This is a genomic window from Williamsia limnetica, from assembly GCF_003217475.1.
Lineage (GTDB): Bacteria > Actinomycetota > Actinomycetes > Mycobacteriales > Mycobacteriaceae > Williamsia > Williamsia limnetica.
In genome coordinates, this window is sequence record NZ_QJSP01000019.1 from 1 (window position 1) to 56,135 (window position 56,135).

Genomic DNA, 56,135 nt, shown 5'->3' on the forward strand with positions numbered 1-56,135 from the left:
ATCAGATGCACCACACAGGTCTGGACCGTGGTGGCCGGCCACACATGCTCGACAACCTCCGGCAGGCCCTTGAGACCGTCGCAGACGAGAAAGAAAACGTCCCTGGCGCCACGGTTACGGATGTCAGTGAGCACGCTCATCCAGAACTTGGCACCCTCACCGCCCGTGCCGGCCCACAAACCAAGCACGTCGCGGCGCCCGTCCAGGCTCACCCCGATGGCCGCGTAGATCGGCCTGTTCGCGACCTGCCCGTCGCGGATCTTGACCACGATGGCATCGATGAAGATCGCCGCGTAACACCTCATCGAGCGGACGTGCAGACCAATCCTGCATCTCCTCGATCACCTTGTCGGTGATCCGAGAAATCGTCTCCTTCGAGACCGATGCACCGTAGATTTCAGCGAAGTGCGCGCTGATCTCCCCAGTCGTTAACCCTCTGGCGTACAACGATAAAACGATCTCATCAACGCCGTTGAGCCGACGCTGCCGCTTCTTGACGATCTGCGGTTCGAACGTACCTTCGCGGTCTCGGGGGACTTCGATCGGGACCTGCCCGGTCGACTCGGTCAGCACCGTCTTCGACCGAGTGCCGTTGCGGATATTTGTTGATGCCCGATCCGGGTTGGCCTGGTTCTTGTCGTGCCCGAGATGCTCGGTCATCTCCTCGTTCAATGCCGTTCCCAGGACCGTCTTGGTGAACTGCTTGAGCAGCCCATCCGGGCCCGTCAGCGACAGGCCCTGCTCTCTCGCCAAGCGCACGAGCTCCGCTGCCGCCGCCTCCTCGGCCGACGGTGGTGTCGACTTCTTCTTCGTCACATCATCCAGCGTCGTCATCACGGCACCCTTCTCGCCGGGCATTCACCCAGCGTGTCGGGCCGAAACACCGTTTAAGAAACACTCCCGAAAATTGAAGGGGCATCAGCAATCGTGACCGGAGGCGCGTCCGGCCTTGGATTAGCAACGGCACGAGCGCTTACCGACCACGGTGCGAGGGTCGTTATTGTTGACCTGCCGTCCGCCCACGCAGCCGAAGCTGTTGCAGAGATCGGTGATTCGGTGGCATTTGTACCCGCAGATGTACGGGAAGAAGCGGGCGTCCAAAACGCAGTAGATCGGGCAAGCGAACTGGGTTCTCTTCGGGTCTTGGTGAATTGCGCCGGTATCGGCGATCCAGTACGCATGTTGGGTCGTTCAGGTCCGTCCGACCTTGAGCGCTTTCGTCGGGTTGTTGACATCAATCTCGTGGGTTCATTCAACGTGACACGGCTAGCAGCTGAAGCAATGGCCGCGAGTCAGTCAATCGACGGCGAACGCGGAGTAATTGTGAACACCGCATCCGTGGCAGCGTTTGACGGCCAGATTGGACAAGCATCGTATGCTGCGTCGAAAGGCGGAATAGTAGCCCTGACGCTGCCGCTCGCCCGGGAACTGGCTGCCCGTCAAATTCGGGTCGTCACCATCGCCCCCGGAATGTTCGAGACGCCAAGCCTTCAAGGCCTGAGCGGCGAGATCCTGGCTTCGCTCGGTGCTCAAACGCCGCACCCATCACGGCTCGGTCTTCCAAATGAATATGCGTCGCTCGTTACATCGATTCTTGCCAACCCCATGCTGAATGGCGAGACCATCCGACTCGACGGAGCCATTCGGATGGCGCCCCAATAGGCTCCATCTGCAGCGTCAGTGCGCGGGTCTCTTCGCTAGCCTGGATTTTTCGCGTGTCATCTGGGAAAAGAGTGTGTAGATAAGCGAAAGTGCCTGTCCTGCAAGGCATAATGGGACTTCTCTACGGTTCCATCACCCAGGCAGAAAGGCACTTCGCAGGTGAAGAATATCGCAACGGTTTCACGAGTGAAAGTATCGGCCGACGGACACGGGGTCCTCTCGCACGCCGGAGTGGGAATGGTGCGCGAAGTCGCGGACCTGACCGGTCTGTCCGCGCAGGTCACAGGGGTGTTGGCTGATACCTACCGGGGTCCGTGGTCCCATGCACCGGGTGCGGTGTTTGCTGATCTGGTGGCCGCGGTCGCCGACGGCGCCGACTGCGTCGACATCGCCGCACAAGCAAGCCGGAGCCGTAGCCGTAGCCGTAGCGCAGTGTTCGGTCCGGCTGCCTCGACTACCACGATGTGGCGGCTGATCGATGAACGGATCGACGCCGAGCATCTATCTGCGATTCGTACCGCACGTGCCCATGCTCGGGCGGCGGCGTGGGCTGCTGGAGCCGCACCGGTGACCGAGTGGTTGTGCATCGATGTCGATGCCACCATCACCATCGATCACTCTGAAGGCAAAGAGAACGCGGCCGCGACCTGGAAAAGAACCTTCGGAATGCATCCGTTGATGGCCTATCTGGACCGACCTGACATCGCCGGTGGCGAAGCGTTGGCCGCGCTGCTGCGACCTGGGAACGCCGGAAGTAATACCACCGCCGACCACATCACCGTCCTACATCAGGCGCTGCAATACCTACCGCAGGACTATCAACCCGCGCCAGGTGTTGGTGATGGACAGAAGATTCTGGTCCGCTCGGACTCAGCCGGCGCCACTCACGGGTTCGCTGCGGCATGCCGCGATGCTGGGGTTGGGTTCTCGTTCGGGTTCGCCGTCGATCACCGGGTCCGAGAGGCCGTCGAGCACCTCAATGCCACCGCCGGATGGATGCCGGCGATCGATTCTGACGGAGAGGTTCGCGAGGGCGCATGGATGGCCGAAGCCACTGACCTGGTCTCGCTCGGGTCGTGGCCGGCCGGGACCCGACTGTTGTTGCGTAAAGAACGCCCTCACCCTGGTGCGCAGTTGCGGTTCACTGATTCCGACGGGCACCGGATCACTGGGTTCATTACCGACACCCGTCGATCTGTAGTGCCCGGCGGGATGGCCGGACTCGAACTGCGCCATCGGCAACACGCGCGGGTTGAAGACCGGATCCGTCAGGCCAAAGCGACCGGGTTACGCAACCTGCCCTGCCACCACTTCGATGCGAATGCGGCCTGGCTCGAAATCATCTGCGCCGCGACCGACCTGGTTGCTTGGACCAAACTCATCGGCTTCGCCGACGAGCCAGCCTTGGCGCGCTGCGAGATCGAAACCTTCCGCTACCGGGTCCTGCACGTAGCCGCGAGAATCACCCGCGGAGCCCGAGACATCCGACTCCGCATCGATTCGAGTTGGCAACGGGCACAACAGATCGCCGACGCGTGGTGCCGAATCCGATGTGCCTTCACCTGACCACGATCTCCCGCCCCAACGACCAGTGAAAGGCAAACCCCGGCCCGCGAAACCGGCACCCACCCGAGCGACATCGGGCAAATCCCCACACCTACACACCGAAAACCGCCCCGGACCACCCAGGCCCGACCGAAACCCGCACACTGAACAACCGGCACGAAAAATCGAGGCTAACTGACAGGGGTAAAGTTACTAGAAGGTCAAAGATGTCTTTTCTGCTCCGTAGAATTGGTATTACCGATAACCTCATTACCGGAGTCGTAGCGAAAGACATGGACAACGTACTCGCCCTGTTTCGTACGTTCAACGACGGTACTCACGGGCATGCCGGACGCTTTACAATCACCGAGCTGTCAGCGATCCGAACCCGAGTCGAAGCCGCAATAGCGTTCGTACACGAGATCGTCACCACGCCTCACGTTTGAGCTAATCACTGCACGAAGGGGCCCTTTGGCAGGTCGCGTGGCGTTCGACAAGAAGTTGACGGCTAGGACCACATCACAGCGGTTATGACCGAGCAACACTCAAATTTTGGCCGTTCACTAAACACATGAGTATTGGACCATGCGCGTAGTCCTGTGGCGTGTCCCCAGTAGATGAGTCCACGAGGTTTTAGAGTCTTTGTTGCCCCGACCTGGGGTTGGAAGGACGATGAACATCATGGCTGGACGGAAACGTGACTCCGCGGAGCAGATCGTGCGCAAACTGCGCCAGGGCGACGAGCTGGAGGCGGCCGGTAAGACCTCTGAGGAGATCGCTGCCGAACTGGAGGTGTCGGTGGCGACGTTGTTCAACTGGCGCCGTCAGTACGGCGGTATGGACACCGACGCAGCGAAGGAGCTCAAAGAGCTCCGGGACCAGAACGGCAGACTCAAACGGCTGCTCGCCGACGCTGAGTTGGAGAAGGACGCGCTGCGAGAGGTGGCCAAGGGAAAATTCTGAGCCCAGCTGCCAAACGCCGCGCCGTCGATATGCTCGTAGAAACCAAGGGCATCTCGAAACGGTTGGCGTGCAGAGCTGTTGGTCTTGCCCGTTCCACCTACAGTCGTACCCCGATCGCCCAGACCCCGGCCGACCCGGACGCTGAGTTGCGTGGTTGGTTGCGGACCTACGCCACCAAACACCCGCTGCATGGGTTCCGGCGGGCGTGGGCGGCGCTGCGGTTCGACGAGCATCGCGATGTGAACAAGAAGAAGGTGCACCGCCTGTGGAAGGAAGAGGGCCTGCAGGTCCGCATCAACCATCCCCGCAAGCGGGCCGGCGAATCGTCGGTACCGTTGTCGATGCTGATGCACCGAAGGTGGTGTGGGCTCTGGACTTCCAGTTCGACTCCACGATCGATGGGAAGGCGGTTAAGATCGCGTCGATGATCGACGAACACACCCGCCTGTCGGTCCTCAACATTGTCGAACGATCGATCACCAGCGACCGGTTGGTTGTTGAGCTGGGCAAGGCGTTTGCGCTGTGGGGTGGGCCGCCGCAGGTGCTGCGGATGGACAACGGTCCGGAGTTCATTTCCTATGCGCTGCAACAGTTCTGCGACAAGAGGGTCGGTATCTCCTACATCCCGCCGGGCACGCCGTGGAACAACGGCCACATCGAATCTTTCAACAACCGGCTACGGAAGGAATGCCTCAACCGCAACCACTGGACCAACCTGCTCGAGGCCCGCGTGGTCATCGAGGACTTCAAAGATGACCACAACCACCGACACCGGCACTCATCACTCGGCTACAAGACGCCGGCCGAGTATGCTGCCCAATGCACCCACACCCATCATCCCGTGGAATGCGAGATTGACTAATCACCGTGGCTCTACAACCACGTGGCCCGACTATCGGGGACCTGCCACCTGGTTTAGACGTTGACGAACGTCTGTCGGCCAGCAGTCGTTAGTTACTCCGAGAATGTGTCCTTTAGATCGACGCAGAGCGTGTTCCCAAATCGATAATCGAGCAAGCGCTTTCGGTGCATTTGATGCACGGCTACTCCCGGCGAGATCCCTACTTGTCTCGCGGCGCGTGCGATATCACCATCCCGCGTAAGACCCCGAAAAGGTTCCATGCCGCTCTCGCTGAAAAGTGTGTTGAAGGCGAAGTGGTTTGCGCCTTTCTCTGCGGAGCTGGTTCGCCGCTTCTCCGTCTTGTACTCCAGATGCATTTCGCCGCGCGGGTCGTTGAGCACATGACCAAGTTCATGAAACAAGGTCCAGACCACAAAACCATCTTTGCCCCAACGGCCCGTCTGCTGAATGACCGGAACCCGCTTGTCAATCCATCTCGTCATCCCTAGGAGCGGAAAGCTCTTCGGTGGCTCCACAACAACGAAGACAACACCAACATCGGCCAGGAGACCAGCGATGTCGCGCAGCATCGTCTGGTCCGGCCGCGCCGCGCGGGTGCGGAGATCAGGCAACGCCGCACGCAGGTCGGTTTCGTCATAGTTGTACGTTCGGCCACGCTCGAAGCGCTCAGTAAGCTCAGCTGCGCGAAGCCATGTCGTGAGGGCAGTCGGCGCGACGTCGGCACCTGACTCCTTCAGCGCAGCAAGAGCGTAATCGCCTTGCGACGCACTCTCGTGGAGGTGCAAATAGACGTCCCACGTGCCGCAACGGTGGAATGCGAGGAAATCAGAGACCAAACGGCCAGGGTTGGCGCGCGTTGCGGTAGTCGCCCCTAGGCTTCGCAAGTAGGTCGCAGCGTTTGCGTCAATGTCGTCGACGTGGCGCGCTAAGTTCTCCTCGTCGGCTATGCGGGTGAGGTCCGCGCGGTACGCCGCTTCGTACCGTAGCCAAGCGTCGGCCGGTATCCGGCTGACCCGTTCCAGCCTTCGCGCGGTTTCCGGCGTTACCGAGGCACGGCCATTGACGATCTCATTCACGTGTTTTCGGCTAACCCCGAGAAGCTCCGCAGCCTGCTGCTGGGAGAAGCCTTGGTCGTCAATCCACTCCTCGAGATACTCCCCGGGGGCTACAGCGTAGTTTGTGGTCATTGGCTTCTCCTTTCAGTGGTAGTCGTAGATGTCGATCACCGTCACGGTGACTGCGTCCCAAGGGTCCGAACCGCCTTCGGGGCGGATCAAGATTCGATAATTACCGCTAAGCTTCCCTGCCCACTCGCCGGCATGATCGCCCGTGAGCTGGTGCCAGTTACCCAGCGGGTCGAGGGTGGCAAGTTCACCCACCGTGACTGCTGTGCGCAGAGCGTTAACACGTAAGCGGAGTCTGCCGGCGATGTCCCCACGCTTCCTCTGCATCTCCTGCTCGTCCGTGCACAGCGTCTCCAGCTTTCGGTTCTCATACAGCACTTCCAACAGGGTGTCACCGATCTCGTTACATTCTAACGCTGGCCGACGACACATTATGCCGGATGTGACCAAGCAGGCCCACTGGGAGCACGTCACGTGGGATGGCGGCCGCGGACCTAGCGGCGAAAGTGTTCTCTGGAGTCGCCTCCGGCGAGAAGCGGGCGACCAGCGGCATCAACACCGTTGGCTGTGTCAGTACGCTCGCGGCGCCAGGTTGAATTACCGTTGGCCGCCCTCCACATCTTGTCCGGATGCTACTTTCTATTCCAACAATTTCGCGGTGTGGGCGAATAATGCGCCATCTGGCGGTCCAGCGCGTCGAAGACATCGCCGAGATCTTTGAACTCGATTGGCGGCGCGTCGACGTGCCGCGATGCCGTCGCCGTAGCTGTCGTCATGGTCGACCGCGTTACCGGGGAATCAACGGTCGCAGGGGCCCAAATGCTCCGTTCGAGAACTCCGCTAGTCCATCGAGTAGCGGAGTCCACGCACGGGTCGTTCCGTCGCGTCGACTCCGCTCGAGTATCCAGCAGTGACGCTCCTCCCCCGCGCCGCAGATCCTCGAGCTGCTATACCGGGCATCCCGGGCCCCGCGATCTCCTTGGTCACTGCGCGGTCAGGTTCGTGGCAAGTTCGAGCGCTGTCGCGGGCTACGTTCGCGAGCAGCACCACGTTGCCCTCGCATCGACGACTGCCGCCCAGCGCGGGATCGAGTATGTTGCGAACAACAGGCCGTCGTCGGCGAGGCGTACCGGCAGACGAGCCACTGCCCCTAATGGTCGACCCGCCGCCGGGTGTGTAGTCGATGGCCGCACCGACCGCGCCGGGGTGTGCGGCGTTCCAGTCCCAGTCCTCATCGGTCGCCTAGTCGACGCGGCATCCACCCGCCAGCGGGATCGCATCCGGATACATCTCTGCGAACGCGCCGGCTACCCAGTAATGGCCCGCCACGCCGTGCGGTCACGCACAACCAGCGGCTCGGTTCCTGCGCCATCGTCACAGTGACGGGCCGCCTTCGCACCTCAGCAATTTCGGATGACCTCTTGGCTACCATTTCTGCAGGCAGTTGGCGCTGTATCTGCGCTAATTGGATTTAGCGCAGCCAGGAACGGCAGGTCGGCGCATGCGTCGTCTGAGCACCCACGTTTTAGGCCAGGGCGTTTCGTACCAACTCAATATGTCGATAATTGCGTCGACGGTGGGCCCAATCGCTACGCTCAACCCTTGTTACCGGCCGGTAGGTGGCCGCAGGACGATACATCGGGGGAAATGTGCGACGTTCGAGGGCGATAGTGGCTGCTGTAGCGGTGCTCACCGCAGTGGTGACGAGTGTGTCGACGGCAGGTGTTTCACACTCCGATCCAGGCTTGCGGGACGTCCTGATCGTCGGCAACAACTGGGAGGGCACCGCCGACGTCCTCACCTCCACCGCGCCGTACACCAAGATGGGCCGCATCAACGCCATACCCGACAAAGACGAACGCCTGCGGGAGATCTTCGCAGATCCGGTGAAATCAGCGCTGTTCCTGGGGATTCGGTACACCGTCGGCGAAGGTCACGATCAATACATCGACGACATCTACGCCACCGCAGACGGGCAAGCAGTGGTCCTGTCGCGACCCAGTTTCGCCGACGTCGTCTCGATCGACCTCGCCAGCGGCAAGATCCTCTGGCGATTCCCGGTATCAGGCGCACGCGCAGATCACATGGCGATCTCCCCGGACGGACACAGCATTGCAGTGTCGGCGTCAACCTCGAACACGGTGCACGTCATCGACGTGGCCACCGGCAAACAACAAGGACGTTTCGGCACCGGTGACAAGCCCCACGAGAACGTCTACACCAACGGCGGCCGATACCTCTGGAACATGTCAATCGGGGAGGTCAACACACCGCTCGATGCTCCCGCCCTGGACGCCACCAAGGGCGACCGCAAGATCACCGTGGTCGACACCACCACGTTCCGCGTCGTACGGACCATCGACATGCGTCAGCGCCTCGATGCGATCGGTCGACGAGACCTGTCCGACGCAGTACGGCCGGTCGCCTTCTCCCCCGACGAGAAAACGATGTACTTCCAAGTGTCATTCTTCGCCGGGCTCGTCGAGTACGACGTCGCGTCAGACACCATCACCCGGGTGGTGGACCTGCCCAAAAACCCTGCCACGTCGCCGGATCGGACACGCTGGGTCAACGACTCCCGACATCACGGCCTGTCGATGAACACTGACGGAAGTCAGCTGTGCGTGGCCGGCACCATGGACGACTACGTCACCATCGTCGACCGTCGCTCCCTGACGCCCGGCCCCCTGGTGCGCACCGCGAAACCCTACTGGGCGACGGTCAATGGCGACAGCACTGACTGCATCATCTCCGAAAGCGAATCAGACACAGTCTCCGCGATCAGCTTCTCGACCGGTCAACGCACCGCCCAGATACCGGTCGGAGATCACCCACAACGAATCCGGCTCGGGAAGGTCTCGGCCGCCTGGACAGGCAACTCGGAACACTGACGCCGGCAGCGTCGGTTGCCTTTCAAATCGCCGCGAAGCGGGACGTCACAGCACTGTGGACAGTCACTCAAAGACAGTCGGCAGCCCGTCCGACACCCGCTGCGGGAATTCCGGCACCCGCTTGTCGAGGAACGCGGTCACCCCTTCTCGCACATCGTCGGAGGTACCGCGGATATAGATGGCTTTCGACTCGGCTCGGTGTGCGACCTCGGGACTGTCGGCACCGAGCATCCGCCACATCAGCTGCCTGGTCAGCGCAGCCGACACAGGCGCGACGCCTGCCGTCAACTCGGTCGCGACGGCAATCGCGCGATCGAGCACCTGATCGGCCGGCACCAGTTCGCGGACCAACCCGCGCTCGAGTGCTTCGTCCGCAGTGACCATCTTGCCGCCGATCGTCCACTCGAGCGCGGTGGAAATCCCGACAATGCGCGGCAAGAACCAATTGGAACAGGCCTCGGGCACCAAGCCCCTGCGGGTGAAGACAAATCCGAACTTCGCAGTGTCGGCGGCGATACGGATGTCGGCAGGCAACGTCATCGTCACTCCAACGCCTGCGGCCGGGCCGTTGATGGCAGCGATGACCGGCTTGAGCGACCTGAATATCCGGAGACTGACTTGGCCACCCTCGTCGGGCGGCGCATGCCCGGTCCCCTTGTCGTCGAGCACGAAGGTGTCGCCGCCCGCACCCAGGTCTGCTCCGGCGCAGAACGCCCGACCTGCCCCGGTGATCACAACCGCCCGCACCGAGTCGTCAGCATCGCACTCGTCGAACGCCTCGATGATCCGGTCATGTATCTCGCTCGTGAAGGCATTGAGCCGATCCGGCCTGTTCAGCCGGACAATCGCTATGGGCCCCCGACGCTCCAGCTCCACCACATCGCCTGCGCTCGGTACGGTCACAACGGCTCCTCCTCGCGTCCTCGTGCTCTCGAGATCACACGGTAGACCCGTCGCCGCTACCCGCCGGCCGCCAGTGCCGTGAACCGCCAGTCCAGCACCGGTACAGCCCCGTCCTGACCACCGACCACCTCGGCGATAGACCGCAGTCGCAGCAGCATTGCACCTCCGTCGATCGTTTCGGCAGACTCGACGTGCAGCCGACTTGTAATCGTGTCACCTTCCCGGACCGGACCCAGGTGATCGCACGACTGCCAGCCGAGGACGGTCACGAGATTCGGCAGCGCCCTGGTCGCCTGCGAAAGTGCGATGCCGATGGTATGCCCGCCATAGACCAGCCGGGAACCACCGTTGACTCGTGAATCATGATGTGTTGCGGCGATGTTGAGGGTCAATCGGGCCAACTCCGGTGCGCTGGAGACAACATCGGCGCTGCTGCTGAACACTGTTCCGGCAAGGTCTGTCGAGGTCGTCGGCATCCCCGAGAGATCCCAGCCCTCCGGGATGCCGTAGACAGGTTCGTCGGCCGGACCGATTGCCGACAGGTCGTCGGCCGCCGACTCGCTGCCGTCGCGCGGTGAATCCGAGAACGGGATCATGGCGCACCGGTAGAAGTCCAGGATCTTGCGGCCGGTCTGATCGACGGTCTCCATGCGCAACGCCACCAACCCGGTGGGGCGTCGACCCGGTTTCACGGTGTTCGCTTTGAGCCCAACGACTTCGGTCCGGGTGTCGAGCGAGTCGCCGATGTGCGGAAAAAGGTGAAACCGCAGACCCCGGTAGAACAGATTCGCCTTCACGTGATGGGTGGCCAGAGTCGATTGGCCGATGGCAATGTCGCAGACCAGCCCGGGATGGGCGAGTTCAGCTGACCGTCCGGTGATCTCCGCGGACAGGTGCGCATCGAGCGGCAGGCGCAGACGGTCTCCGAGGATGGCCTGATGCATCGCCGCGGCACCGCTGGTGAGGGTCATCGACGGCGCGGTGTCGAAGACCTGGCCCACTGCCAATTCGTCGAAGTACGGGCCACCGACATCGATCGGATCCGCTTCGGTCATGATGCTCAGTTCCCTTCTGCCAGTGCCAGCACACGACGCGCCGACACCGCGATCGCCTCATCGAGCATCTGCCCGTTGAGCGCGGCGGCTCCGGCACCCTTGGTCTCGGCGTCCGCGAGAGCACCCAGGATTTGTCTGGCCTCTTCGACGGCCTCGGCTGTCGGGGTGAATGCCTGCAGGGTGAAGGCGATCTGGGCCGGGTGGATGACCCATTTGCCGTCGAAACCGAATTCACGGATCCAGCGGCCCGCGGCCCGGAAGTACTCATCATCGGCGATGGTCAGGTGCGGTCCGTCGATGGCCGCGATACCGGCGGTCCGGGCGGCGATCAGTATTCGATCCTGAACGGCCGACCACCGGTGCGGCGGAAGATTACGTTCTCGGCCGAGTGCTGCCGCGAGATCCGCGTAGCCGATGACAATCGCATCCAGGCGGTCAGTCGCGCCACAGATGCCGTCGAGATGGGTGAGCCCGGCGGGTGTCTCGATGAGCGCCTGCAGACCAGCAGGGTGCGCGCCCAGCGCCTGGTCCGCCGCCCTGAGGTCATCGGCACTCTCGACCTTCGGCACAACCACACTCGACAACGCCCTACCTGTTGTCGCCAATGCCGCCAGATCGTCGCGTGCCCAAGGCGAATCGATGCTGTTCATCCGGACCGCAAGCCTCGGACCCGAGGTGGCATCGCCTGCGAGCAGCTCGACCACCAACGCCCGAGCCGCATCCTTCTTCGTCGCGACGACCGCATCCTCGAGGTCCAAGACCACTTCATCAACCTCGAGCGCCAGGGCCTTGTCGATCTTCCGGCGGTCGGACCCGGGTACGACCAATACCGACCTGCGTCGTTGCATCGACTGATACCTCACCTCGATTGTCATATGTACGGCCAAATAGTCACGGGATTTTTCCTAAATGTCAAGGTGCTGCTTCAAACGGCTGCGGAGGCCCTGAATATGGCCGTACAATATGCACGTCGGCCGATCACCCCTTCATCCGACACGACGTGTGGACCAGGTTGGTGCAGGCGCATGAGCTGCATAGCATCTGAGGAACCATGACCGGTAAGAAGCGCGAGGCCGAACCCGCCTACCAGGTGTTGTCCAACCAGCTGCGACAGGACATTGCCGGAGGGCTGTATGACAACGGCGCAAAACTCCCCACCGAGGCTGAGCTCTCCGAACGTTATGAAGTCAGCCGACAAACCGTACGACGCGCGTTCGTCGACCTCGTGGCGGCAGGCATCGTCTATCGGGTGCCGGGGCGCGGCACGTTTGTCAACGAATCCGGTGGTCGCTACCTCCGCCAGCAAGGCTCGATCCAGGACCTGCTGAACCTGTCGACCGACACGACGATGGAAGTGGTCAGCCCCCTGTCCCGCCGCATTGACGTGGAGGCCGCGAGCCGGCTCCGCCTCGACAGCGATGTCGTCTACACCATGGTCTTCCGGCGCATGCACGACGGAATTCCGTTTGTTCTCACCACGGTGCACCTGCCCGAGCACACCGCAAAACTGGTCCTGAGTGCGCCGGAGGTTGCCGCCGGCGCAGTCAGCACTTACACGATGATCGGCCTGCTCGAACCCCATCTCGATTCGCCGATTTCCGAAGCAGCGCAGTCCATCACGGTCGATGCCGCGAACGGTCTGGATTCCGCGCACCTCGGCTGCACCGAAGGCCACCCGGTCTTGCGTATCGATCGTCTCTACACCGATGCCGCCGGTGTCGCCCGTGAACTGTCGGTGAGTCACTACCTACCGGAGCACTACACCTACCGGGTGACCCTGCAACGCGCTTGAGCGGTCACACCTGAACGCCCAGTTCCCGGCGGATCAGCTCATTGTGCTCGCCCAGCCGGGGTACCGACCCCAACGGGACGTCATCGGCCCCGGCAACAGTCACAGGAGATCGGAGACCTCGAGCAGTTCCGGTTTCGGTGTCGACGTCGCGCCATCGGTCACGCGACTGGAGGGCCGGGTGATCGAGCAGCTCGGCCGCCGTACGCATCCGGGCGTTGGCGATACCGGCCTGATCGAGTTGCTGGACGACGTCAGCTGACGAACTACGTTGCAGCGCCTCGGTGATGAGCGCATTGAGTGCTGCCGCGTTCGCGACACGGTCCGGGTTGTGGATGAACCGCTCATCGGTGGCGAGTTCGGGATGATTCAACACGAGCGAGCACAGGGATGCCCACTCTCTGTCGTTCTGCACCGCCAAGAAGACGGACTGTCCGTCACCACACTCGTAGGGGCCGTAGGGGGCGATCGTTTGGTGGCGAGCGCCGGTGCGCGGCGGAGTCGCCCCCGAGAAGCCGGCGAGCAGCGCCGGCTGACTCATCCACTCCCCTAGCGCATCGATCATGGCGACCTCGAGCGAAGCACCTTCTCCTGTTGCCTGGCGATGGTAGAGCGCAGTCAAAATACCTGTGTAGGTGTACATCCCGGCGGCGATGTCGGCGATGGAGAGGCCGGCTTTCGCGGGTTCATCCGGCGAACCGGTGACCGCCAACACGCCCGTTTCGCACTGGATGAGCAGGTCGTACGCCTTCTTCGACTGATACGGTCCCTCGGTCCCGTAACCGGACACGCTGCAATGCACCAGGTCCGGGTGGTTTTCGCGCAGCGTTCCCGCGTCCAGCCCGAGGCGGTCGATGGCCCCCGGCCCGAGATTGCTGACGAACACATCTGCCCGCTCGATCAGGACGTCGAGGACCCGTCGGTCGTCGGCGTTTTTCACATCGAGTTCGAGACTTTCCTTGCCGCGATTGAGCCACACGAAGTAGCTCGATTGTCCGTGCACACTGTGGTCATAACCGCGCGCGAAGTCGCCGACGCCGGGGCGCTCGATCTTGATGACCCGAGCGCCGAGGTCTGCAAGCTGACGGGTGGCGAAGGGCACGGCAACGGCGTGTTCGAGCGAGACGACGGTGATGCCGGCGAGAGGCTGAGCTGAGGTCATCGCCGTCTCTCAGATGCCGCCGCGGGAGACCAATTGGCCCGCTATGACGTTGCGCTGGATCTCGTTCGTTCCCTCGCCGACGATCATCAACGGTGCATCCCGGAAGTAGCGTTCGACGTCGTATTCGGTCGAGTACCCGTAGCCACCGTGAATACGAACTGCGTTGAGCGCGATCTCCATCGCGATCTCGGAGGCGAACAGCTTGGCCATGCCCGCTTCCATGTCGCACCGTTCGCCCGAGTCGTATTTCTCGGCCGCGTAGCGGGTGAGTTGACGGGCGGCGGTCAGTTTCGTGGCCATGTCGGCGAGGTAGTTGCCGATCGACTGATGCTTCCAGATCGGCTTCCCAAAACTCTCGCGCTGCTGCGCATAGGCCAGCGAATCCTCCAGCGCCGCAGTCGCAACACCGAGCGCACGGGAGGCGACCTGGATCCGACCTGTTTCCAGGCCCTTCATCATCTGGGCGAACCCCTTGCCCGGGGTGCCGCCGAGGATGGCCGTCTGTGGGACGCGGCAGTTGTCGAAGGAGAGCTCACACGACTCGACACCCTTGTAACCCAGCTTGGGCAGATCCCGCGACACCGTCAGTCCCGGTCCGTGTTCGGCCAGCACGATCGAGATTCCTGCGTGTCGGGGCTGGGCTGTGGGATCGGTCTTACACAGCAACGCGATCACCCCCGACCGACGCGCATTGCTGATCCACGTCTTCGACCCACTGATCACAAGGTCATCGCCCTCGGTCTTGGCAACCGTCGTGAGGGCTTGCAGATCGGATCCGCCGCCCGGTTCGGTCAACGCCATCGTCGCCCGCATCTCCCCGGTGGCCATGACGGGCAAATACTTCTGCTTCTGCTCGTCCGTGCCGTACAGCGCGATGAGTTTGGCCACCACCGTGTGTCCACCCATGGCACCGGACAGACTCATCCAACCCCGCGCCAATTCCTCGGTGACCGCGACGTAGCAGGGCATCGACACCGGCGACCCACCGTAGGCCTCGTCGATCGCCAGACCGTAGATACCGATCTGCTTCATCTGCTCGATCCATTTCTCCGGATACTCGTTGGCCTTCTCAACCTCCCGTACCGACGGCTTCACCTCGCGGTCGACGAAGTCGCGAACAGTCCGCACCAGCATTGCTTCTTCGTCGTTCAGGTTGTAGCCCACGTGATCCTCCAAGACAGAAAGTTTGTACGGCCATATTCGCGTGACGGAGCCCGTCTGTCAATATTCGCAGCCAAAGTGGATCGCTGACCGCAGTTTTTGGCCGTACATTTAGGGTCGGCCGGAAGCCCTACAGTTCAGCCGTCAGTGATACCAGTACCGGTATTCTCGATGCGACCATGGACCACTCCTCCTCGAGCACGCCGCGCCACCGCACCGTAGAGACCACCGACGGTGCGATGCTCGCCGTACAAGAAGGCGGACCCGCCGACGGACCGCCGCTGCTCCTTTTGTCCGGTCAAGCCAACTCACACGACTGGTGGACGGGCATTCGCGATCACTTCGAGGGGCGTTTTCACACGATCACGTTCGACTACCGCGGCACCGGGGCCAGTCGCGCCGTGGAGTCCCCCGGCTGGTCGACCACGCTGTTCGCCGATGACGCAGTACAGGTGTTGGAGTCCGTCGGTGCCGACTACGCCCACGTCTACGGCACTTCGATGGGTGGCCGAGTCGCACAAATGCTCGCCATCAACCACCCCGCAGCAGTGGAGCAACTGGTGCTCGCGTGCACGACGCCGGGTGGAACTCTCGCCGTCGAGCGCGACAACAACGTTCGACGCGCTCTGGCACAAAAAGATTCGCACGCCAGGATCGCTGCGCTCCTGGATCTCATGTACACGCCGGCCTGGTATGCGCCGGGTAGACGAAGCCACCTGCTGGGAGATCCCGACATGTCGGCCCGTGCACAGTTACTTCATCTGAAGGTCAGCGGCAGCCATGACGCCGTCGACCGGCTCTGCGAGATACGTTCGCAGACCCTGATCCTGCATGGCAGCGACGACCGTATGGCCCCAGTTGTCAACGCCCACAACCTCGGCGACGCCATTCGGGAGGGCCGTGTCGACATCACCGCGGGTGGTCGGCACGGCTTCTTCGACGAGTTCGCCGACGCTGTCTCAGCTCAAGTCATACAGTTCCTCGACCACGGCCTGTGACGACCCCCATCAACGCAAACCCACCCGTTCTGGTCACACCCAGGGGTTCACGCCCCGTGGGTCTGACCAATACGGGTGGGTCTGTGCACCGCGGCGGTTTTCAGCGCGGCCGATAGTGGAGATACGCGGTGCCGTTGTCGAAGATTGTGTGCTCGACAAGATCCAGATCGAGGCGAACATCGTCTGGCAAGGCCCGGAGTCCGCCGCCCACCACCTTCGGAACCACAAAAAGGTGAAAGTCTTCGATGAGACCCGCACGAATCGCCGCAGCCGCGGTGGTCGGGCCGAAGATCTCGACCACACCGGCCGCGCCGTCGACGATGCGCCGCAACTCGTCCAAGCCCAACTCAGGCACAAGACGCGCGCGGTCTGATTGGAGCTCGCCGGGCGACATCGTCGATGACACCACCACCTTGTCGATACCCCGCCACCGTCGGGCGAACTCCCGCGCGGCCTCAGGACCGTCAGCGTCGTCAGGGTAGGTCTCCCAGTAGTCCATCCCCGCATATGTCTTTCGGCCCAGCACCTCGGTCGACACCGTCGCGATACGATCGAGATGGACGGCGAACACCGCATCGCTCGGGCCGGTCCACTGGAAGTCACCATCAGCGTCGGCGGCATAGCCGTCGAGAGACACTGTCGCGGCGTAACTCAGAGTTCCCATACTGTGCCGATCTCCTCGGGCGGGCTGCAGTGCAGCCGACCCTACCGGCTTTCTCTTACGCGCCGGTGTTGCAGTGCCGGTGCGGCCGAAAAGCCGGTAGAGATGGGGGTCCGACAAGGGATGCCTAGTCGAAGACCCGTGGCAGTCCGGCCGACACCTTTAGAGGAAATTCCGGAACCCGCTTCTCGAGAAACGCCGCGACCCCTTCGCGAACATCGTCGGACGTTCCGCGTACGTAGATGGCCTCGGACTCCGCACGGTGGGCCACTTCCGGACTCTCAGCGCCGAGCATCCGCCACATCATTTGCCTGGTCAAAGCCACCGAGACCGGTGATGTGCCGCAGACCAGGTCAGTTGCCACCGCAATCGCCCGGTCGAGAACCTGGTCAACCGGCACCACCTCCCGCACGAGACCTCGTTCGAGAGCCTCGGACGCCGACACTATCTTGCCGCCGACAGCCCATTCCAGCGCCGTGGAGATGCCGACAACCCGAGGGAGGAACCATGTCGAACATGCCTCCGGCACCAGACCCCTCCGGGTGAAGACGAAGCCGAACTTCGCAGTCTCCGAGGCGATTCTGATGTCAGCGGGCAGACTCATCGTGACACCTACGCCGGCAGCAGGGCCGTTGATCGCGGCCACCACGGGCTTCGTCGACCGGTAGAGACGCAGGGCAACTTCCCCACCGGAATCTGCGGGTGCGCCTCCGGTCTCCGGGTCGTCGTCGAGGACAAAGGTGTCGCCACCCGCCTCCAGGTCTGCTCCGGCGCAGAAGGCTCGCCCCCTGCCGGTCAGAACCACCACCCGAATCGAGTCGTCCGCATCGCACTCATCGTTGACCCAGCAGCGCAAACCCACCAGTTCTGGTCAAAATCAAGGGTTCACGCCCCGTGGGTGTGACCAGAACTGGTGGGTTTGCTGGATTGGACTGGTGCGGTCGAGACCGGCTATCCCCGATTCAGTGCCACCGCGCTCTGCACCAACGCCACGAAAGCATCAGCGTCGAGCGCATCCGTCTCGTTGATGTCGATCGCACGCCGAACACCGGCACCGAGACATGCGTTGAACAGCTTCGCCGGGTCCGGAAGGGACGCGCCCTTGGCAAATGTCACCTTGATCTTGTCTTTGTACGTCTCGAGTGTGCAGACGAGACCGTCGAGTGAAAACGTCGGCACCCCATCGGGGTTGGAGGGCTTACGCCACTTCACTTCTTCGACGACGTCGGGCTCAGCCCGCATGATCAGTGACCGCACTTCACCGACCCTGGATTCCCGCCAATCGTTACCCATGCGATCACGATAACGGATGTCAGGTTCGGTGAACCCGGTTGCTTCAAACCGTCTTTTACACGTTGAAGCGGAACTCCACGACATCTCCGTCAGCCATGACGTAGTCCTTGCCTTCCATCCGCACTTTGCCCGCAGCTTTCGCGGCGGCCATCGAACCGGCGGCGTCGAGGTCGGCGAAGGACACGATCTCGGCTTTGATGAAGCCTTTTTCGAAGTCGGTGTGGATGACGCCGGCGGCCTTGGGAGCGGTGTCGCCTTTGTGAATCGTCCAGGCGCGCGACTCTTTTGGTCCAGCGGTCAGGTAGGTCTGCAAACCCAGGGTGTGAAAACCGGCGCGGGCCAACGAGTGCAGACCGGGCTCGTCCTGACCGATCGAGTCGAGCAACTCCTGGGCGTCCTCAGCATCGAGTTCGAGGAGCTCACTCTCGACCTTCGCATCGAGGAACACCGCATCTGCCGGAGCCACCAGCTCTTTGAGCTTTGCGATCCGCTCGGGGTCGGTCAGCACGGATTCGTCGGCGTTGAACACATAGAGGAATGGCTTGGTGGTCATCAAGTGCAGCTCGCGCAGTTTCGCGAAGTCCAGCTTGTCCTTCTGTGAGAACAGCGTCTTGCCCTCGTTGAGGATCTTCTGCGCTTCTTGAACAGCGGCGACGACCTCGACGAGGCCCTTGTCCTTGCGCGAATCCTTCTCGAGCCGCGGCAGCGCCTTTTCGATGGTCTGCATGTCAGCGAGAATCAACTCGGTCTCGATCACCTCGATGTCGGAGACCGGATCGACGCGACCGTCGACGTGCACCACGTCATCGTCGGCGAACACCCGCACGACCTGACAGATGGCCTCGGCCTCGCGGATGTTGGCGAGGAACTGGTTGCCCATCCCCTCCCCCTCGGAGGCACCCTTGACGATGCCGGCGATGTCGACGAACGACACGGTTGCGGGCAGGATGCGCTCGCTGGAATGGATTTCAGCCAGTCTCGCCAGCCGGGAATCGGGCAGCTCCACCACACCGACGTTGGGCTCGATGGTGGCGAACGGGTAGTTCGCAGCCAGCACATCGTTGCGGGTCAGCGCATTGAACAGGGTGGATTTGCCGACGTTGGGCAATCCGACGATTCCGAGGGTAAGACTCACGGGTGACCAGTCTAGTTCCCGGTGGAAGTCACTCTGCGCGCCGTCCGACTTCGACCGCACACAGGTCAGGCCTGCTCGGGTCTGGCCACGCCGTCGTCGGGAACCACCAGATCGTCGTCCTCATCGTCTGCCACCACCCGTTCTCCGGCCCTGATCGCGATCTGTTCGTTCAGGTACCGCAAGATCACCGCCACCACGGCAGCCACGGGAACCGCCAAGAATGCTCCGATGATGCCGAACAGCGTGCCGCCGCCGGTCACCGCGAGCAGCACGATCGCGGCATGCAGGTTCATCGACCGTGATTGCAGCCACGGCTGCAGCACATTGCCCTCGAGCTGCTGCACCGCGACGATGATGCCGAGCACGATCAGCGCCGTCCACGGACCGTTGCCCACGAGCGCAACCAGGACGGCGAGCGCGCCGGCGACAAAAGCTCCCACGATCGGGATGAAACCGCCGAAGAACGTGATGATGGCAAGTGCATAGGCCAAGGGCACACCGAGAATCACGAGCCCGAGTCCGATCAGCACGGCATCGATGGCGCTCACCAGAGCCTGGGTGCGGATGAAGCCACCGAGAGTCGACCAGATTCTCGTGAGCACCTCTGCCAGGTGCTCGGCGGCCGGCGCTCCGCTGGTACGACGCAGCCACGGCACGAACTTCGGACCGTCTTTGAGGAAGAAGAACGTCAGGAACAACACCGTGAAGAGGGTGATCAGCACAGACGTCGCGGCGGTTACGCCCGTGAACACGCCTGAGGCGATGGTGGTGCTGGAATCCTGGATCCGGCTGGTGATCGCGTTGACCGCATTGTCCAGTTGATCGTCGCTGAAATTGAACGGTGGGCCGTGCAACCACTCCTGGATCTTCTCGACGCCGTCGGTGGCCTGCGCGGCCAGGTCTCCCGATTGGTCGACCACGGACGGCGCGATGGCACTGATGATCCCGCCCACCACCCCGATGGCCAGCAGCAGGACCACCACGGTCGCCGCAGCGGCATTCATGCCTTTACGCCGCAGCCACCCCACCGGCGGCCAGAGCACCGTGCACACGATGATGGCGAGCAGTATGGGCAGCAGCATGACCCAGGTCTTGCCGACGATCCACGCCAGTACCCAGGCCCCTCCGGCGATGAGGATCAGGCGCAGGCTGTGCTTGGCCAGCCACTGAGTTCCTTGGCCGATCACATTGCCGCGGTTCGGGGTCAGCGCGGCCGGAACACTGGACACCACGTCCTTTTCTTCGTCACCTGACGAGCCCTTGGCAGGTTCGTCCGCTGATGTCTTTGCCATTGCTTGATGGTCACACACCCCGCAGGCTTCGTCTCCTTCGACGTCCTCTCCCGGCATGGATGTCGGTGGGCGGACATACAGTGGTCACCGCAGGTACATCCGGTTTCGGGAGGCCATATGGAGACCATCAGCCGCGCTCAAGTCCTCGCGATGCGCTGGCACGTTCAGCAAGTCGATCGGGAACCCGGAGCCACGGACTGCGATCTACTCGACTACGGCGTCCAGGACACCGGACCAGACGGAGCCCCGTGGGCGCTCCAGATACGCGGCGTCGATCGATCCGACGATGCCCTGGCCGTCGCCTGGACCATCCGCGGCGCACCGCACTACTACCGGCGCGCCGACCTCGCGCAGGTTGCTGTCGCCGCGAGTCCTCTGTCCCCCGAGGATGCCGGCAAGCGCATCTACGACGCGAGCAAGAAGTTCAAGGATGCGGGCACCGACCCTCTCGAGGCGATGGCGGAGCTCTCGGTCGAGATGCGCAAGATCGTCACGACCCCGACGGTCAAGGGCGAGATGTCGCGGAAACTGACGTCGGTCCTGCCCGATCATTTTCTGCGTTACTGCAAGCCCTGCGACGCCATCCACCCCTACGAGAACTCGTTTCGGCTGGCCGCGATCCAGGCAGGGCTCGAGTTGCAGCCGCACACCAGTCCTCCGATCCTCCAGCGGATCAAGGGCTTGCGTCCGAATCACTTTCGCCACCTGGGTGCCGAGGCCGCCGAACGGTTCGATGTCATCCGCAACTACCTGCGCTTCTATGGCGCCGCGACCCCGAAACAAGTCTCGGAGTACCTCGACGCACCCGTTCGGGACATCAAGGCGCACTGGCCTACAGATGTCGTGGACGTGTTGGTGGACGGCCAGACGAGATCGGCACTCGCCGGCACACTCCAGGTGCTGACCGATCCTCCGGAACCTTCAGGTCTCCGCCTTGTCGGTCCCTACGATCCCCTGCTGCAGGCCCGCGATCGCGAGTTACTGATGCCGGACGCCGCACGTCGCAAAGCAACGTGGCCTGTGCTCGGACGTCCCGGGGTGATCTTCTCCGCGGCCGAACCCATCGGCACCTGGCGACCGGCGAAAGCAGGTAAGAAGCTCAACATCACCGTTGAGTTGTGGGCCAAAACCAACAGGGCAATCAATGCTGCCATCGAGGAGCAAGCCGCCCGATTGGCTCGGTTCCGAGGCCTCGACCTCGGAACCGTGACACCGAGGTGAGTCTCAGCCGCGTCGACGCTGGAGCCAACGGAACATGCCGCTGACCGCGTCGAGGTCTTGCTGCACGGGGTCGGCCTGCGACACCGGAGCCTCTTGTCGAATGGCTGAAGCGCTGCGTGCCGACGCCTCCGGCGCCGCCGCTGCGGGTTTTTCGGCCTCGAGCGCCGACTTCACAGACTGTTCGCCATACAGACCCATCATGATCTCGATGCCCCAGCCCGGAAACTGCGACAACGGCGCTTCTTTGCGTCCCCATCGTGTTACGTACATATTTCACACTCTGGCACGCGTTACCAGTTTTGTCCTCCCTTTCCTGCGTAGAGACCATAAATCGAGGTCTGCGGTGCCCCTTACGCAAGACATCGAGGTGATCCAGGACACACGGCCGGGTCGCCGTGGAGGGCGGTCGACCGTGACGTCCGATTCCCGCTAGTGAAGTCTCGAGAACACTGCCAGAGTGATGGCATGAGTTCAGGTCCCGCAGCGAGCGCGCGTCAGCTCGACTTCGACAGCTGCTACCGAGCCGTTCAGTCGCGGGACGCGCGGTTCGACGGCCAGTTCTTCGTTGCGGTCCGCACCACAGGTATCTACTGCCGCCCCTCATGCCCGGCCATCACCCCCAAACCACACAACGTGTCGTTCGTGCTCACCGCCGCCGTCGCTCAGCAAGAGGGCTACCGCGCCTGTCGCCGCTGCCTGCCCGATGCGGTGCCGGGCTCACCGCGGTGGAACGTCAATTCCGATCTGGCATCCCGGGCGATGCGACTGATCGAGGACGGACTGGTCGACCGCACCGGTGTCAATGGTCTGGCCGGGCAACTCGGCTATTCACCCCGCCAGCTCAACCGTGTACTCGGCGATCAAATCGGAGTAGGACCGTTGGCCTTGGCGCGTGCCTACCGCGCAACCACGGCGCGCATGCTCATCCAGTGCACGGACATGTCGATGTCAGACATCGCCTTCGCCGCCGGCTTCGCCAGCATCCGGCAGTTCAATGACACGGTGCGCGAGGTGTTCGCCCAGACGCCGACCGAACTGCGAACCAAGGGCACGCCGCGCGGTGCCGGGCAGACCGGAGCCACGGTCACCCTGAAACTCGCCGTTCGGCAACCTTTTTCGCCGCCCTGGCTGCACTGGTTCCTTGCCGCTCACGCCGTGACAGGAATCGAGAGCTGGGACGGTCACACGTACCGTCGCTCACTCGACCTGCCGCACGGCCCAGCGATCGTGGGCCTGCAGATCGACACCGATCACGTCCGCGCAGAACTGGACCTGCAGGACATGCGCGACCTCGGCGTCGCGGTGAATCGAGTTCGCAAGCTACTCGATCTCGATGCCGACGTCGCCGCTGCGAACGACGTCTTGCAGCGCGATCCGGCCCTGTCCACCCTGGTCGAGGCAATGCCCGGGATCCGCGCGCCGGGCAGTGTCGACCCGACCGAACTACTCCTGCGAACGATGATCGGTCAGCAGATCTCGCTGCCCGCCGCCCGCACCCATGCGGCCAAACTCGTTGCGGCACTGGGTGCTCCGTTGCCCAACCCCGACGGCGACATCACCCACCTGTTCCCGACCGCCGCGGCGATCGCCGAACGCGGGCACGAGGTACTTACCGGGCCTACGGCCCGGACGACTGCGATCGTGGACGTGAGCCGGGCCATCGCCGAGGAGCGCTTGCCCATGCACGCCGGTCTGCCCCCGGATGAACTGCGGGCGCGGCTGATCGCCCAGCGCGGTATCGGGGCCTGGACCGCCGATTACGTCGTCATGCGACTCCTGGGCGACCCGGACATCCTGTTGAACACCGACCTGGTCCTGCGGAAGTCCGCTGCCGACCTCGAGATCGACCTCAGCGATACCAGTCGCTGGTCGCCGTGGCGGTCATACGCCTCGATGCACCTGTGGCGCAGCGCAGTTGCTCGCGTCGTACCCGCACTCGCCGCTGCACCGGCAGTCCCGATCACCCTCCGAACCCGAAAGAAGGTCTCATGAGCACCGCAGCCTGGGCTACGATCACCACTCCCACCGGACCGTTCACCATGGTTGTCGACAGCGATGGACAGGTGTTGGCCTCCGGATGGTCCGGCGACGCCGACTACCTCAATGCGCTGGTACACAAATCGATCCGACCAGACGTTCTGGTCAACAAACCCGATCTCGGAACGGTCACCGCCGCTGCAGAGGCCTACCACCGCGGCGACATCACCGCGATCGACGAGGTCGGGGTGAAGCAGCGGTCAGGCGAGTTTCTCGAGCACGCCTGGGACGTACTGCGCCAGGTGCCGGCCGGCGCCCCGGTGAGTTACACCGAGTACGCCCGACTCAGTGGCCGGCCCCTGGCGATCCGGGGTGCGGCCGGCGCCTGCGCACGTAACGCAGCAGCCCTGTTCGTTCCCTGCCATCGCGTGCTGCGTTCTGACCGGACGCTCGGAGGGTTTCGGTACGGGTTGAACGTCAAGTCCTGGTTGCTCACGCATGAGAACTCGGAGGAAACGCTCTTCACCTCCGCCTGAGTGTCAGACCACTCATGCACCATCACTCCCATGAGTATCACTGCGGTCGTACTGCTGGTTGTCGGTCTGGCACTCGGATTCGCGCTGGGCTGGTTGGTCCAGGCCAGCCGTACCGGTACCGAGCTCGCTGTGGCCCGGGCCGAGGCCGAGGCGGCCCACGCCAACCACGACCTGCTAATCCGGTCACTGTCGGCTGCCAGTGAGGATGCCGCGCGCCGGCAGTCGGGCGCCATCGGCCAGCAGGTCTCGCACATCGTCACCCCACTACGCGAGACGCTCGACACGCTCGCCGGCGAGCTGCGACGCACGGAACGCAATCGGATAGCGGCCTACGCGGGCCTGACCGAACAGGTGTCCGGGATGCGAGAGACGTCGGCCCATCTGGGCTCGCAGGCCGAGCAGCTCGCCGGCGCCCTGCGGTCGCCGCAGGCCAGGGGCAGGTGGGGTGAACTGCACCTCGAGCGTGTCATCGAAGCGGCGGGCCTGCAGCGACACTGCGATTTCACCAGTCAGGTCAGCGGGACCACCAACGACTCGTCGAAGGTTCGCCCCGACCTCGTCGTACATCTGGCGGGCGGCCGCGATGTGGTGATCGACGCGAAGGTGCCCTTGTCGGCGTACCTCGAAGCGTCCGACAGCACTGACCCGGCGGTCCGCGCCCACGCCTACCGAGCTCACGCGCGGGCACTGCGCGGACATGTCTTGCAGTTGTCGTCCAAGGCTTACTGGGAGGCGCTGCGGCAGTCACCGGAGTTCGTCGTCCTGTTCGTCCCCGGCGAGGCAATCCTGGAGATGGCGTGCCGAGCGGATCCTGATCTCATCGAATACGGGTTCACCCACAACGTGGTGATCGCGACGCCGACCAACCTGGTCGCGCTGCTTCGCACGATCGCACTCGGCTGGCGGCACGAAGCCCTCACCAGGGACGCCCAGCAGATCCACCAGCTCGGAAAAGAGCTCTATCAGCGGATCGGTCTGGTCACCCGGCACCTCGACAAGCTCGGCGGATCGCTGGGTAAAGCCGTCGAGTCGTACAACTCGGCAATCGGCACCATCGACTCGCGGGTCACGGTCACAGCCCGCAAGCTCTCCGAGCTCGACGCATTCTCCGACCTGGACGATCTGGACCCACCCGTCGCCATAGACGTCGCTCCCCGGCGTGCGGAATCACGCGTCAACTGAGAGATCGGGTGCGGATCCAGTCGCCTTCAGGCCTCCAGGCCAAGCAACTTGGAAGCTCGGCGACCCGGGTTCCATGCAGACTTCAAGCCCATTCCAAGCGGTTCACGACAACCTGAGTCCAGTCACCCTTTCACCCCTGGAGTCAGTCACATGTTTGTCAGCCGCACAGCAGCCACCACCGCCCGCACCAGCCCGTCCGGATGTGTCGTCGGCGGCTGGCTCCTCGCGCTGGCGGCTGTCGGCGGGTTCGCTTTCGCCGCGGGCGACAACATGCACAGCTCCACCGAGAACCCGGTGCCCACACCCGTGGTCGCGACAACCCCGGCACCGACCAACTCGCAGATCTCCGGATCTGCGGTCACCGTGTACCTGCCCACCCGCGCGGGCGCACTTTCGGATGGCCGAGTCACCGCCGCCGTCAACGCGCCGGTGCACGTGCAACCTCATCCCACAGACATCGCCTGCCGGCTGACCGAGCGAGCGGGCCTCACCGTCTCCCGTGTGCACGCGCCCGATCGCGCGGTGCGCTCGTCGAACAGTCGTGGCCCGGCGAGTATGGCCCGGGTCAGTGCGACGGCGTGCCGGCTGGCCACCGCGAATGCCAACGCGACCAAACCCGCCATCAAGGCCGCGTCAGCGATCTCCGGCCGGTGACCCTAGCGTCTCCACCGCGTTCGTTACCCGGATTCTCAGTATTTACCGGTACGGTCAACATGTGATTTCTGGCCCGCGCTCACGCTCGGGGGTACCCCTCGACGAGCAATCCGCCCTTCCCACCGCACCTGGCGTGCCCTGGTGGGGTGCGGTGCTGATCGCAGTTGGCCTCACCACGGTCGGTGCGGTCATCGCCGTCTCCGGTGATGAATCGAATCTCGGTTTCTCGTTCAAGGCCCTCTATGTGGTGGGTTGCATCGCCGCCGTCCTCGCCGTTCGCCGCCGCGCGCTCTTCACCGCCGTCGCCCAGCCGCCGCTGGTGCTGTTCGGGGTGGCGGTCATCGCGCTGTACTTCCTGGTGTCCGAGACCGACGCAGGCCTGAAGAAGCTCGTGTTCGATGTGGCATTACCGGTGGCGAAGCTGTTTCCGCTCATGGGATGGACCTTCGTCGCCGTCCTGGCCATCGGAGCAGCCCGCTTCTGGTTCACCCACCCGACCAACACCGGTAAGCCTGCTCCGCGGCGCCGAACGGCGCCGAAGAAGGCTGCAGCGGCGAAGTCGGAGACCACCACTCGTCCGAGGCGCACCAGCTCACCGAAGCCGTCCATGGTCAAGGAAGACGCTTCGAGCACTGCGACCACGCCTCGTACCCGGGCGGGCCAGACCCCGCGCACTCCCCGCCCGCCTGAGCCCCGGCTGCGGAACCCCGAAGACGAAGTACCCCGTCGACGTCGGGCTACCCCGGACGCGCCGGAACCACGGCGCCGGCACGCCGGATCGTTCGACAATCCGCCGCAGCCCGGCGCACGTGCCTACCGGAATCCGGACGGTTACGAGCCGGCCCCCCGCCTGCGTCACCGCGACCTGCACTGACCCGACGGCCGGTCAGGCCACGACGTTGCGCTCGAGCCATTCGCCGATGGATCTGGCGGCCGCATCCACTCGGGCGGGCCAATCCATGGCGGTCTCATCGGCCTCGTCGCTGACGACCTTGATGAGCCGGCACGGAACATCGAACCGACTGCACGCCTGCGCGATCGCGAACCCTTCCATGTCGACCAAACCTGCGCGGGCAGCAAGGACATCGCGGTGCACGGGGTCGGCGACGAACGTGTCACCGGTCGCCACCTCGCTGCCGTCACCGCCGGGCAGGTCATACCGATCGACGACCGGATAGCCCATGGAACTGAGCGCTGCGCTGCTGATGTCGTGCTGATGAACCACCGACGGCACGAACAGACCTGCGGTCGCTGGACGCAACGCGCCGGCGGTACCGACGTTGAGCACCATGAGACGGCTCGTGTCCGGGTGCGTCGCCAACGCCTCGGTGACGGCGATGGCCGCCGAGACCTTTCCGATGCCGCAGATCAACAACGGCAGCCGAGCAGGTACATAAGCGGCCTCCGAGCGGGTGGCGGAGACCACCAACACATTCTTCACGCGGCGAGCTCCACTGTGCGGCGGGCGGCGCGGCCCAGCTCTGTGCCGTAGCCCGGACCATGACCGGCGGCGTGCACCGCCAGCGGGTGCAGCTGATGCACCGGGACGCGGTCCTGCCACCCCGTCCGTAGCCGATGAGTCAGTTGGTAGCCCTCGATCACCGACTCGAACTCCGGACAGCCGAACAGTGCCAGCATCGCAAGATCGGTCTCCCGGTGTCCGCCATGCGCGGCCGGATCGATCATCACCACCCCCTCCGGTGTCCACATCACGTTTCCACTCCATAGGTCACCATGGATTCGCGCGGGTTGCTCGTCGTCGTCGAACCGGCCGGACGCGATCACCTCGCAGGCAGCCCTGGTGTCGTCTGCGTCGCGGCGAGTGAGGTTGCCCGCGGACACGGCGGCGTCGACGAAGGCCAGTACCCGTTGCGCGGCGTAGAACTCTCCCCAGGTCGACGTCGGTTCCGACGGCATCGGCCGACTTCCGATGTAGAGCTGACCGTCGAAACCGGCGGGTGGACTGCCGAATTTCGGTGCCCCGCCATCGTGCATCCAGGCGAGTGCAGCGCCGAAGGCATGGGCCGCGGCCGACGTCGGCGGCGCCGAGGCCAGCCGCTCCAGGGTGATGTGCTCAGCCGACACGTCGAGCACTGCCACCACCGGTGCCCCGGCGGCGCCGAGCCAGCGCAATCCGGCCGCTTCCGCGGCGAAGAAATCGGAATGGGCGCCAGGGCGTCGTTTGACGAATTCTGCGGTGGTCACCCTTCCAGCGTGCCGGATCACCATAGGTCGCACTACCATCGGCTCATGGCCAGCCTGCAGAAGAGCATCATCGCCGAACTAGAGGTGTCCGCGACCATCGACCCACAGTCGGAGGTGGAGCGACGCGTCGACTTCCTCAAGAGCTATCTGAGTTCGACCGGAACCGCAGGTTTCATCCTCGGTATCAGCGGTGGCCAGGACTCAGCGCTGGCCGGTCGTCTGTGCCAGCTGGCGGTCGAGGCCGTACGCGCCGACGGCGGCGAGGCGACTTTTCTTGCGGTCCGTCTGCCCTACGGCGAGCAGGCCGACGAAGACGACGCCCAGATCGCTTTACAGTTCATCAAGCCCGATCGCAGCGCGGTCTACAACGTCAAACCGGGTTCGGACTCCACGGCGGAGGAAGTGGTGCAGACGTTGGGCGAGCCACTGCTCGATCTGGTCCGCGGCAACATCAAGGCGCGCGAACGTATGGTGCTGCAGTACGCGGTGGCCGGTCAGGAAAACCTCCTGGTCGTCGGGACCGACCACGCCGCAGAAGCAGTCACCGGCTTCTTCACCAAGTTCGGCGACGGTGGGGTCGACATCACACCTTTGACCGGCCTGACCAAACGACAAGGCGCGCAGATCCTCTGGCATCTCGGCGCACCTTCGTCGGTGACGTCCAAGGTGCCGACGGCCGACCTCGAGGACGACCGTCCGGCGCTGCCCGACGAAGAGGTTCTCGGAGTCAGCTACAGCCAGATCGACGACTACCTCGAAGGTGCCGAGGTAGAAGCGCACGTCGCCGAACGGATCGAGTCACTCTTTCTGCGCACACGGCACAAGCGGACCGTGCCGGTCACCCCTTTTGACGACTGGTGGAAGAGCTAGAGCTCGAATCTGAGGGTGCAGCAAGGTCTTCCAGATTGCGGCCGCTGATGCGTGCCAATTGGTCGAAACGGTTGTTCGCGATTCGCATGACGATCTCGTAGGGCAGCGCGAACTTGCGTGCCACGAAATACCCGAAACGGATGTCGAACGACGTGTAGACCATGAACTGGTTCTTGCGGATACCTGTCAGGATCGCCTCGGCGGCTTTTTCAGGGGAGACCGCGACCTTGTGGAAGTGGCCGATCTCGCGCTGAATCACCGGATTCTCACGGTCCAGTCCGGCGATGTCGACGGTCCCCACCAGCGGTGTGTCGACGCCACCGGGGCACACCAGGGACACGCCGATCTTGTGTCGGCGCAGATCCATCCGGAGAACCTCGGAGACACCACGGATACCGAACTTGCTGGCGCTGTAGGCGGCGTGCCATGGGAGCGCCAGCAGACCGGCCGCCGACGATACATTCACCAGATGTCCACCCCGGCCGCGTCGCACGATCTGCGGGACGAAGCACTCGATGATGTGGATCGGCCCCATCAGGTTGACGTCGACCATCTTCTTCCAGTGCCGATGCTCGAGATTTTCCACTGTGCCCCAAGCCGATACACCAGCGATGTTCATGACGACGTCCATCACGCCCACCTCGGCGTCGACCTGCTGCGCGAACCGGCGGACCCACTCGTAGTCGGACACGTCACCTGCACGGTGGAACAGGATCTTGCCGTCCGCACGCTTGACCTCGGCGACGGTCTCGTTGAGATTCTCCGCCGCGATGTCGGTCAGCACGAGGGCCGCGCCGTCACGCGCTGCCGCCAATGCGGTTGCCTTGCCGATCCCGCTGCCCGCACCGGTGATCAGGACGCGTTTGCCCTGAAGATCCTTCACGGGCACGCTCATCACCAGGAGATCTTTGATGCTCATGACTCAACCCTACGGGTCACGTCAGTACTCAGATGGGTAGTTTGCCGCCAAACATCTGATAGATCACCGAGAGCATTGCCTTGAGGACCTGCGACGAGGCGTCGTTGCCCTCGCTCGACAGCAGCCCCTCGATCACCTTGGGATCCTTGGTGTCCGAGAGCTCGCTCAGCAACGGCAGGATCGACTGCAACCCGGTGAGGTCGAGACCTGATTCACCTGTGGCGCCCGGTGTCGCCGGGGTCTGGTTGTCGAGCGGCAGGCTCGGCAGGCCCAGTCCCGGAGCGACCGGCGTCGTAGTCGTGGCCTTGGTGGACGGGGTCGTCGTCCGACCGGACGCCGGAGGTGTCGACGTGGATGCCGTGCTGCGCGAGGGGGTCGTGGTCGACGGTGTGGTGGTCGACGGTGTGGTGGTCTTTTGGGCCTGGTTTTGGCCTCCAGCCACAGGTGCCGGCGGGCTCGCCGGGGCGCTGGGTGTCGTCGTCGACGGCGCAGTGGTGGACGGCGCAGTCGTCGTCGGGACAGTGGTCGGCGCAGTGGTCGTCGAGGCCGCCGCCGGGTTCGACCCTGTCAGCAGGAAGCGAAGGATCCCGTCGACGAGGCCGATGGCGTACTTGAGCTGGCCATCCTTGCTGGACAGCGTCGCGGCGTCGGTGGGGTTGGACAGGTTGCCGAGCTCGGCGAACACGTCGGGGACTTTGGTCAAGTTCACCGCGGCGACGTCGGCGCGGGTCTGCAGACCGTCCTGGGCTCCGGCATAGTTCGCGGGTACGAGTCCGGCTGCCTTGAAGGCGTCACGCATCTGCTCCGCGGCCTTGCGGCCCGGGCCCGACTGCACCTCGTTGACCGTTGCGTCGGGGATCGGCAGCTCCGGAACGATGATGTGGAAGCCGCTCTTCGCCGCGTCCGTCCCGGGCGAGGTCGAGTCGGCGTGGATGTTGACGGCAACGTCGGCGTCGGACGCATTGGCGGCGTTGGCGCGCTCGTCGATGCAGCCGCCCCACCCGGTGTCGTCCTGGCGACTGAGGACCACCTTGGCGCCCTGGCTTTCCAAACCGGCCTTGACCAGCTGGGTGATATCCCAGTTGACGGTGTGCTCGGCGATTCCGTCAGGGCTGGTTGCCCCTGAGGTCTGGCAGGGCTTGGTGCCGCCGCGACCGTCGGGTACCGGCTTGTTCATATCGTTGCCGGCTGCCGACCCCTGGTGCCCGGGGTCGAGGAAGATTGTCTTTCCCACCAGCGAATTGCCCTGTGTGGGAGCGGGATCGGCCGAGGCCGTGGTGGGCATCGCGATCAGCGAGGCCGCGAGGGCAAGGCAGGTGAGCCCGGCCACGCGGAGGTCCTTCTTGGTCACGGTGTTCCTTTCGAGTGCGCCAAACGACGCAACATCAGTCACAATATTCACTTCAGTAACAGTGAAGCAGCAGTTGAGACTTTTGGGAAATTCTCGACCAGCGATCGGCAAACCGTTGTGGGGTCGTGATCGGGACGATGCGCAATCGTGCGGCGCACAGACCCACCTACCGCTCGTACCTCGTGATACTCAGCATCGATTGGGTGTCCATGACGTCGTCGGCGCGAGCTTTCTCCAGAGCGGCTCGCACCTCGGCCTCGTCGATGCCGGCTCCGATGACAACGAGTTGAGTACCCCGGGATTCGTCGGGCGCCCAGGGTTGAGTGTGGACGCTGACGTAGTTCCCGACGGTGTGGACCACGTATTTTCGGCGGTACCGGGGCACCTCGAAGTAGGCGAACCCCTTGATCCGGAACACCCCAGGCGGAGGTTGCTCCAAGAAGGCTGCCAACGCCCGAGGGTTCATCGGCGCGGCAGCGGTGAAGCTGACCGACTGGTAGTCGTGGTGCAGGTGCCCGCAGTGGTCGTCGCCCTCGTCGTCGGCGAGCAGTTCGTCGAGGCCGAGTTGGCGCGGGGCGGCATCATCGTCGCGTGGCGCGGTATCGAGGTCGGCGAGCAGCGCCAAATCGACCACCGCGTCGCGGGTGGTGATGATCGGAGCGCCGGCGTTCGCACTCCGGATCAGCGCGCGAGCCCTGTCCACCTCGCCGGAGTCCGTGAGGTCGGTCTTGTTCAATACGACGAGGTCGGCGAGCCCCAGGTGCTGATCGATCCGCGGATGCTGCTGCCTGGTCTCAGCGTAGTTGCGGGCATCGACCAGATAGAGCAGGCCGCCGTACTCGATCCGTGGATTGTCACTGCCCGCGACCATGCGGATCAGGTTGCGGGGTTCGGCGAGACCACTGGCCTCGACGACGATGAGGTCCAGACCCGCGCGGGGTTTGACGAGTGAGGCGAAGGTGGCGTCGAGACCGTCGTCGTCGACGGTGCAGCACATGCACCCGTTGCCCAGCGACACCGCGCCGTCGACTTGCCCCGCAACGAGCATGGCATCGATGTTGACCGCCCCGAAGTCGTTGACCACCACCCCGATTCGCAGACCGGACCGGGTACGCAGCAGGTGGTTGAGCATTGTCGTCTTGCCGGCGCCGAGAAAGCCCGCCACGATCACGACGGGTATGCGTTTCACGACGCCTGACCGGCGAGACAATCGGGGCAGACCACCACCAATTCGCGACCGTTCGCATCCGGATAGTTCGCGACGTTCTTGGTAGGGGTTCCACACTTCGTACACGAGCCGACGACTGTGGCGTGATCGGTGAAATCGACGCTCATCCGTTTGTCGAAGACGTAGAGCGAGCCGTCCCACAGCCCGTCGTCGCCGAAGCGCTCGCCGTAACGAACGATGCCACCGTCGAGTTGGTAGACCTCATTGAAGCCGCGATTGCGCATCAGTACCGAGAGCACCTCGCACCGCACCCCACCAGTGCAGTAGGTGACGACGGGCTTGTCCTTGAGGTGGTCGTAGTCGCCGCGCTCGATCAGCTCGACGAAGTCGCGTGTGGTCTCGGTCGGTGGCACGATGGCGTCGCGGAACCGCCCGATCTGCGCCTCGATGGCGTTACGCCCATCGAAGAAGACGACGTCGTCGCCGCGCTCGGCCACGAGTTCGTGCAGCGACTCCGGGCTCAGGTGAGTGCCGCCTCCGACCACGCCGCCGGCGTCCACCTGCAATTCGCCTGGAGCCCCGAACGTGACGATCTCGGAGCGCACCTTGACGCTCAACCTCGGGAAGTCGTCACCCACCCCGTCGGACCACTTGATGTCGGCGCCGGAGAACGCGGCGTAGGAGCGTGTCCCCCGCACATAACGCTTGACGGCCCTGATGTCGCCGCCGACCGTGCTGTTGATTCCGTGCTCGGAGATGATGATCCGACCCGTGACTCCGGCCGCTTCGCATAATGTTTGCTGCCATAGCCGGATCGCTTCAGGATCGGGCAGTGGCGTGAAGACATAGAAAAGCACGATCTTGGGTGTCGACACAGGGGTAAGGGTACTGAACATGTGGAACAGGACGATCGGCATGGTGGCTGCGGTGGGGGCAGCTGTAGCCGTGCTCACGGGATGCTTCCCCGAGGACGGACCGAGCACGAAGGACATCCCTCCCACGGACGAGTTGTCGACCGAGACCTCGGTGAGTGCCACCACCACCACGCGCAGCACGACGGCGAACCGATCGTCCGGGCTGACCCTCGCCACCGCGATCAGCACCGCCACACGGGTCAACAACAGTGACTTCCACGAGGCCGCGCTCGAGGGCGGCCGCCTCGAGGACACCTCAGAATTTCACTTCTCCACCCCGGACTCGGCCGTGAACTGTTCGACGGTGGAGCGCGACGTCCCGACGCTCGCCTGCGACGTGACCGACACTCCCGTGCAGACCCGTGACTACTGCAATTGGGAGGCCGGCTACATCGTGCTGACCGACACCGCCAGCCAGGGGACCTGCGCCGACACGCCGTGGGTGTGGACCCGCGGATCGGTGTTGCCGTTCGGGTCGACCATCTCGGTGGGTACGTTTCAGTGTCTGAGCGACTTCTCGGGTCTCTACTGCCTCAACACCCGCTCCGACAACGGGTTTGCGCTGCGGGACGGGGCTTATCGCACGGTCTCGGGCGCCGACCCCGCTCCCGCCGCACTCACCGACGGCGCAGAAGCAAGCGCCACCACTTCGGGGCGTTAGACCGATAGACTGCTCGGCAGACGAGCCGGCCTCAGGGAGCACCCGCGTGCATCCCCTGCCATCCCGGTATCTGCACTCTGTGAAAGGTGATGGCCGTGACTTATCCTCCGCCGTACGATCCACCCTCGAACGACCCGCTGCGCAAGCGGGACTCGAGCGGTGAGGACCAGAGTGCGTCGGGTCCCCCGCCGGCCGATCCCGGTTTCGCCCCGACGAACTACGACTACGGCAATCCGCAGTCCGGCTATCAGCCTGGCTACCAGCAACCCGGGGGTTACCAGCAGCCCGGCGGTTACCGGCAGCCCGGCGGTTATCAGCAACCCGGCGGTTATCAGCAACCTGCGTACGGCGGATACGGCGCACCCGTCTCCGAGACCAACTCCAACGCCATCATCGCGCTGGTGTGCGGCATCGGGGCGTTCGTGATCTGCGGTCTCGGTGCAATTCCTGCCATCATCTTCGGCAACAAGGCGATCGCGGAGATCGACGCGTCGGGCGGCAGGCAGAACGGCCGTGGGATGGCTCAGGCGGGCAAGATCATCGGGTGGGTCGCCGTCGCCATGTGGGTCATCGGCATCGTGCTGTTCGCCATCATCTTCATCGCAGCGGCAGCGTCGTCCTCGACCTGATCGACCTCCTCGATCAGCCCACCAGCAACGAGCAGTGCCGGCCTCCCGTCGACGGTTTCGATGGACACCTAATCGGCCGGCAGACCCGAGAACTCGATGACGGCGATCAAGTCGTCGAGAGCCTGGGACAACGCCTCGATCCGCGCGGGGGTGCCAGGAGCCGAGAGGATCTTCTGGCGGTCGGCGGGTCCGAGACCCAGGCGCACCGCAGTGCCGTACACCTTGGCGTCCAAGGGCTCCTCAGCCTCCAACGGCTGAGTGAGCCGGTCTCCGACCTCGATGCCGCGCACGCGATCCAGCGTCGCAGCCAGTTGTCCGAGCCTGGCGATCACCGGGTTGAGTGCACCCGCAGAGGCAATGGGATCCGTGGTGGGCCACAGCTCGATCTCGGCCTGCGGGTAAGGATCATCGGGCAGCCATGAGTTGACCCGGAATCTGTCGGTGCCCACGCAGGTGAGGTGGAACCGCCCGTCGGGCCGAGGACTGCATTCTTCGATCTGCGCCAGCGTGCCGACATCGACCCGCTCTTCGCCGCCACCCGTTTCCCGACCGCGGGAGATCAGCACCACCCCGAAAGAGTTGTGCCCGGTGTCGGAGGTGCAGTCCTCGAGCATCTGCACATACCGGGGTTCGAAGATCTGCAGATTCAGCGGTTCGCCGGGAAGCAACGTCATCCCGAGCGGAAACATCGGATGTGCGCTCATTGCACCAGCATGCCCGTCCCGGGCGAGTGCCAACCACCCGCCCGGCCGCAGGGTCAGGTCGGCAGGCGACCGAGCACCGCGCCGGCCCCGGCTGTCCGGACAGCCGCCACGCGCTGGAGTATCCGCGCGTATCGCGGCATCAGCTCCTCTGGGCGGTGATGCACGGCGTGGGTGATCCAGCTCGCGGCCTGCTCCGCGGTCAGCGCGGGAAGCGCGTTGTACTCGGCGGTCGGCGCAATCATCGGGGTGCGGATCAGCGGAAAGTAGATGGTGCTCACCGCGATCCCGTCTGCTCCCAGTTCGAGACCGATGCTGCGACCCACGATGCTCAACGCCGCCTTCGATCCCGCGTATGCCGAGAACTTCGGCATGGTGCCCGCGGGTACGCCCCAGGTGGAGACATTGACAATGTGCCCGCCGCCGCGCAGCTTCATCCCCGGCAGGAATCCGAGCATGAGTCCGACCGGGCCGAAGTAGTTCACTGCCATCGTGCGGCGATAGTCGTGCAGCCGGTCAACCGAGTCGATCGCCGAACGCCGGATGGAGCGGCCGGCGTTGTTGATGAGCACATCCGGAGTCCCGTGGGTCTCCAACACGGTCGCCACCAGACGATCGACGTCGTCTTCGTCGGCCAGATCGGCGGGATATGCGGTCGCCGCGCCACCCCGGGCAACGATGGCGTCGCGCACACGTGAGAGCTCCGCTGCGCCGCGCGCGACGAGGATCAGCTCAGCTCCCTGCTCGGCGAGAGCCAGCGCGGCGGCCTCCCCCACGCCGGACGATGCGCCGGTAAGCACGATCTTCTTGCCGTCGATCCTGTCGGGCGTCGAGGAGAATGGTCGATCGTTCAGCGAGATCGGCCGATCCAGGCCGAAGTGCGCGAGTCGAGCTCCGAGGCGGCGGGCGATGGTCATGAGTGATCACCCTGGCACATCGACCGGACGTCGATGCAGGGCAACCTCGCGAGCAGCCGCCTACTTCGCGGCGGCGAACTGCGTGACCAGGGTCGAGCAGAAGGCCGGCAGATCTCCCGGGTTGCGGCTCGTGATCAGCGTGTTGGGGCCGCCGGCACAGACGACCACTTCGTGATCGGTCCAGGTGCCGCCGGCATTCGTGATGTCGGTCTTGATGCTGGGGAACGACGTCAACGTCCGGCCCGACACCACGCCGGCCTCGACGAGAGTCCACGGGGCGTGGCAGATCGCAGCCACCGGCTTGCCCTCGGTGAAGAAGTCGGCGATGAACTTCACCGCCGCCTCGTTGGTACGGAGGTTATCCGGATTCGCGACGCCGCCCGGGAGTATCAGTGCGTCGAAATCTGCGGCAGGTACGTCGGCGACAACCGCGTCTACTGGGAACGTGTCGGCCTTGTCGAGGTGGTCGAACGCCTGAATTTGGCCGGTCTCGGTGGAGACCAGAGTTGGCTTGCCACCCGCTTTCTCCACCGCGGCCCACGGGTCGGTGAGCTCGACCTGCTCAACACCTTCGGTCGCCATCAGAAACGCGATTCGCTGTCCTTGGAGTTCGTTTGCCATACCGGGCAAATACCCTCCGTTGAAACCGAGCAAACGCCGGCCGGGCAGCGTCGCACTCGCAGAAGTCATTTAGTTGACACCAGCCCCAACCTCTGGACGTGACCTGGGTCACAGTCCTATCGTGGGTCATGGCTACCAAGACATACAGCAAACACGTCATTCACCACTGCCAGGACTGCGGCCAGTCGATGGAGGTTCAGGTCAAGGAATTCCGCACCTTCGGCGGCGATATTCACAAGACGAAGTCGGAACCGCACTGCATCAATCCGAAGTGCAGGAGTTACCAACACTAAGCAACATTCGGATAAGCAAAGTTATGGTTAGTAATCCTGTGTGACATGTAACAAATCTACGACCGGACCCTATAAGTGGATATGACCGCGGAGTCAGCACACGACCCGAACTCGACAGTCGACTTCGCGAATTTGCTTGCCCGAGTTGCAAATAAGGACACTCAGGCGTTCCGAGAACTGCACGACGCCACTCAATCCCGGCTGTTCGCCTTGATCTACAAGGTCGTTCGTGACGTCGGTTACGCAGAGGAAACGCTGCAGGAGGTCTATCTCGAGATCTGGTTGAAGGCAGACACTTATCGACCCGAATTGGGAAAGCCATTGTCGTGGCTGATGATGCTCTGCCATCGCCGCGCCGTCGACCGTGTGCGTTCCGAAGAAAGGCTGCGCCGCAAGACCGCTCTGCTGTCGATGATCTCGTGTGACGTGGACGCCGCTGGCGCCGACGAGCCCGTACTCCTGCGCGACGAATATCAGCGACTGGTCAGACACCTCAGCGCGCTCACCCACAGGCAGCGCCAGAGCATCAATCTCGTCTACTTCGCCGACCTCACCCAGCGCGAGGCCGCCAAACACCTGAACATTCTGGTGCCGGCGTTCAAGACACGGCTGCGCGACGGGGTCCTGCGCTTGCGGACGCAGATGCGCGCGGAGATCTGAAGCCATTTGCCGCTCACGCCCGTCTGATTGTCAGACCCGTCATCCACGAGATGGAGCCGGTGACGTTGATGACCGATCCACCGACCCGAACCGGGGCTCCAGCTTTGTCTTTGACGCTCGACCACCGGGATCTGTCGAGCGTGGCGTAACGGATCTCTTGATCGTGGCCGACGCGCAGCTTGACCGTGCACGTCGACACCTGCAATTCCAGGTTGACCAACGGCCCCGGGAGCATTGCGCTCGTGAAGTCCAGGTCAATCGTCCCCATCGACCCCGTCACAAGGATATTGGCGGGCACCGACCAGCCACCTTTGCGGCGAACCGTCTCCCACTCCGCATCGAACGTCACCTGCTGCCCCACCGGGACCACCGCCCCGCCGACAGGTACCACCGCACCGGCAACAGGGGCCTCAGGGAACAGATGACCGGCGACGGGCAGATTGTCCAGCACCACTCGTAGGTCGCCGCGCGTCTTGGCTGCGTAGACCGACTCCGACCGCTCCTCGAACTCGACTATCTCGAGGTAGCCACCGGAGAACGCATCGTTGAGCAGACCAATCGCCCGTTCGCGCTCTGGCGTCCCTACTCGTACTTGGTCGTCGGGGTAGTCCTGGGCCATGCCCTCCACTGTATGAGATCGGACATTCAGCAGTCCTGTCGTGATGGCGCGGCAAATCTCGCCCAGCCACACAAATACACACCGTTAGTTCATATGCACACGTTCAAACGTGTGCATATGACTGATCAGTGTGTTTTTCTGCGACTCAGCCAAAAAACCGAGCCGCCCTGACGGGCGGCTCGGTTTCTCATGGGTGGAGCTAAGGGGACTCGAACCCCTGACCCCCACACTGCCAGTGTGGTGCGCTACCAGCTGCGCCATAGCCCCGTATTCGGTTTTCACACCCTGCCACGGCCACTTGCTCCGGCGCAGCGTGCTCGACCGAAATTACACCATCAGCGCGAGCGCGACCAAATCCGCTGTGCGTTCTCAGCTGTTGTTCGAGCCGATGAGGTCCGCGACCCACTGAGGTCCCTGGGTCACCGCGACCTGCTTGCCGTCTTGCAGCACGCTGGGTGTGCCCACCTGGCCACCGGTGGCATTGGCCAACTCCGTCTGCGACTGCTCCGCCGAATCCTCGGCAGCGCGCACCTGGGTGCCGTCTGCGATGCACTGCTGGGTCGCGTCGCTTGCGCCGACGTCTTTCGCGAACCCGGCGAGCGCCGCGTTGTCGTGATCTTGGCCGCCTTCTTGAGGCTGCACCTGGAAGAGCTTCGAGTGGAACGCGAGTTGCACGTCCTGATTCTCACTGTCTGCAACGCACTTCATGGCCCCCGCCGCACGGGAGCTGTATGTGCCCGACCCCGACTGCTTGTTCAGGAACGTGAGCATGTGGTACCTGACCTGCAGCTGACCGCTGTTGACGGCATCGGTGACCGCGGCGCCCGATGACTGCTCCAGGTTCCGGCACGCGGGGCACTGGAAGTCCTCGAACATGTCGATGGTGTGGGGTGCGGTGGCGCTGCCGACGGTGAAGGTCGATGACGTGGCGAGGACATCGGTGTCGGCCTCGCCGTTGCTCCGACTGTTGTTCCAGACGATCCCGCCGATCACCACCGCGGCGATCAGCACCACGGCCAGCCCGCCCAGCACATAGGTCATGGTGCTCGACTGTTTGCGCGGCTGATACTTCGACGTCGTCACCTTGGGTACAGATTGCTTCTTCTTGTTACTCACTGCTTTTCCTCTGGGACAATCTTCTTCACGACACCCGCGCGGACCGCAGGTCTGTTTCCCACCCGCATCAGCGTAACGACGAGTGCCTGAGAAGATTCTGAGCGCCGGTTTCGCTCCGCGGATACGATCGTTCGGTGCCAGCTCCCCTGCCCCCGGACGATCTGCCACCGGACCATCTGCCACCGGACGAGGAACCACATCCGCCCGACGAGGGCGTCGACGAAGTCGGCCACACCCATGCCAACGTCGCGGGCGGACGCCTGCGCGCTGCCACGTTCGGTGCGATGGACGGGCTGGTGACAAATATCAGCCTGGTCGCGGGAGTCGGCGCGTCGGGAGCCTCCGGTCAGACCATCATCCTCAGCGGGATGTCCGGGTTGGTGGCCGGCGCGTTCTCGATGGCGCTGGGCGAGTTCACTTCGGTGACCACCCAGAATGAGCAGGTTGACGCCGAGGTGCTCGTCGAACGCCGAGAATTGGCGAGACACCCGAAAGCCGAGCTCGACGAGCTCATCGAACTGTTCGTCGACCTCGGCATGCGCGAAGAGACAGCGGCCGCCGCCGCCGCCGAGATCCACCTCGACAGCGACAAAGCCGTCAACCTGCACCTGACCCATGAACTGGGACTCGATCCCGACGATCAGCCGTCGCCCATGGTGGCTGCGGTGTCGTCGTTCGTGATGTTCTCGCTCGGCGCGATCATCCCTCTGCTCACCTACCTGGCGGGGTTCGAATCCTTGACGGTTGCATTGCTTGTGGGCGCGGTCGGGTTGCTGCTGGCCGGCGGACTGGCTTCTCGCTTCACGAGCCAGCCGATCTGGAAGGGTGCACTGCGGCAGCTGGCCTTCGGCGCGATCGCCGCCGGCGCAACGTATTTCGTCGGCTATCTCATCGGTGTCCCGGCGACGGGCTGAGACCGGCCCGCCGCGCTAACCGGCCAGCACCCCGTCGACCAGACTCTGCGCTTCGGCCTGCACCTGCGCCAGATGATCTGGACCCTTGAAGGATTCGGCGTAGATCTTGTAGACGTCCTCGGTGCCCGACGGACGCGCCGCGAACCATGCGTTCTCCGTCGTCACCTTCAACCCACCGATCTTTGCACCGTTGCCGGGCGCTTCGGTGAGCGTCGCGGTGATCGGCTCGCCTGCGAGTTCGGTCGCCGTCACCTGATCGGCCGACAGTTTGGCGAGCACCGCCTTCTGAGCGCGGCTCGCCGGGGCGTCCGTGCGTGCGTACGAGGGCGATCCGCCGTGTTGTTCCGCAAGTTCGGCATACCGCTGCGACGGCGATTTGCCGGTCACCGCAAGGATTTCCGACGCCAGCAGCGCCATGATGATGCCATCCTTGTCGGTCGTCCACACCGTTCCGTCGGTGCGCAGGAACGAGGCCCCCGCGCTCTCTTCACCGCCGAAGCCGACGGAGCCGTCGAGCAGGCCCGGCACGAACCACTTGAACCCGACGGGCACCTCCACGAGGTCGCGGCCGATTCCCGCGACAACCCGGTCGATCATCGACGACGAGACCAGTGTCTTGCCTACCGCGGCGGCAGGCGACCAGCCCTCGCGATGCGTGAACAGATAGTCGATCGCGACGGCCAGGAAGTGATTCGGATTCATCAGTCCCCCATCGGGGGTGACGATGCCGTGCCGGTCGGAGTCGGCGTCGTTGCCGGTCGCGATGTCGTACCGGTCGCGGGCACCGATCAGTGACGCCATCGCGTTCGGCGAACTGCAGTCCATCCGGATCTTGCCGTCGGTGTCGAGCGTCATGAACGAGAAGGCCGGATCCACGGTCGGATTGACGACAGTCAGACTTTCGAGGGTGTACCGGGCGCCGATCTCTGCCCAGTACCCCACGGACGCACCGCCGAGGGGGTCTGCCCCGATCCGGATCCCCGCGTTCCGGATCGCGGCCAGGTCCACGACGGAGGACAGATCGTCGACGTAGTTGGCGCCGAAGTCATAGGTGCCACAGAACTCGGACTTGCGGGCACGCTCGTAGGGCACCCGTTTGATGTCGTCGACACCGGACCGCAGCAACTCGTTCGCGCGAGCCGCGACCAGCGCGGTGATGTCGGTGTCGGCGGGTCCGCCGTTGGGCGGGTTGTATTTGAATCCCCCGTCGCGCGGGGGGTTGTGCGACGGCGTGACGACGATGCCGTCGGCGCGGTCCCCCGAGCCGCGATTGTGCGTGAGAATCGCATGGCTGACAGCGGGGGTGGGGGTGAATCGATCTTTGTTGTCGATCAGTACCCGGACCTCGTTGGCCACGAGGACCTCGATCGCGGTCTGCCACGCGGGCAACGACAACGCGTGGGTGTCGCGGCCGATGAACAGCGGACCAGTGATGCCGGCCCCGGTGCGATATTCGATGATCGCCTGTGCGGTGGCGAGGATGTGATTCTCGTTGAACGCGTTGTCGAGGCTCGAGCCCCGGTGTCCCGAGGTGCCGAAAAGCACCTGCTGCATCGGGTCTTCCGGGTCGGGCTTGCCGGAGTAATAGGCGTCGGTCACCGCCGACACATCGATCAGATCCTCCGGGAGAGCGACGGTACCCGCACGCGGGTGAGCCATTGGTTTTCCTTCCGGTTGTCCCGTGCTCACCGCTGGGCGGCATCCACGGTCCTCGGCGACATTGACTGGACCACCTGAATTCTGCCATCGATCACTCTCCCCGTGTTGTCGGCGCCGAAATCGTCGCCGCAGTGAGGCGACCGCAATTCGACGGTCGCCCGATGCGGTCGCGGGTTACACTTCCACCCGAATCACCGCTCGCGTGTCCCGAGCGGGGGGACCCTTGGTCGGGGTGACGGAGAGTATTCGATGCGTGTTCGTGGTCTGTTCGGTCGCCGGGTTCTGGGGAGTGTCGCAGCGGCGGCGCTCAGTGCCGCCGCGATCATCAGCTTCACCGCTGCACCCGTGGGCGCAGCTCCATATCTGCCGGCCGGCGACGGTGATCCGTTCTATGCCGCTCCGGCCGACCTCGCGTCTGCGGCCAACGGTCAGGTCCTCAAGGTCGCGCAGGCTGCGAGCCCCTTCCCCGGATCGACGGCACAGAAGATCCAGTTCCGGAGCACGAACTCCCAGGGCGAGCCGATCGCCGCGGTGACCACCGTGCTCGTGCCGAACGGTGGCGCCAGACACGACCTGCTCTCGTATCAGCCGTTCACAAACTCGCTCGGGCTGCAGTGCGCCCCGTCGCATCAGCTCTTCCGGGGCGGTCTGCAGGAGCAGCAGTTGATCGGCCTGGCGCTTGCCCGCGGCGTCGCGGTCAACGTTCCCGACCACCTGGGTCCGACCAGCGCCTACGGCGCGGCCCGCCTGGGCGGCACCATCACGCTGGATTCGATCCGGGCGGTGCAGTCCGAACCCGGCTTCCGGGTCGGTAAGGTCCGCACGGCCCTGGCGGGGTACTCCGGTGGAGCGATGGCCAGCGCATACGCGGCGGTACTCGCTCCGACGTATGCCCCCGAACTGAACCTTGTCGGGCTGTCGGCGGGTGGCACACCGGTCAACCTCGAAGCGATTGCCCGGACTCTCGGAGTCAATCCGAACCCGCTGTTCGGTCTGGGCTTCGCCGCATCGCTCGGCCTCGAACGCGAATATCCCAACGAGCTCGCACTGTCCGAGCAACTCAACCCACGCGGGGTCGCGTTGGCCAACCAGATCCGTAACAGTTGCACCCAGCAGATCATCGACGCCGGGGCCAATCTGAAGATCGCAGACGTCGTCGGCGCCGGCAGCCTGTCCGATGACCAGGCGGGCGTCGACGCCCTCAATCGCAACAGCGTCCAGATGTTCCCGGGTGCTCCGAGGATCCCGGTGCTGCTCTACCAGGGTGCGAGCGACCAACTGACCCCCACCGCACGGGTTCAGGCGACCGCGGCCAAGTGGTGTCGCCAGGGCACGCGGGTGCAGACGATCATCGTGCCCGGTGACCACGGCTCCACCATCGCCACCGGGGTGCCGTTCGCGCTGAACTACATCAATGACCGACTGTCGGGTGTGCCCGCGCCCAGCACATGCTGATACCCGGCCGAAAGCCACGCGCGTCGGTGCTGGTGCTGCCCGGCGGAACCGACTCCTCTCGCGAACCGTTCAGCCGGAAGCAGCCTGCGGCGTTGCGGATGTACCCGTTCACGCTGTCACTCAAGGCCATACCAGGTGTTGTCGTGCACCAGGCCGTCTACGAGTTGCACGGCTGGAACGGCGACGACGACAGCCCGATGGCGCCCGCCCAACGCGCCCTCGACGAACTGCTGCGTGCGCACCCCGATGCCCCGGTGATCCTGGTCGGTCATTCGATGGGTGGTCGGATTGCGGCCAGGCTCGCAGCGGACAAGCGCGTTGCCGGGGTGCTCGCACTCGCCCCCTGGTGGCAGCACGCCGACTGGCGCTACATCAATGTGGGCGCGAAAGTGCTTGCCTTGCACGGGACCGCCGACACCCGGACATACCCGAAGCGCACCGCGAAGGGTATTGCCGAGTTGCAGGAAAACGGCGTCGACGCCGTCTTCGTTCCGATCGAAGATGGTAAGCACGCCATGCTCGACCATATCTGGACCTGGCAGTCGACGGCGGTCCGATTTGTCCGAAGTTTTTTGTGAGACAACCACTTTCTTGGTTTTCTCACATCCAAATGCACAGCGAACGTACAGAATTGCCGACGACTCTTAGTTCGTGAATCCAGCTGAGGTGCCGCTGTTCGGCGGCTGGTTCGTGTTGTCCACGGAATTGGCAGCGGCGATCGCGATCGTCGCCGCCGTCCGGTGGCGACACCGCCGAACGTGGCGCCTGTGGCTACCGCTCGCCGTCGCAGTGGGAGCGACCGCAGCGGCCACGACCTACTGGGTCCTGGCCCGTCGAGACCTCGCACCCGACGCCGCGCCCTGGACCTTCTGGATCTGGTTGTCTCTGGCGGTCGCGCTGATGTTCATGGTGCCCGCCGCGTGGATCGGAGCCCGCTGGTGGCGCCGGATCACCGGGGTGGCGGCGGTGGGACTGACCGTCGTCTGTCTCGCTCTGGCTGCCAATCAGTGGGCGGGTTTCTATCCCACGGCCGGCCGCGCGTGGCAGGGTCTGACGGACCAGCCGCTACCTGGTCAGATCTCGTTCGCAACGCTTGTACAACTGCGCGGGAATCCCGAACCCGACGGCAAGATCGTCCCACTGCGGAGTTCGGACCGCATCAGCAGCTTTCATCACCGACCTGAGTACGTCTACCTGCCGCCCGCCTGGTTCTCGGGCAAGGTCCCCCCACACCTGCCCGCGGTCGTGATGATCGGCGGCGTGGTCACCACACCCGAAGACTGGGTGCGCAGCGGCTCGGCCCTGCAGACTGTCCGCGCGTACGCAGCCACACATGGCGGGCAGGCTCCGATCCTGGTCTTCGTCGACCCGTCCGGCAGTCTGTCGAACGACACCGAATGTGTGGACGGTCCGCACGGCAACGTCGACACCCACATCACAAAAGAAGTTCGGCCGGCGGTGGTCTCCGAGTTCGGCGCCTCGGATCATCCTGGCAAGTGGGCGGTTGCAGGATGGTCGATGGGCGGCACCTGCGCGATCGATCTCACCGTCGAACATCCCGATCTGTTCCGGACGTTCGTCGACATCTCCGGCGATGTCGGTCCCAACCTGGGCAACCGGGCGCAGACGACGTCGACCCTGTTCGGTGGTCGAGCAGCTGATTGGGAGCGTTTCGACCCGGCGACGGCGATGCGACGCCACGGCCCGTACAGCGGGGTCGGCGGCTGGTTCCAATCCGAGGGCCACCACCACGGACCAGGGCTGACCTCCCCACAGATACGTGCCACGGAGACTCTGTCGACAGTGGCGCGCGACAACGGGATCGACGTCGTCGTCCGGCCGGTGCCCGGACGCCACAACTGGCAGTTCGCCGCGCAGGCGTTCGCGGACGCGCTGCCCTGGTTGATGGCCAGGATCGACGCGCCGAACTGACCCGACAAATCTGCTCCGGTTACAGCAATCCGCTCCGGTTCCAGGGCTCTGGAACCGGAGCGGATCAACGCAAGTGGAGCAGTTCTTGCCCCATTATCGGGTCAGCCGATGGGTTAGTCGACCGGTTGGCCGATGGGTTAGCCGATGGGTTAGCCGATGGGTTAGCCGATGTAATCGAACGTATCCGGGTTGGGGCCGCCTCGGCCGTCCTCACCCTTGTCGAGTGCAGAGATCGCCTCGACTGCTGCGTTGTCGAGTTCGAAGTCGAAGAGCGCGAAGTTCTCCTCGACGCGCTTCGGCGTGACCGACTTCGGGAAGATGATGTCGCCGCGCTGGATGTGCCAGCGCAGCACCACCTGGGCTGTCGACTTACCGACCTTGTTCGCGATCTCGGAGATGGTCGGGTCGTCGAGCACCTTGCCCTGCGCGATCGGTGACCAGGCCTCGGTCGCGATGCCATGCTCCTTGCCGTACTGCCGGGCGATCTCGTTGGTGAAGTACGGGTGGACCTCGATCTGATTCACGGCCGGCACCAATGACGTCTCGGCGGCCAGACGCTCGAGATGGTCGGGCTGAAAATTCGATACGCCGACTGACTTGGAGCGGCCATCCTTCGCGAACTCGATGAGGGTGTTCCAGGTAGACACGAAGTCGCCCCCGTACTGCGTCGGCAGTGGCCAGTGGATGAGGAACAGGTCGATGTAATCGAGGCCCAGATCCGCCAGGGTGGTGTCGAAGGCCTTCCGCGCGGCGTCCGGCTCATGGAAGGTGTTGTTGAGCTTGCTCGTCACGAAGATCTCGTCCCGTGCGATCCCCGACGCCCGGATGCCTTCGCCGACCTCTTTCTCGTTGCCGTACATCTGCGCGGTGTCGATGTGGCGATATCCCACCTCGAGGGCGGTCTTGACCGCGTCCGCGGTGTCTTTCGGGTCGATCTGGAACACACCGAAACCCAGCTGGGGGATGGTGTTGCCGTCATTGAGTGTGATGTTCGGAACTCGAGTCATCGTCGTCCTCTCCTACTGCTGCTGCGCCACGCGGAAGACTTCACAGTGGCTTGTCGTCGTACCCGTAGTTCCAACCGAAGGGCGGCCCGCCCCTATTCCTCCAGCCCGTCGACCTGCAGCGGAACCGAACCGAGGTGGATACGAAAAGAGACAGGCCAGAGCGTGTGCTCTGGCCTGTCTCTCGGGCGGTGGAGCTGCCGGGAATCGAACCCGGGTCCTTCGCCGTTTCAGTAGGGCTTCTCCGTGTGCAGTTCGCTAAGTCTCTACTCGGATCTCTCAGTCACGCGAACAAACTGAGATGACGATCCCAGTCGCTGTTTGATGTCCCATTGCGGTCCGCGACCGCCCGCAACGGTTAGCTCTCTGAATGATGCCGGTACCCGGGGCGAGAGCTCACCCGGGCCGACAGACCAGCCGTCGCTTAGGCAGCGAGGGCGTAGTCGCGCTGATTTTTGTCGGCGCTTAATTGTTTGCTATGACGCTTACGGTGGTCTCTAGCCTGCACCGACACGCTTCCCCTACCTAGACGCACGCAGTCGAAACCGTTCAGCCCCTTGGTAGCACCCCGCCGTTGTTCGCGACGGGACAATCAATTGTAACAAGAGTCGACGACAAGTCATTCCATTTTCTCGTTCAGGCCCCGATCGCCGGGCCGATGACGCGCCAGCTGTCGCGCATCTGCTGCTCGAACGAGCCCCAGGTGTGCGCGCCTCTCGGGAACACCGTGTAGGTGTGGCCGACCCCGGCCGCGCGCAGGCCGGCGGCCATCTGATCGGTGCACTGCCGGGTGATCACCTCGACCTGGGCGGGGCCGAAGAACAGCGGAACCGCCGCAGGCCCCGGAGCCGCCCGCGGAAGTCCGGTGGCAGCGGAAATGTAGATCGCTTTGCCGCGCAGCCGGTTCGGGTGCAATGTCGCATCATGCTGGGCCCATGCAGGATCGCCGGGTGGGCCGTACATCGCCAGCGGGTTGGCACCTCCCGACGCCACGGTCGCCGACACCGCAGCGGTCCCGAGTGGACTGCTGATGGCGGGACAACCGCTATACGACGCGACGGCGCGGTAGACGTCCGGTGCCTGCCCGGCGAGGTCGAGCGCCGGTCCCCCGCTCATCGAGAGCCCGGCAATCGCATTGCTGCCGTTGGACTTCAACTCCGGTGCCAGCGCTGCGGGTAGTTCCCGGGTCAGGTAGGTCTGCCACTTGTTGATGCCGGTCACGAGGTCGGGGCCGCGCCAATCGGCGTACCAGCTGTATTTGCCACCGAGCGGTGAGACGACGTTGACGCGTTTACCCGCGAAAAAGCTCTCATAGTTCGTGTAATTCACCCAGCTGTCACCTTCGGTCCCACCCCCTTTGCCGTTGAGGAGGTAGAACGTCGGCGCACCTGCGGCGTTGCCTGCCGGGCGCAGGACCTGATTGGGGATCACCCTGTTCATCGACGGCGAGTACACGTAGATGATCGACAGTCGATCGGTGACCTGCTTGCTACCGGTCACCGACGGTGCCGACGTCGCCGGTCCGACTCCCTGGCACAGGGCAATCACCACCGCGACAGCCCCGACACATGCTGTCAGTCCACGAGAAATACCGCCCCGAATGTCCACTCGGGACAGTGCAGTCGACTGTGGGCCGTACGACAAACCGAATCACCCGGACGTCACCGGGCTGATATCAAACCCTGACCCCGCCGATACCCCGCGAACGGGTCAGCGCATGCCCTTGACGCGTCTGCCGAGTTCCCGGGTCACTTCTCGCTCGGCGTCTCGCTTGGCCAGGTCGTGGCGTTTGTCGTGGTCCTGCTTGCCTCGTGCGAGCGCCAATTCGACTTTCACCTTGCCGTCGTTGAAGTACATCGACAAAGGCACAAGGGTGAGGTTGCCGTCGCGGATCTTGCCGATCAGGCCGTCGATCTCTTTACGGTGCAGCAGCAGCTTTCGAGTGCGCCGCGGCGCGTGGTTGGTCCAGGACCCGTTGCCGTACTCGGGGATATGGAGTCCACGCAGCCAGATCTCGCCGTTGTCGACGGTCGCAAAAGCATCGACCAGCGACGCCTTGCCGTCGCGCAAGCTCTTGACCTCGGTCCCGACCAGGGCGACACCGGCTTCGTAGGTGTCGAGGATGGCATAGTTGTGCCGCGCCTTGCGGTTCGTCGCAATGGCCTTGCGGCCTTTTTCCTTCATCGATGTTCACCTACTCTCGCCGGAAACTCATGCCTGATGGCCCCGCAACACTACACATGCCGGCCTCGCGCCGTCGCCTCGATTATTCGCGGACGTAGAACCGGAGCGTCGCGTACGCCGTCACGCTGGACAGCGCCACACCGATGATGATCAGCCACGGAGCCACGAACAGCACGTCCGAGACCCCGATCTTCGCCAGGATGTTCACGCCGTACAGATCTTGCAGCGCCCGATCGAAGAACAACGCCTTGGCGCCGAATAGTCCCGCAATGGCCAGGACGGAACCGACCATCGTCGCGATCACCGCCTCGAGCAGGAACGGTAGCTGGGTGTACCAGCGAGTGGCGCCCACCAGACGCATGATCCCCACCTCGGTCCGCCGCGTATAGGCGGCCACCTGCACCGTGTTCGCGATCAGCAGGACCGCGGCGAACACCAGGACAAGGGCGATGGCAAACGCCGCATTGCGCGCTCCGTCGAGCACGCTGAAGATGCGTTTGACCAGTTCACGCTGATCGAGGACGCTGTCCACCCCGTCTGCGGTCCGGAACTGGTCGAGAACCACCCCGAACTGACCCGGATCCGACATCCGCACCTTGAACGACGCGGGTAAGGTGTCTTCCCTGACCAGCGCCGCGATATCCGGATTGTTGGCGAATGTCTTTGTCGTGGCGTCGCGGTACGCCTGGGCGCGGTCGATGTACTGCACCGATTCCACTCCGGCGGCCCCCTCGATGTCAGAGCGCAGGGTGGAGCACGGCGCCGACGCGCAGTCAGGGTCGGCATCGGTCACCGCATCGGAGATGAAGATCTGCATCTCGACGCGATCGAGAAAGATGTCTTGCGTCTTGTCGGCCATCTGCACCACCAGCAGGCCGGCGCCGAACATGCCGAGGGTGATGGCTGTGGTGATGATCATCGCCACCGTCATGGTGACGTTGCGGCGCAGCCCGTTCAGGACTTCGCTCAGTATGAAACTCGCGCGCATCGGAGTTCGGGTGTCCTCCCGGTCGGGACTGCAGAAGAAATGGAATGGTCGGCTCGGCCGGCCTCAGCCGCCGAGGCCGTAGACGCCGTGGGCGTCATCGCGGGTCAGTCGACCGTTGCTGAACTCGAGAACGCGCCGGCGCATCGAGTCGACGATCTGGCGGTCGTGGGTGGCCATCACGACGGTGGTGCCCCGACGATTCACGCGGTCGAGGACCTCCACGATTTCCCGGCTGGTGTCGGGGTCGAGGTTGCCGGTCGGCTCGTCGGCCAGCAGCAGCAACGGCCGGTTCGCGATGGCCCTGGCGATGGCCACGCGCTGCATCTCGCCACCGGACAGTTCGTACGGCATCCGGTCCGCCTTGCCCGACAGGCCCACATAGTCGAGAACCTCGGGCACCACCTTGGCGACGGTGTTGCGCGGTTTGCCGATCACCTCGAGCGCGAACGCCACGTTCTCGGCCACCGACTTCTGCTGCAGCAGCCGGAAGTCCTGGAAGACGCAGCCGATCGACTGTCGCAATTTGGGGACCTTGCGACTCGGCAGCTTGTTGACGTGGAAATCGCCCACATAGACGTCACCGGAGGTCGGCTTGTCTTCCTTTAGCAGCAGCCGGAAAAACGTTGACTTGCCCGAGCCCGAGGGCCCGATGAGGAATGCGAAATCGCCTTTGTCGACGTCGAGAGACAGATCCCGCAGTGCGGGCCGGGTCGATGCCTTGTACTGCATCGTCACATTGTTGACGCTGATCATGGTCGCCCAGTGTAGCCACGAATGCTTGCCGCGCCCCTCAGACTTGCCGCCCGGTCAGGGCGCAATGCTGATGGTCGGCAGCTCCGGGAGCCGAAAGCCTCCTTGCGGCGGCGTGGTCGTGGTGGGTTCCGAGCTCGAACTGGAGCTGGGTTCCTCCTCGATGGTGGGCGGCACGGTCGTGGACTGCGTCGTCGTCGTCGACGGCGTGGTGCTGGTCTCGGTGGGTTCTTCCTCGACCGGCGGCGGCGGTGTGGTGGTCCGCGGTGCCTGCACCTGCGAGATCTGGTTCTGCCGGGCCTGCTCATCGAGATTGGCGTAATGGTCGGAGCGCTGGCCATAGAGGAACAGCGCCGCGATGAACAGCACGACGAGCGCAGCCGTGGTGGTGCGGACGCGTCCACGGAAGAGGTGGCGCGGGATCCTCTCCCACAGCGACTTCTTTGGTTCGGCCTCCAGCGCTTCGGAGGTAGGCGAGGCTTCTTGGTCTCGTCCGCTCTGCTCGCTCATCGGCTTCCCTCCTCTGCGGCTGCAGCTGCCGGCGCGACGCCGTCGGTCTCGATGGCCGTTCCCGGCGCCAATGCGATTCCGGCGCGGCCGAACGCCCTGACGATCCTGGCCCGCAGGTCCCGGCTGACCTCGAACTGTTTACCCGGCAGGGTTCGTGCCACGATCCGCACGGTCATGGTGTCGACCTCGATATCGGTGACACCCATGGCCGTGGGTTCGTCGAGCAACAGGTTGCGGGTGCGGGCGTCGGTGAACGCCTGGTGCCCGATCTGAGCGATCAGTTCGTTGACCCGTGCCATATCGGCACCGATCGGCAACGGGATGTCGACCACGGAACGGGCCCAGTCCTTCGACAAGTTGATGGCCTTGACGATCTGGCCGTTCGGGATGGTGATCATCTCGCCGTCGGCCGACCGCAGTTTGGTGACCCGCAGCGTGACGTCCTCGACGGTGCCTTCGGCCGGCTCCGCTGCCCCGGTGATGGCCAGCGACACCACGTCACCGAATCCGTACTGCTTCTCGGTGATGATGAAAAAGCCCGACAGCAGGTCCTGCACGATGCGCTGGGCGCCGAAACCGAGCGCCGCACCGAGCACGGTGGCCGGCGCGACGAAGCCGGTGATCGGGACGCCGAGCGCCCTGACGATGCTGAAGCCGGCGATGATGTAGACCACCGCGATCGCTCCCCAGGCGATGACCTGGGCGACCGAATGGCGATGTTTGATCGCTTCCGACCGCACCAGCGCATCGGATTCGGTGAACTTCGAGTCGATCTTGGTGGTGATCTTGCCGACCATCCACTGTACGAAGCGGGTCGCCAGCAAGGCGCCCACCACCCACAGCAGGATGGTGAGGCCCTGCAACGAGAGCCATCGGATCAAACGGTCCGATCCCGCGGGCCCGGACGGGGCCGACGTCACGAACGCGACTACATCATGAAACAAACGATTTGCTCCTCCGGTGTGGTGCTGCGGCCCTCATGGTCAGGTCGAACTCCGCTGCGGTGGAAAAATCAGGGCCGAGCATCTGTGCGGCCCGGCACGGCCTACGCGGTCTGCGCCATCCTCCAGCGGATGCCCGATTCGATGAACCCGTCGATGTCTCCGTCGAGGACCGCCGTCGGATTGTTGACCTCGAACTCGGTCCGCAGGTCTTTGACCATCTGATAGGGGTGCAGCACGTATGACCGCATCTGATTGCCCCAGCTGGATCCGCCGTCGCCTTTGAGGGCGTCCATCTCTGCGCGTTCTTCCTTGCGTTTGCGCTCGAGCAGCTTGGCTTGCAGAACCCGCATCGCTGCGGCTTTGTTCTGCAATTGGCTCTTTTCGTTCTGACAGGTCACCACGATACCGGTCGGGATGTGCGTGAGCCGCACAGCCGAGTCCGTGGTGTTCACCGACTGGCCTCCGGGGCCTGATGACCGGTAAACGTCAACGCGCAGTTCGGTTTCCGGAATGTCGATGTGATCTGTGGTTTCGACCACAGGCAGTACCTCGACCTCCGCGAAGGACGTCTGACGGCGACCCTGGTTGTCGAAAGGACTGATACGGACCAGCCGGTGGGTGCCCATCTCGATCGAGAGTGTGCCGTACATGTACGGCCCCTTGACGGCGAAGGTGGCGGACTTCAGACCCGCTTCTTCGGCGTACGAGGTGTCGTACACCTCGACTTTGTAGTCATGCTTCTCCGCCCAGCGGATGTACATGCGCATCAGCATCTCGGCCCAGTCGGCGGCATCCACGCCCCCGGCGCCTGACCGGATGTTGACCAGGGCGTCGCGGTGGTCGTATTCACCGGCGAGCATGGTCTTGACCTCCATCGCCTCGATGTCGGTGCGCAGCGAGACGCGCTCGGCATCGGCGTCGGCCATCGCTTCGGTACCGGAGGCGCCTTCTTCTGACTCGGCCAGCTCATACAACAACGGAAGATCTTCGAGTCGCTGGCGCAATTCGGCGACCCTGCGTAGTTCGGTCTGCGCATGCGAGAGCTCGCTGGTCACCTGCTGAGCGTGTTCCTGGTTGTTCCACAGCTCGGGATCGGCGGCCTGATGTTCGAGCTCATCGATGCGTCGCCGAAGCTCCTCGAGGTCGAGAACCTTCTCCACCGTGGTGAGGGTCGAATCGAGGGCGTCGATGTCTGCTGAGGCGTCTGGATGCACGATCACTCAGGGTACCGGTTGGTGGCAGTGCAGACCTATCGGTCGAGCCCGACGGGGGTCGCGATCAGTCTTTGCGAAGGTTGGGCCCGGCCTGCGGGTCGGGTCCGATGGGGCCGGCCAGCTCCCAGCTCGACTCCGCTTTACCCGGTTTGTACGTCACGGGGATCTGATCCCCGATGGACGGCCAGCTCATCGACATCGGCACCACGAAGCGTCCGTAGACATCGGTGGGCGCGGTGTCGGGGCCGATGATCGTGCCCGACATCGTGCAGAACACCTGGTGGTTCTTGTCGCCCTCGACCGGCTGGTCGGATACCCCGGTCAGCGTCAAGGTCCCCGGAACGCGATTGGAGAACCGGGGGTCACCGGGCCTGCCACCGGCGGTCTCGCCGGAGCGGGCGCGGCGCCATTGGATCAGTATCGCCGCGAGGAGTGCAGCGAGCATCAGGATGATGATGATCTCGAACATGTCCGGCGGGCTCCTACGGGTTGGTCACGACTTCGGCGATACGCACTTTTCAGGTTAACCGGACATCGGGACGGTCACCGCGCCGATGAACTCGCCTCCGGCGCCCAAGTAGCGTGAGCGTCCATGACCGAATCTCGCGACCTGCGGATCGCGTCGGCGTTGGCCGATGCCGCCGACGCCATCACCACCGCCCGTTTCGGCGCCCTCGATCTGATCGTCGATTCCAAACCCGACCTCACCCCCGTGTCAGACGCCGACCTGGCCGTCGAGACCCGGCTGCGCGAGTTGATCGCCCAGGAGTGCCCGGATGACGACGTCCTCGGAGAGGAGTTCGGCGGCGACGTCGCACTGTCCGGCCGCCAATGGGTGATCGACCCGATCGACGGCACGAAGAACTTCGTCCGCGGCGTCCCCGTCTGGGCGACCCTCGTCGCCCTGCTGATCGACGGGGTACCGCAGACAGGCGTCGTCAGCGCGCCCGCGTTGGGCCGGCGCTGGTGGGCGACGGCGGGCGAAGGCGCGTTCGCCCAGGGCCCAGATGGCGCTGTGCGGCCGATCCGGGTGTCGCAGGTGTCAGAGATCCCGGCGGCGAGTCTGGCGTTCTCCAGCCTGTCCGGGTGGCGCGATCGTGGGATTCGCGAGCAGTTCATCGGTCTCACCGATGAGGTGTGGCGGGTGCGCGGTTACGGCGACTTCTACAACTATTGCCTCGTTGCCGAAGGCGCCGTCGACATCGCCGCCGAGCCGGAGGTCTCACTCTGGGATCTGGCGCCGCTCGACATCCTCGTACGGGAAGCGGGCGGGGCGTTCACCGCGCTCGACGGCAGCGCAGGCCCGCACGGCGGCAGCGCGGTGGCCACCAACGGCGGCCTGCATGCGGCGGTTCTGGCGGCACTACGACCCGCCTGAGGCGCATACTGGTGTCCATGCAGATCACACACTTCGGCCATTCCTGCATTCTCGTCGAGTTGAACGGCACCACAGTTCTTTTCGATCCTGGCAACTTCTCACACGGCTTCACCGGCGTGACCGGAATCGACGCCATCCTCATCACGCATCAGCACCCCGACCACGTGGATGTGGCAGCGCTACCCGACCTCGTGGCAGGCAATCCGGAGGCGGCGCTATACGCCGATCCGCAGACGACGCGCCAGCTCAACGAGGATGACGTCGCAGGTACCTGGACCGCGGCGCAGCCGGGTGACGAGTTCACCATCGGCGGGATCACCACCCGCATCGCCGGCGGCACCCATGCAGTGATCCATCCGGACATCCCGACCATCGACAACGTCGCCTATCTCCTCGGCGACGAGAGCAATCCGGCGCAACTGATGCATCCGGGCGATTCGCTGTTCGTGCCAGAGGAGAAGGTCGACGTGTTGGCGATGCCGACCATGGCGCCGTGGATGAAGATCAGCGAAGCCATCGATTATCTGCGCGCGGTCAAACCTCGACTGAGTTTTCCGATCCACAACGCCTTGCTGGTGGAGGCCGGACTGAAGATGCACTACGGGCGGTTTTCCGAGATGAGCGACGCCGCGACCGACTTTTTCGTGCTGCCGGATCAAGACGCACTCGAGGTCACCTAGGTTTCTCGCCGAGATCGTCCGATTGAGGGGTCGCCGAGGGCAATACGCCCTTTGCACCCTCGGATTCGGACGATCTCGGGGCCGAACGTCAGGCGATGTCGGGAAACACACCGCCGCCGACGACTTGATCGATCACCCTCGCGATGCCGTAGAGCACCCAGATCACGATCACCCCGATGACAATCGGGTGGCGGAACAGGCGGGCGACCGGCGCGGCAGGCTTTTTGCGGGCGACGAGGATGCCGACCGCGACGACGAACATCATCGTGGCAACAAAGCTGATGGGCCCGAAGATGTTGTACGCGAATGCGTCGGCAAAATCACCGTGTGCGCTAGCAACCCAGCTGCGGGTGAGGCCGCAACCAGGGCACGGCAGTCCGGTGATCAGTCGCATCGGGCACATCGTCGGGCCGGACGTACTGAGAGAAGGTGTCACCGCAAACGCGGTGACGAGGGCGCCGACGCCGAAACCGGCGGCTATCCGAGTCGCTTTCTCGGATTGCCGCCGGGCCGGAAGGGTCGACGGGGACGTCACTTCAGTGGAACACCATTCGAGTCGGGGAGCTTGCGCATCGCAATCAACACGATATCTATCAGGGTCCAGATGCCCAGACCACCGCACGTCAAGAGCTTGGCGATGCCGAGCCCGGTGTAACCCAGGTAGAAGCGGTCGATGCCCAGGCCACCGACGAACACCGAGATGAGCAGCGCGGTGAGCCACTCTTTGTCGGAGAAGAGCCCGGGAACCTGAGAGACGGGGAACCAGTTGCTCGCCTGCGTCCGTACCTGGGTCTCGGGCTTCACCTGGCCGGA

Annotated in this window: 56 protein-coding genes, 1 tRNA gene, 1 other RNA gene and 4 pseudogenes (1 of these 62 running past the window's edge); 23 read left to right on the forward strand and 39 right to left on the reverse strand. The window is 64.1% G+C overall.

The features are described from left to right. A pseudogene (locus tag DFR67_RS24760) lies at positions 1 to 834 on the reverse strand (IS256 family transposase); the annotation flags it as partial. 93 nt (positions 835 to 927) lie between these two features. Between DFR67_RS24760 and DFR67_RS24765 the strand changes: the two are divergent. From DFR67_RS24765 to DFR67_RS24775, 4 genes and pseudogenes are all read left to right on the forward strand, one after another. Continuing rightward, the gene (locus DFR67_RS24765; protein WP_245938145.1) at positions 928 to 1,662 is read left to right on the forward strand and encodes an SDR family NAD(P)-dependent oxidoreductase; all 735 of its coding nucleotides are present in this window, start codon (positions 928 to 930) and stop codon (positions 1,660 to 1,662) included. A gap of 159 nt (positions 1,663 to 1,821) precedes the next feature. Continuing rightward, positions 1,822 to 3,228: an IS1380 family transposase gene (locus tag DFR67_RS24770; protein ID WP_110472153.1), complete on the forward strand. Its 1,407-nt coding sequence runs from the start codon at positions 1,822 to 1,824 to the stop codon at positions 3,226 to 3,228. 143 nt (positions 3,229 to 3,371) lie between these two features. After that, on the forward strand, positions 3,372 to 3,653 hold the full coding sequence (locus tag DFR67_RS30640) for a pPIWI-associating nuclease domain-containing protein (protein WP_281268374.1): 282 nt from the start codon (positions 3,372 to 3,374) through the stop codon (positions 3,651 to 3,653). Between the two features lie 235 nt (positions 3,654 to 3,888). Next, a pseudogene (locus DFR67_RS24775) lies at positions 3,889 to 5,032 on the forward strand (IS3 family transposase). A gap of 92 nt (positions 5,033 to 5,124) precedes the next feature. On the opposite strand, the gene DFR67_RS24780 reads toward DFR67_RS24775, so the two are convergent. Both DFR67_RS24780 and DFR67_RS24785 read right to left on the reverse strand, forming a co-directional pair. Next, complete coding sequence (locus DFR67_RS24780; protein ID WP_110472154.1) at positions 5,125 to 6,219, reverse strand: HigA family addiction module antitoxin; 1,095 nt, start codon at positions 6,217 to 6,219, stop codon at positions 5,125 to 5,127. Positions 6,220 to 6,231: 12 nt separating this feature from the next. Beyond that, complete coding sequence (locus tag DFR67_RS24785) at positions 6,232 to 6,534, reverse strand: type II toxin-antitoxin system RelE/ParE family toxin (protein ID WP_245938146.1); 303 nt, start codon at positions 6,532 to 6,534, stop codon at positions 6,232 to 6,234. A 1,292-nt stretch (positions 6,535 to 7,826) separates the two neighbouring features. Between DFR67_RS24785 and DFR67_RS24790 the strand changes: the two genes are divergently transcribed. Beyond that, a complete protein-coding gene (locus DFR67_RS24790) occupies positions 7,827 to 9,047 on the forward strand; it encodes a YncE family protein (RefSeq protein ID WP_245938147.1) in 1,221 nt (406 codons plus the stop codon). A 63-nt stretch (positions 9,048 to 9,110) separates the two neighbouring features. Here DFR67_RS24790 and DFR67_RS24795 read toward each other — a convergent pair whose 3' ends face one another. From DFR67_RS24795 to DFR67_RS24805, 3 genes are read right to left on the reverse strand one after another with little or no spacing between them, the layout of a single operon-like run. After that, positions 9,111 to 9,950 carry an enoyl-CoA hydratase-related protein gene (locus tag DFR67_RS24795; protein ID WP_110472155.1) on the reverse strand — a complete coding sequence of 280 codons (840 nt, stop codon included), beginning with the start codon at positions 9,948 to 9,950 and terminating at the stop codon, positions 9,111 to 9,113. A 56-nt stretch (positions 9,951 to 10,006) separates the two neighbouring features. Beyond that, positions 10,007 to 11,005: a MaoC family dehydratase gene (locus DFR67_RS24800; protein ID WP_110472156.1), complete on the reverse strand. Its 999-nt coding sequence runs from the start codon at positions 11,003 to 11,005 to the stop codon at positions 10,007 to 10,009. Between the two features lie 5 nt (positions 11,006 to 11,010). Next, on the reverse strand, positions 11,011 to 11,853 hold the full coding sequence (locus tag DFR67_RS24805) for an HpcH/HpaI aldolase/citrate lyase family protein (RefSeq protein ID WP_110472157.1): 843 nt from the start codon (positions 11,851 to 11,853) through the stop codon (positions 11,011 to 11,013). Between the two features lie 203 nt (positions 11,854 to 12,056). Here DFR67_RS24805 and DFR67_RS24810 point away from each other — a divergent pair, with 203 nt between their 5' ends. Continuing rightward, positions 12,057 to 12,797, forward strand: coding sequence for a GntR family transcriptional regulator (locus tag DFR67_RS24810; protein WP_110472158.1), 741 nt, complete (start codon positions 12,057 to 12,059; stop codon positions 12,795 to 12,797). A gap of 4 nt (positions 12,798 to 12,801) precedes the next feature. Here DFR67_RS24810 and DFR67_RS24815 read toward each other — a convergent pair whose 3' ends face one another. Further along, positions 12,802 to 13,956: a CaiB/BaiF CoA transferase family protein gene (locus tag DFR67_RS24815; protein ID WP_110472159.1), complete on the reverse strand. Its 1,155-nt coding sequence runs from the start codon at positions 13,954 to 13,956 to the stop codon at positions 12,802 to 12,804. 9 nt (positions 13,957 to 13,965) lie between these two features. Further along, a complete protein-coding gene (locus DFR67_RS24820) occupies positions 13,966 to 15,090 on the reverse strand; it encodes an acyl-CoA dehydrogenase family protein (protein WP_425451338.1) in 1,125 nt (374 codons plus the stop codon). Positions 15,091 to 15,296: 206 nt separating this feature from the next. On the opposite strand from DFR67_RS24820, the gene DFR67_RS24825 reads away from it, so the two are divergent. After that, positions 15,297 to 16,115, forward strand: coding sequence for an alpha/beta fold hydrolase (locus DFR67_RS24825; protein WP_110472161.1), 819 nt, complete (start codon positions 15,297 to 15,299; stop codon positions 16,113 to 16,115). 100 nt (positions 16,116 to 16,215) lie between these two features. On the opposite strand, the gene DFR67_RS24830 is transcribed toward DFR67_RS24825, so the two are convergent. The 5 genes and pseudogenes from DFR67_RS24830 to DFR67_RS24850 all read right to left on the reverse strand — a co-directional run bounded on the left by DFR67_RS24830 (position 16,216) and on the right by DFR67_RS24850 (position 20,496). Then, entirely contained in the window at positions 16,216 to 16,779 is a 564-nt protein-coding gene (locus DFR67_RS24830) for a dihydrofolate reductase family protein (RefSeq protein WP_110472162.1), read from the reverse strand. Positions 16,780 to 16,903: 124 nt separating this feature from the next. Beyond that, positions 16,904 to 17,614: pseudogene (locus tag DFR67_RS24835) on the reverse strand (enoyl-CoA hydratase-related protein); the annotation flags it as partial. A gap of 113 nt (positions 17,615 to 17,727) precedes the next feature. Next, entirely contained in the window at positions 17,728 to 18,069 is a 342-nt protein-coding gene (locus DFR67_RS24840; protein WP_110472164.1) for a DUF1801 domain-containing protein, read from the reverse strand. Positions 18,070 to 18,124: 55 nt separating this feature from the next. Continuing rightward, entirely contained in the window at positions 18,125 to 19,204 is a 1,080-nt protein-coding gene (gene ychF, locus DFR67_RS24845) for a redox-regulated ATPase YchF (protein ID WP_084891685.1), read from the reverse strand. 65 nt (positions 19,205 to 19,269) lie between these two features. Beyond that, on the reverse strand, positions 19,270 to 20,496 hold the full coding sequence (locus DFR67_RS24850; protein ID WP_110472165.1) for an AI-2E family transporter: 1,227 nt from the start codon (positions 20,494 to 20,496) through the stop codon (positions 19,270 to 19,272). Between the two features lie 117 nt (positions 20,497 to 20,613). Between DFR67_RS24850 and DFR67_RS24855 the strand changes: the two genes are divergently transcribed. Continuing rightward, positions 20,614 to 21,717 carry a DNA glycosylase AlkZ-like family protein gene (locus DFR67_RS24855; protein WP_110472166.1) on the forward strand — a complete coding sequence of 368 codons (1,104 nt, stop codon included), beginning with the start codon at positions 20,614 to 20,616 and terminating at the stop codon, positions 21,715 to 21,717. Between the two features lie 3 nt (positions 21,718 to 21,720). Here DFR67_RS24855 and DFR67_RS24860 read toward each other — a convergent pair whose 3' ends face one another. Further along, positions 21,721 to 21,987: a hypothetical protein gene (locus DFR67_RS24860; protein WP_110472167.1), complete on the reverse strand. Its 267-nt coding sequence runs from the start codon at positions 21,985 to 21,987 to the stop codon at positions 21,721 to 21,723. Between the two features lie 195 nt (positions 21,988 to 22,182). Between DFR67_RS24860 and DFR67_RS24865 the strand changes: the two genes are divergently transcribed. The 5 genes from DFR67_RS24865 to DFR67_RS24885 all read left to right on the forward strand — a co-directional run bounded on the left by DFR67_RS24865 (position 22,183) and on the right by DFR67_RS24885 (position 26,940). After that, on the forward strand, positions 22,183 to 23,709 hold the full coding sequence (locus DFR67_RS24865) for an AlkA N-terminal domain-containing protein (RefSeq protein WP_110472168.1): 1,527 nt from the start codon (positions 22,183 to 22,185) through the stop codon (positions 23,707 to 23,709). Beyond that, positions 23,706 to 24,230 (forward strand): methylated-DNA--[protein]-cysteine S-methyltransferase, encoded by a 525-nt coding sequence (locus DFR67_RS24870; protein WP_110472169.1) that lies wholly within the window; start codon positions 23,706 to 23,708, stop codon positions 24,228 to 24,230. The genes DFR67_RS24865 and DFR67_RS24870 overlap by 4 nt, the downstream gene beginning before the upstream one ends. Before the next feature lie 30 nt (positions 24,231 to 24,260). Continuing rightward, on the forward strand, positions 24,261 to 25,412 hold the full coding sequence (locus DFR67_RS24875; protein ID WP_245938148.1) for a DNA recombination protein RmuC: 1,152 nt from the start codon (positions 24,261 to 24,263) through the stop codon (positions 25,410 to 25,412). A 150-nt stretch (positions 25,413 to 25,562) separates the two neighbouring features. After that, complete coding sequence (locus tag DFR67_RS24880; protein WP_110472171.1) at positions 25,563 to 26,066, forward strand: hypothetical protein; 504 nt, start codon at positions 25,563 to 25,565, stop codon at positions 26,064 to 26,066. A 61-nt stretch (positions 26,067 to 26,127) separates the two neighbouring features. Then, positions 26,128 to 26,940: a DUF6542 domain-containing protein gene (locus DFR67_RS24885; protein ID WP_146240534.1), complete on the forward strand. Its 813-nt coding sequence runs from the start codon at positions 26,128 to 26,130 to the stop codon at positions 26,938 to 26,940. Between the two features lie 12 nt (positions 26,941 to 26,952). Here DFR67_RS24885 and DFR67_RS24890 read toward each other — a convergent pair whose 3' ends face one another. Then, a complete protein-coding gene (locus DFR67_RS24890) occupies positions 26,953 to 27,507 on the reverse strand; it encodes a nucleosidase (protein ID WP_110472173.1) in 555 nt (184 codons plus the stop codon). Next, positions 27,504 to 28,295 carry a fructosamine kinase family protein gene (locus DFR67_RS24895; protein ID WP_110472174.1) on the reverse strand — a complete coding sequence of 264 codons (792 nt, stop codon included), beginning with the start codon at positions 28,293 to 28,295 and terminating at the stop codon, positions 27,504 to 27,506. The genes DFR67_RS24890 and DFR67_RS24895 overlap by 4 nt, the downstream gene beginning before the upstream one ends. A 21-nt stretch (positions 28,296 to 28,316) precedes the next feature. Between DFR67_RS24895 and nadE the strand changes: the two genes are divergently transcribed. Then, positions 28,317 to 29,141, forward strand: a complete 825-nt coding sequence (nadE, locus tag DFR67_RS24900) for an ammonia-dependent NAD(+) synthetase (RefSeq protein ID WP_110472175.1) — start codon at positions 28,317 to 28,319, stop codon at positions 29,139 to 29,141. Here nadE and DFR67_RS24905 read toward each other — a convergent pair. The 4 genes and pseudogenes from DFR67_RS24905 to trhO form a co-directional block, all read right to left on the reverse strand. Continuing rightward, complete coding sequence (locus DFR67_RS24905; RefSeq protein ID WP_110472176.1) at positions 29,110 to 30,060, reverse strand: SDR family oxidoreductase; 951 nt, start codon at positions 30,058 to 30,060, stop codon at positions 29,110 to 29,112. The genes nadE and DFR67_RS24905 overlap by 32 nt on opposite strands. Before the next feature lie 606 nt (positions 30,061 to 30,666). Continuing rightward, a pseudogene (locus DFR67_RS31260) lies at positions 30,667 to 31,345 on the reverse strand (N-acetylmuramoyl-L-alanine amidase family protein); the annotation flags it as partial. Between the two features lie 232 nt (positions 31,346 to 31,577). Continuing rightward, entirely contained in the window at positions 31,578 to 32,600 is a 1,023-nt protein-coding gene (locus tag DFR67_RS24915; protein WP_110472177.1) for a CobW family GTP-binding protein, read from the reverse strand. Continuing rightward, on the reverse strand, positions 32,597 to 33,454 hold the full coding sequence (trhO, locus tag DFR67_RS24920) for an oxygen-dependent tRNA uridine(34) hydroxylase TrhO (protein ID WP_110472178.1): 858 nt from the start codon (positions 33,452 to 33,454) through the stop codon (positions 32,597 to 32,599). The genes DFR67_RS24915 and trhO overlap by 4 nt, the downstream gene beginning before the upstream one ends. A 19-nt stretch (positions 33,455 to 33,473) precedes the next feature. Here trhO and DFR67_RS24925 point away from each other — a divergent pair, with 19 nt between their 5' ends. After that, positions 33,474 to 34,154 carry a hypothetical protein gene (locus DFR67_RS24925; RefSeq protein ID WP_110472179.1) on the forward strand — a complete coding sequence of 227 codons (681 nt, stop codon included), beginning with the start codon at positions 33,474 to 33,476 and terminating at the stop codon, positions 34,152 to 34,154. A 95-nt stretch (positions 34,155 to 34,249) separates the two neighbouring features. Next, positions 34,250 to 34,783, forward strand: a complete 534-nt coding sequence (locus DFR67_RS24930) for a DUF4190 domain-containing protein (RefSeq protein ID WP_158540033.1) — start codon at positions 34,250 to 34,252, stop codon at positions 34,781 to 34,783. 68 nt (positions 34,784 to 34,851) lie between these two features. On the opposite strand, the gene DFR67_RS24935 is transcribed toward DFR67_RS24930, so the two are convergent. The 3 genes from DFR67_RS24935 to DFR67_RS24945 are packed head-to-tail and all read right to left on the reverse strand — an operon-like array spanning position 34,852 to position 37,022. Continuing rightward, positions 34,852 to 35,487, reverse strand: coding sequence for an LON peptidase substrate-binding domain-containing protein (locus DFR67_RS24935; protein ID WP_110472181.1), 636 nt, complete (start codon positions 35,485 to 35,487; stop codon positions 34,852 to 34,854). A 53-nt stretch (positions 35,488 to 35,540) separates the two neighbouring features. Then, complete coding sequence (locus tag DFR67_RS24940; protein ID WP_110472182.1) at positions 35,541 to 36,401, reverse strand: SDR family NAD(P)-dependent oxidoreductase; 861 nt, start codon at positions 36,399 to 36,401, stop codon at positions 35,541 to 35,543. 60 nt (positions 36,402 to 36,461) lie between these two features. Next, the gene (locus DFR67_RS24945; RefSeq protein WP_110472183.1) at positions 36,462 to 37,022 is read right to left on the reverse strand and encodes a type 1 glutamine amidotransferase domain-containing protein; all 561 of its coding nucleotides are present in this window, start codon (positions 37,020 to 37,022) and stop codon (positions 36,462 to 36,464) included. 374 nt (positions 37,023 to 37,396) lie between these two features. On the opposite strand from DFR67_RS24945, the gene DFR67_RS24955 reads away from it, so the two are divergent. Further along, positions 37,397 to 37,975 (forward strand): sigma-70 family RNA polymerase sigma factor, encoded by a 579-nt coding sequence (locus DFR67_RS24955; RefSeq protein WP_110472185.1) that lies wholly within the window; start codon positions 37,397 to 37,399, stop codon positions 37,973 to 37,975. A 13-nt stretch (positions 37,976 to 37,988) separates the two neighbouring features. Here the strand turns inward: DFR67_RS24955 and DFR67_RS24960 are convergent, their stop codons facing one another. From DFR67_RS24960 to DFR67_RS24970, 3 genes are all read right to left on the reverse strand, one after another. Further along, positions 37,989 to 38,594, reverse strand: coding sequence for a DUF1707 SHOCT-like domain-containing protein (locus DFR67_RS24960; RefSeq protein WP_110472186.1), 606 nt, complete (start codon positions 38,592 to 38,594; stop codon positions 37,989 to 37,991). Between the two features lie 194 nt (positions 38,595 to 38,788). Then, a tRNA-Ala gene (locus DFR67_RS24965) sits at positions 38,789 to 38,861 on the reverse strand. A gap of 102 nt (positions 38,862 to 38,963) precedes the next feature. Then, positions 38,964 to 39,710, reverse strand: coding sequence for a DsbA family protein (locus tag DFR67_RS24970; RefSeq protein WP_110472187.1), 747 nt, complete (start codon positions 39,708 to 39,710; stop codon positions 38,964 to 38,966). Between the two features lie 176 nt (positions 39,711 to 39,886). Between DFR67_RS24970 and DFR67_RS24975 the strand changes: the two genes are divergently transcribed. After that, the gene (locus DFR67_RS24975) at positions 39,887 to 40,624 is read left to right on the forward strand and encodes a VIT1/CCC1 transporter family protein (RefSeq protein WP_110472252.1); all 738 of its coding nucleotides are present in this window, start codon (positions 39,887 to 39,889) and stop codon (positions 40,622 to 40,624) included. A 15-nt stretch (positions 40,625 to 40,639) separates the two neighbouring features. On the opposite strand, the gene pgm is transcribed toward DFR67_RS24975, so the two are convergent. Beyond that, positions 40,640 to 42,283, reverse strand: coding sequence for a phosphoglucomutase (alpha-D-glucose-1,6-bisphosphate-dependent) (pgm, locus tag DFR67_RS24980; protein WP_110472188.1), 1,644 nt, complete (start codon positions 42,281 to 42,283; stop codon positions 40,640 to 40,642). Between the two features lie 249 nt (positions 42,284 to 42,532). Here pgm and DFR67_RS24985 point away from each other — a divergent pair, with 249 nt between their 5' ends. The 3 genes from DFR67_RS24985 to DFR67_RS24995 all read left to right on the forward strand — a co-directional run bounded on the left by DFR67_RS24985 (position 42,533) and on the right by DFR67_RS24995 (position 45,670). After that, positions 42,533 to 43,738: a lipase family protein gene (locus tag DFR67_RS24985; protein WP_110472189.1), complete on the forward strand. Its 1,206-nt coding sequence runs from the start codon at positions 42,533 to 42,535 to the stop codon at positions 43,736 to 43,738. After that, on the forward strand, positions 43,732 to 44,316 hold the full coding sequence (locus DFR67_RS24990; protein ID WP_110472190.1) for an alpha/beta hydrolase: 585 nt from the start codon (positions 43,732 to 43,734) through the stop codon (positions 44,314 to 44,316). The genes DFR67_RS24985 and DFR67_RS24990 overlap by 7 nt, the downstream gene beginning before the upstream one ends. 73 nt (positions 44,317 to 44,389) lie before the next feature. Next, positions 44,390 to 45,670, forward strand: a complete 1,281-nt coding sequence (locus tag DFR67_RS24995) for an alpha/beta hydrolase (protein WP_245938149.1) — start codon at positions 44,390 to 44,392, stop codon at positions 45,668 to 45,670. Between the two features lie 161 nt (positions 45,671 to 45,831). Here DFR67_RS24995 and DFR67_RS25000 read toward each other — a convergent pair whose 3' ends face one another. The 10 genes from DFR67_RS25000 to DFR67_RS25045 form a co-directional block, all read right to left on the reverse strand. Then, positions 45,832 to 46,677, reverse strand: a complete 846-nt coding sequence (locus tag DFR67_RS25000) for an aldo/keto reductase (protein WP_110472191.1) — start codon at positions 46,675 to 46,677, stop codon at positions 45,832 to 45,834. A 186-nt stretch (positions 46,678 to 46,863) separates the two neighbouring features. Beyond that, positions 46,864 to 47,231: a transfer-messenger RNA gene (gene ssrA / locus DFR67_RS25005) on the reverse strand. Between the two features lie 79 nt (positions 47,232 to 47,310). Beyond that, positions 47,311 to 48,282 (reverse strand): alpha/beta hydrolase, encoded by a 972-nt coding sequence (locus tag DFR67_RS25010; RefSeq protein WP_245938150.1) that lies wholly within the window; start codon positions 48,280 to 48,282, stop codon positions 47,311 to 47,313. 102 nt (positions 48,283 to 48,384) lie between these two features. Continuing rightward, a complete protein-coding gene (gene smpB / locus DFR67_RS25015) occupies positions 48,385 to 48,858 on the reverse strand; it encodes an SsrA-binding protein SmpB (RefSeq protein ID WP_110472192.1) in 474 nt (157 codons plus the stop codon). Positions 48,859 to 48,940: 82 nt separating this feature from the next. Continuing rightward, the gene (gene ftsX / locus DFR67_RS25020; RefSeq protein WP_110472193.1) at positions 48,941 to 49,846 is read right to left on the reverse strand and encodes a permease-like cell division protein FtsX; all 906 of its coding nucleotides are present in this window, start codon (positions 49,844 to 49,846) and stop codon (positions 48,941 to 48,943) included. A 63-nt stretch (positions 49,847 to 49,909) separates the two neighbouring features. Further along, positions 49,910 to 50,599, reverse strand: coding sequence for a cell division ATP-binding protein FtsE (gene ftsE, locus DFR67_RS25025; protein ID WP_110472194.1), 690 nt, complete (start codon positions 50,597 to 50,599; stop codon positions 49,910 to 49,912). 54 nt (positions 50,600 to 50,653) lie between these two features. After that, positions 50,654 to 51,106 (reverse strand): Rv3103c transmembrane domain-containing protein, encoded by a 453-nt coding sequence (locus tag DFR67_RS25030; protein WP_110472195.1) that lies wholly within the window; start codon positions 51,104 to 51,106, stop codon positions 50,654 to 50,656. Then, positions 51,103 to 52,050: a mechanosensitive ion channel family protein gene (locus tag DFR67_RS25035; protein ID WP_425451336.1), complete on the reverse strand. Its 948-nt coding sequence runs from the start codon at positions 52,048 to 52,050 to the stop codon at positions 51,103 to 51,105. Before DFR67_RS25035 ends, DFR67_RS25030 begins: the two co-directional genes overlap by 4 nt. Before the next feature lie 101 nt (positions 52,051 to 52,151). Then, positions 52,152 to 53,264 (reverse strand): peptide chain release factor 2, encoded by a 1,113-nt coding sequence (prfB, locus tag DFR67_RS25040; RefSeq protein ID WP_110472255.1) that lies wholly within the window; start codon positions 53,262 to 53,264, stop codon positions 52,152 to 52,154. Positions 53,265 to 53,328: 64 nt separating this feature from the next. Next, entirely contained in the window at positions 53,329 to 53,733 is a 405-nt protein-coding gene (locus tag DFR67_RS25045) for a hypothetical protein (protein ID WP_110472197.1), read from the reverse strand. A 123-nt stretch (positions 53,734 to 53,856) separates the two neighbouring features. Between DFR67_RS25045 and hisN the strand changes: the two genes are divergently transcribed. Together hisN and DFR67_RS25055 are read left to right on the forward strand one after the other, a co-directional pair. Continuing rightward, the gene (gene hisN / locus DFR67_RS25050; RefSeq protein WP_110472198.1) at positions 53,857 to 54,642 is read left to right on the forward strand and encodes a histidinol-phosphatase; all 786 of its coding nucleotides are present in this window, start codon (positions 53,857 to 53,859) and stop codon (positions 54,640 to 54,642) included. Between the two features lie 17 nt (positions 54,643 to 54,659). After that, entirely contained in the window at positions 54,660 to 55,322 is a 663-nt protein-coding gene (locus DFR67_RS25055) for an MBL fold metallo-hydrolase (RefSeq protein WP_110472199.1), read from the forward strand. Between the two features lie 88 nt (positions 55,323 to 55,410). Here DFR67_RS25055 and DFR67_RS25060 read toward each other — a convergent pair whose 3' ends face one another. Both DFR67_RS25060 and DFR67_RS25065 read right to left on the reverse strand, forming a co-directional pair. After that, positions 55,411 to 55,857 (reverse strand): DUF2752 domain-containing protein, encoded by a 447-nt coding sequence (locus DFR67_RS25060; protein WP_110472200.1) that lies wholly within the window; start codon positions 55,855 to 55,857, stop codon positions 55,411 to 55,413. Next, positions 55,854 to 56,135 carry the 3' portion of an NINE protein gene (locus tag DFR67_RS25065; protein ID WP_158540034.1) on the reverse strand. 138 nt of this gene lie beyond the right edge of the window, so 282 of the gene's 420 nt are visible here — the last part of the coding sequence; the start codon falls outside the window, past its right edge; the stop codon is at positions 55,854 to 55,856. Before DFR67_RS25065 ends, DFR67_RS25060 begins: the two co-directional genes overlap by 4 nt.

What these genes read in the sequence shown, in the direction of transcription:
- smpB (WP_110472192.1), bottom strand. Translation starts at nt 48,858, where the DNA reads ATGAAGGAAAAAGGCCGCAAGGCCATTGCGACGAACCGCAAGGCGCGG.
- DFR67_RS25055 (WP_110472199.1), top strand. Translation starts at nt 54,660, where the DNA reads ATGCAGATCACACACTTCGGCCATTCCTGCATTCTCGTCGAGTTGAAC.
- DFR67_RS25000 (WP_110472191.1), bottom strand. Translation starts at nt 46,677, where the DNA reads ATGACTCGAGTTCCGAACATCACACTCAATGACGGCAACACCATCCCC.
- DFR67_RS25030 (WP_110472195.1), bottom strand. Translation starts at nt 51,106, where the DNA reads ATGAGCGAGCAGAGCGGACGAGACCAAGAAGCCTCGCCTACCTCCGAA.
- DFR67_RS24940 (WP_110472182.1), bottom strand. Translation starts at nt 36,401, where the DNA reads ATGACCATCGCCCGCCGCCTCGGAGCTCGACTCGCGCACTTCGGCCTG.
- DFR67_RS24810 (WP_110472158.1), top strand. Translation starts at nt 12,057, where the DNA reads ATGACCGGTAAGAAGCGCGAGGCCGAACCCGCCTACCAGGTGTTGTCC.
- DFR67_RS24850 (WP_110472165.1), bottom strand. Translation starts at nt 20,496, where the DNA reads ATGGCAAAGACATCAGCGGACGAACCTGCCAAGGGCTCGTCAGGTGAC.
- ftsE (WP_110472194.1), bottom strand. Translation starts at nt 50,599, where the DNA reads ATGATCAGCGTCAACAATGTGACGATGCAGTACAAGGCATCGACCCGG.
- DFR67_RS24870 (WP_110472169.1), top strand. Translation starts at nt 23,706, where the DNA reads ATGAGCACCGCAGCCTGGGCTACGATCACCACTCCCACCGGACCGTTC.
- DFR67_RS24875 (WP_245938148.1), top strand. Translation starts at nt 24,261, where the DNA reads ATGAGTATCACTGCGGTCGTACTGCTGGTTGTCGGTCTGGCACTCGGA.
- DFR67_RS24960 (WP_110472186.1), bottom strand. Translation starts at nt 38,594, where the DNA reads ATGGCCCAGGACTACCCCGACGACCAAGTACGAGTAGGGACGCCAGAG.
- DFR67_RS24840 (WP_110472164.1), bottom strand. Translation starts at nt 18,069, where the DNA reads ATGGGTAACGATTGGCGGGAATCCAGGGTCGGTGAAGTGCGGTCACTG.
- DFR67_RS24800 (WP_110472156.1), bottom strand. Translation starts at nt 11,005, where the DNA reads ATGACCGAAGCGGATCCGATCGATGTCGGTGGCCCGTACTTCGACGAA.
- DFR67_RS24880 (WP_110472171.1), top strand. Translation starts at nt 25,563, where the DNA reads ATGTTTGTCAGCCGCACAGCAGCCACCACCGCCCGCACCAGCCCGTCC.
- DFR67_RS25045 (WP_110472197.1), bottom strand. Translation starts at nt 53,733, where the DNA reads ATGTTCGAGATCATCATCATCCTGATGCTCGCTGCACTCCTCGCGGCG.
- DFR67_RS24925 (WP_110472179.1), top strand. Translation starts at nt 33,474, where the DNA reads ATGTGGAACAGGACGATCGGCATGGTGGCTGCGGTGGGGGCAGCTGTA.
- DFR67_RS24990 (WP_110472190.1), top strand. Translation starts at nt 43,732, where the DNA reads ATGCTGATACCCGGCCGAAAGCCACGCGCGTCGGTGCTGGTGCTGCCC.
- DFR67_RS24905 (WP_110472176.1), bottom strand. Translation starts at nt 30,060, where the DNA reads ATGAGCATCAAAGATCTCCTGGTGATGAGCGTGCCCGTGAAGGATCTT.
- DFR67_RS24855 (WP_110472166.1), top strand. Translation starts at nt 20,614, where the DNA reads ATGGAGACCATCAGCCGCGCTCAAGTCCTCGCGATGCGCTGGCACGTT.
- DFR67_RS24820 (WP_425451338.1), bottom strand. Translation starts at nt 15,090, where the DNA reads ATGCTGGTGCGGACTGTTCGCGACTTCGTCGACCGCGAGGTGAAGCCG.
- DFR67_RS24815 (WP_110472159.1), bottom strand. Translation starts at nt 13,956, where the DNA reads ATGACCTCAGCTCAGCCTCTCGCCGGCATCACCGTCGTCTCGCTCGAA.
- DFR67_RS24935 (WP_110472181.1), bottom strand. Translation starts at nt 35,487, where the DNA reads ATGAGCGCACATCCGATGTTTCCGCTCGGGATGACGTTGCTTCCCGGC.
- DFR67_RS24945 (WP_110472183.1), bottom strand. Translation starts at nt 37,022, where the DNA reads ATGGCAAACGAACTCCAAGGACAGCGAATCGCGTTTCTGATGGCGACC.
- DFR67_RS24825 (WP_110472161.1), top strand. Translation starts at nt 15,297, where the DNA reads ATGGACCACTCCTCCTCGAGCACGCCGCGCCACCGCACCGTAGAGACC.
- DFR67_RS24865 (WP_110472168.1), top strand. Translation starts at nt 22,183, where the DNA reads ATGAGTTCAGGTCCCGCAGCGAGCGCGCGTCAGCTCGACTTCGACAGC.
- pgm (WP_110472188.1), bottom strand. Translation starts at nt 42,283, where the DNA reads ATGGCTCACCCGCGTGCGGGTACCGTCGCTCTCCCGGAGGATCTGATC.
- DFR67_RS24805 (WP_110472157.1), bottom strand. Translation starts at nt 11,853, where the DNA reads ATGCAACGACGCAGGTCGGTATTGGTCGTACCCGGGTCCGACCGCCGG.
- DFR67_RS24895 (WP_110472174.1), bottom strand. Translation starts at nt 28,295, where the DNA reads ATGGTGATCCGGCACGCTGGAAGGGTGACCACCGCAGAATTCGTCAAA.
- DFR67_RS24780 (WP_110472154.1), bottom strand. Translation starts at nt 6,219, where the DNA reads ATGACCACAAACTACGCTGTAGCCCCCGGGGAGTATCTCGAGGAGTGG.
- DFR67_RS24985 (WP_110472189.1), top strand. Translation starts at nt 42,533, where the DNA reads ATGCGTGTTCGTGGTCTGTTCGGTCGCCGGGTTCTGGGGAGTGTCGCA.
- hisN (WP_110472198.1), top strand. Translation starts at nt 53,857, where the DNA reads ATGACCGAATCTCGCGACCTGCGGATCGCGTCGGCGTTGGCCGATGCC.
- ftsX (WP_110472193.1), bottom strand. Translation starts at nt 49,846, where the DNA reads ATGCGCGCGAGTTTCATACTGAGCGAAGTCCTGAACGGGCTGCGCCGC.
- DFR67_RS24830 (WP_110472162.1), bottom strand. Translation starts at nt 16,779, where the DNA reads ATGGGAACTCTGAGTTACGCCGCGACAGTGTCTCTCGACGGCTATGCC.
- nadE (WP_110472175.1), top strand. Translation starts at nt 28,317, where the DNA reads ATGGCCAGCCTGCAGAAGAGCATCATCGCCGAACTAGAGGTGTCCGCG.
- DFR67_RS24955 (WP_110472185.1), top strand. Translation starts at nt 37,397, where the DNA reads ATGACCGCGGAGTCAGCACACGACCCGAACTCGACAGTCGACTTCGCG.
- DFR67_RS24860 (WP_110472167.1), bottom strand. Translation starts at nt 21,987, where the DNA reads ATGTACGTAACACGATGGGGACGCAAAGAAGCGCCGTTGTCGCAGTTT.